The 57,671-nt window shown below is 45.7% G+C and carries 45 protein-coding genes (1 of these 45 running past the window's edge); 17 read left to right on the top strand and 28 right to left on the bottom strand.

Features of this window, described 5'->3' with window-relative positions:
* A protein-coding gene (locus tag BIZ39_RS03625) for a LysR family transcriptional regulator (protein WP_049585586.1) crosses the window boundary here: on the top strand, nt 1–775 show its 3' portion. The gene continues 110 nt to the left of window position 1, outside the view; only the last 775 of its 885 coding nucleotides appear in the window; its start codon lies off the left edge, out of view; the stop codon is at nt 773–775.
* Nucleotides 776–902: 127 nt separating this feature from the next.
* On the opposite strand, the gene BIZ39_RS03620 is transcribed toward BIZ39_RS03625, so the two are convergent.
* The gene (locus tag BIZ39_RS03620; RefSeq protein WP_049585748.1) at nt 903–2,261 is read right to left on the bottom strand and encodes an OmpP1/FadL family transporter; all 1,359 of its coding nucleotides are present in this window, start codon (nt 2,259–2,261) and stop codon (nt 903–905) included.
* 387 nt (nt 2,262–2,648) lie between these two features.
* On the opposite strand from BIZ39_RS03620, the gene BIZ39_RS03615 reads away from it, so the two are divergent.
* Nucleotides 2,649–3,647 carry an NADP-dependent oxidoreductase gene (locus BIZ39_RS03615; RefSeq protein WP_187446368.1) on the top strand — a complete coding sequence of 333 codons (999 nt, stop codon included), beginning with the start codon at nt 2,649–2,651 and terminating at the stop codon, nt 3,645–3,647.
* Between the two features lie 25 nt (nt 3,648–3,672).
* On the opposite strand, the gene BIZ39_RS03610 is transcribed toward BIZ39_RS03615, so the two are convergent.
* The 8 genes from BIZ39_RS03610 to glmU form a co-directional block, all read right to left on the bottom strand.
* Complete coding sequence (locus tag BIZ39_RS03610; protein WP_156078988.1) at nt 3,673–4,749, bottom strand: sensor domain-containing diguanylate cyclase; 1,077 nt, start codon at nt 4,747–4,749, stop codon at nt 3,673–3,675.
* 104 nt (nt 4,750–4,853) lie between these two features.
* The gene (locus BIZ39_RS03605) at nt 4,854–6,779 is read right to left on the bottom strand and encodes an ATP-binding protein (RefSeq protein ID WP_168463132.1); all 1,926 of its coding nucleotides are present in this window, start codon (nt 6,777–6,779) and stop codon (nt 4,854–4,856) included.
* A gap of 19 nt (nt 6,780–6,798) precedes the next feature.
* Nucleotides 6,799–7,821 (bottom strand): ABC transporter substrate-binding protein, encoded by a 1,023-nt coding sequence (locus BIZ39_RS03600; protein WP_187446367.1) that lies wholly within the window; start codon nt 7,819–7,821, stop codon nt 6,799–6,801.
* Nucleotides 7,822–7,945: 124 nt separating this feature from the next.
* Nucleotides 7,946–8,932, bottom strand: a complete 987-nt coding sequence (locus BIZ39_RS03595) for an LLM class flavin-dependent oxidoreductase (RefSeq protein WP_187446366.1) — start codon at nt 8,930–8,932, stop codon at nt 7,946–7,948.
* Nucleotides 8,933–9,206: 274 nt separating this feature from the next.
* Nucleotides 9,207–11,039, bottom strand: a complete 1,833-nt coding sequence (gene glmS, locus BIZ39_RS03590) for a glutamine--fructose-6-phosphate transaminase (isomerizing) (RefSeq protein ID WP_014951234.1) — start codon at nt 11,037–11,039, stop codon at nt 9,207–9,209.
* 2 nt (nt 11,040–11,041) lie between these two features.
* Entirely contained in the window at nt 11,042–11,854 is an 813-nt protein-coding gene (locus BIZ39_RS03585; protein ID WP_187446386.1) for a DeoR/GlpR family DNA-binding transcription regulator, read from the bottom strand.
* 197 nt (nt 11,855–12,051) lie between these two features.
* Nucleotides 12,052–13,092: a Gfo/Idh/MocA family oxidoreductase gene (locus tag BIZ39_RS03580; protein WP_187446365.1), complete on the bottom strand. Its 1,041-nt coding sequence runs from the start codon at nt 13,090–13,092 to the stop codon at nt 12,052–12,054.
* Nucleotides 13,093–13,381: 289 nt separating this feature from the next.
* Nucleotides 13,382–14,740: a bifunctional UDP-N-acetylglucosamine diphosphorylase/glucosamine-1-phosphate N-acetyltransferase GlmU gene (gene glmU / locus BIZ39_RS03575; RefSeq protein WP_187446364.1), complete on the bottom strand. Its 1,359-nt coding sequence runs from the start codon at nt 14,738–14,740 to the stop codon at nt 13,382–13,384.
* A 236-nt stretch (nt 14,741–14,976) separates the two neighbouring features.
* Between glmU and BIZ39_RS03570 the strand changes: the two genes are divergently transcribed.
* Entirely contained in the window at nt 14,977–16,398 is a 1,422-nt protein-coding gene (locus BIZ39_RS03570) for a diguanylate cyclase domain-containing protein (RefSeq protein ID WP_014977725.1), read from the top strand.
* Nucleotides 16,399–16,415: 17 nt separating this feature from the next.
* On the opposite strand, the gene BIZ39_RS03565 is transcribed toward BIZ39_RS03570, so the two are convergent.
* Genes BIZ39_RS03565 through BIZ39_RS03555 form a run of 3 tightly spaced genes read right to left on the bottom strand, consistent with a single transcriptional unit; the run spans nt 16,416 to nt 19,339 of the window.
* Entirely contained in the window at nt 16,416–17,300 is an 885-nt protein-coding gene (locus BIZ39_RS03565) for a DMT family transporter (protein WP_014951239.1), read from the bottom strand.
* Nucleotides 17,301–17,333: 33 nt separating this feature from the next.
* On the bottom strand, nt 17,334–17,882 hold the full coding sequence (locus BIZ39_RS03560) for a methylated-DNA--[protein]-cysteine S-methyltransferase (RefSeq protein ID WP_187446363.1): 549 nt from the start codon (nt 17,880–17,882) through the stop codon (nt 17,334–17,336).
* A 14-nt stretch (nt 17,883–17,896) separates the two neighbouring features.
* The gene (locus tag BIZ39_RS03555; RefSeq protein ID WP_187446362.1) at nt 17,897–19,339 is read right to left on the bottom strand and encodes a DNA-3-methyladenine glycosylase 2 family protein; all 1,443 of its coding nucleotides are present in this window, start codon (nt 19,337–19,339) and stop codon (nt 17,897–17,899) included.
* Nucleotides 19,340–19,638: 299 nt separating this feature from the next.
* Here BIZ39_RS03555 and BIZ39_RS03550 point away from each other — a divergent pair, with 299 nt between their 5' ends.
* Nucleotides 19,639–20,787 carry a serine hydrolase domain-containing protein gene (locus tag BIZ39_RS03550; protein WP_039229068.1) on the top strand — a complete coding sequence of 383 codons (1,149 nt, stop codon included), beginning with the start codon at nt 19,639–19,641 and terminating at the stop codon, nt 20,785–20,787.
* A gap of 43 nt (nt 20,788–20,830) precedes the next feature.
* On the opposite strand, the gene speA is transcribed toward BIZ39_RS03550, so the two are convergent.
* The 5 genes from speA to BIZ39_RS03525 form a co-directional block, all read right to left on the bottom strand.
* Nucleotides 20,831–22,741, bottom strand: a complete 1,911-nt coding sequence (gene speA, locus BIZ39_RS03545; RefSeq protein ID WP_187446361.1) for a biosynthetic arginine decarboxylase — start codon at nt 22,739–22,741, stop codon at nt 20,831–20,833.
* A gap of 158 nt (nt 22,742–22,899) precedes the next feature.
* Nucleotides 22,900–23,322, bottom strand: coding sequence for an arginine decarboxylase (locus tag BIZ39_RS03540; RefSeq protein WP_168463127.1), 423 nt, complete (start codon nt 23,320–23,322; stop codon nt 22,900–22,902).
* Between the two features lie 186 nt (nt 23,323–23,508).
* Entirely contained in the window at nt 23,509–24,897 is a 1,389-nt protein-coding gene (locus tag BIZ39_RS03535) for an NAD(P)(+) transhydrogenase (Re/Si-specific) subunit beta (RefSeq protein WP_014951244.1), read from the bottom strand.
* 11 nt (nt 24,898–24,908) lie between these two features.
* Nucleotides 24,909–25,190: an NAD(P) transhydrogenase subunit alpha gene (locus BIZ39_RS03530; protein WP_014951245.1), complete on the bottom strand. Its 282-nt coding sequence runs from the start codon at nt 25,188–25,190 to the stop codon at nt 24,909–24,911.
* A gap of 2 nt (nt 25,191–25,192) precedes the next feature.
* On the bottom strand, nt 25,193–26,350 hold the full coding sequence (locus tag BIZ39_RS03525) for an NAD(P) transhydrogenase subunit alpha (protein WP_039229059.1): 1,158 nt from the start codon (nt 26,348–26,350) through the stop codon (nt 25,193–25,195).
* 541 nt (nt 26,351–26,891) lie between these two features.
* On the opposite strand from BIZ39_RS03525, the gene BIZ39_RS03520 reads away from it, so the two are divergent.
* From BIZ39_RS03520 to BIZ39_RS03505, 4 genes are all read left to right on the top strand, one after another.
* Nucleotides 26,892–29,798, top strand: coding sequence for a TonB-dependent receptor (locus tag BIZ39_RS03520; protein WP_168463126.1), 2,907 nt, complete (start codon nt 26,892–26,894; stop codon nt 29,796–29,798).
* An 84-nt stretch (nt 29,799–29,882) separates the two neighbouring features.
* A complete protein-coding gene (locus BIZ39_RS03515; protein ID WP_187446360.1) occupies nt 29,883–31,451 on the top strand; it encodes a tryptophan halogenase family protein in 1,569 nt (522 codons plus the stop codon).
* A 26-nt stretch (nt 31,452–31,477) separates the two neighbouring features.
* On the top strand, nt 31,478–32,221 hold the full coding sequence (locus BIZ39_RS03510; RefSeq protein ID WP_014951249.1) for a SapC family protein: 744 nt from the start codon (nt 31,478–31,480) through the stop codon (nt 32,219–32,221).
* Entirely contained in the window at nt 32,200–32,907 is a 708-nt protein-coding gene (locus BIZ39_RS03505) for a DUF6445 family protein (RefSeq protein WP_075177216.1), read from the top strand. Before BIZ39_RS03510 ends, BIZ39_RS03505 begins: the two co-directional genes overlap by 22 nt.
* Nucleotides 32,908–33,006: 99 nt before the next feature.
* Here BIZ39_RS03505 and BIZ39_RS03500 read toward each other — a convergent pair whose 3' ends face one another.
* The 3 genes from BIZ39_RS03500 to BIZ39_RS03490 are packed head-to-tail and all read right to left on the bottom strand — an operon-like array spanning nt 33,007 to nt 36,165.
* Nucleotides 33,007–34,446, bottom strand: a complete 1,440-nt coding sequence (locus tag BIZ39_RS03500) for a DUF2271 domain-containing protein (protein ID WP_187446359.1) — start codon at nt 34,444–34,446, stop codon at nt 33,007–33,009.
* Nucleotides 34,446–35,345, bottom strand: a complete 900-nt coding sequence (locus BIZ39_RS03495) for a calcium-binding protein (RefSeq protein ID WP_187446358.1) — start codon at nt 35,343–35,345, stop codon at nt 34,446–34,448. Before BIZ39_RS03495 ends, BIZ39_RS03500 begins: the two co-directional genes overlap by 1 nt.
* Before the next feature lie 25 nt (nt 35,346–35,370).
* On the bottom strand, nt 35,371–36,165 hold the full coding sequence (locus BIZ39_RS03490) for a DUF4198 domain-containing protein (protein WP_187446357.1): 795 nt from the start codon (nt 36,163–36,165) through the stop codon (nt 35,371–35,373).
* Between the two features lie 225 nt (nt 36,166–36,390).
* Between BIZ39_RS03490 and BIZ39_RS03485 the strand changes: the two genes are divergently transcribed.
* Both BIZ39_RS03485 and BIZ39_RS03480 read left to right on the top strand, forming a co-directional pair.
* Nucleotides 36,391–38,718, top strand: a complete 2,328-nt coding sequence (locus BIZ39_RS03485) for a TonB-dependent hemoglobin/transferrin/lactoferrin family receptor (RefSeq protein ID WP_187446356.1) — start codon at nt 36,391–36,393, stop codon at nt 38,716–38,718.
* A gap of 164 nt (nt 38,719–38,882) precedes the next feature.
* Nucleotides 38,883–39,065, top strand: coding sequence for a DUF6435 family protein (locus tag BIZ39_RS03480; protein ID WP_039229326.1), 183 nt, complete (start codon nt 38,883–38,885; stop codon nt 39,063–39,065).
* Between the two features lie 35 nt (nt 39,066–39,100).
* Here BIZ39_RS03480 and BIZ39_RS03475 read toward each other — a convergent pair whose 3' ends face one another.
* Nucleotides 39,101–42,265, bottom strand: a complete 3,165-nt coding sequence (locus BIZ39_RS03475) for a TonB-dependent receptor (RefSeq protein ID WP_262385690.1) — start codon at nt 42,263–42,265, stop codon at nt 39,101–39,103.
* Between the two features lie 210 nt (nt 42,266–42,475).
* Between BIZ39_RS03475 and BIZ39_RS03470 the strand changes: the two genes are divergently transcribed.
* The 3 genes from BIZ39_RS03470 to BIZ39_RS03460 all read left to right on the top strand — a co-directional run bounded on the left by BIZ39_RS03470 (nt 42,476) and on the right by BIZ39_RS03460 (nt 45,087).
* A complete protein-coding gene (locus BIZ39_RS03470) occupies nt 42,476–43,066 on the top strand; it encodes a sigma-70 family RNA polymerase sigma factor (RefSeq protein ID WP_168533109.1) in 591 nt (196 codons plus the stop codon).
* Nucleotides 43,059–44,165, top strand: coding sequence for a FecR family protein (locus tag BIZ39_RS03465; RefSeq protein ID WP_187446355.1), 1,107 nt, complete (start codon nt 43,059–43,061; stop codon nt 44,163–44,165). The genes BIZ39_RS03470 and BIZ39_RS03465 overlap by 8 nt, the downstream gene beginning before the upstream one ends.
* Nucleotides 44,166–44,340: 175 nt before the next feature.
* Nucleotides 44,341–45,087 (top strand): hypothetical protein, encoded by a 747-nt coding sequence (locus tag BIZ39_RS03460; protein WP_187446354.1) that lies wholly within the window; start codon nt 44,341–44,343, stop codon nt 45,085–45,087.
* A 93-nt stretch (nt 45,088–45,180) separates the two neighbouring features.
* Here the strand turns inward: BIZ39_RS03460 and ppiC are convergent, their stop codons facing one another.
* Entirely contained in the window at nt 45,181–45,462 is a 282-nt protein-coding gene (ppiC, locus tag BIZ39_RS03455; RefSeq protein ID WP_012520075.1) for a peptidylprolyl isomerase PpiC, read from the bottom strand.
* A 185-nt stretch (nt 45,463–45,647) separates the two neighbouring features.
* Between ppiC and BIZ39_RS03450 the strand changes: the two genes are divergently transcribed.
* Complete coding sequence (locus BIZ39_RS03450) at nt 45,648–46,160, top strand: YgjV family protein (RefSeq protein WP_187446353.1); 513 nt, start codon at nt 45,648–45,650, stop codon at nt 46,158–46,160.
* Between the two features lie 84 nt (nt 46,161–46,244).
* Here the strand turns inward: BIZ39_RS03450 and cyoE are convergent, their stop codons facing one another.
* The 6 genes from cyoE to BIZ39_RS03420 all read right to left on the bottom strand — a co-directional run bounded on the left by cyoE (nt 46,245) and on the right by BIZ39_RS03420 (nt 51,814).
* Nucleotides 46,245–47,141 (bottom strand): heme o synthase, encoded by an 897-nt coding sequence (gene cyoE, locus BIZ39_RS03445; protein WP_187446352.1) that lies wholly within the window; start codon nt 47,139–47,141, stop codon nt 46,245–46,247.
* A gap of 197 nt (nt 47,142–47,338) precedes the next feature.
* Nucleotides 47,339–47,710, bottom strand: coding sequence for a cytochrome o ubiquinol oxidase subunit IV (cyoD, locus tag BIZ39_RS03440; protein WP_012520077.1), 372 nt, complete (start codon nt 47,708–47,710; stop codon nt 47,339–47,341).
* A complete protein-coding gene (gene cyoC, locus BIZ39_RS03435) occupies nt 47,710–48,327 on the bottom strand; it encodes a cytochrome o ubiquinol oxidase subunit III (RefSeq protein WP_187446351.1) in 618 nt (205 codons plus the stop codon). Before cyoC ends, cyoD begins: the two co-directional genes overlap by 1 nt.
* The gene (gene cyoB, locus BIZ39_RS03430) at nt 48,324–50,312 is read right to left on the bottom strand and encodes a cytochrome o ubiquinol oxidase subunit I (RefSeq protein WP_069945177.1); all 1,989 of its coding nucleotides are present in this window, start codon (nt 50,310–50,312) and stop codon (nt 48,324–48,326) included. The genes cyoC and cyoB overlap by 4 nt, the downstream gene beginning before the upstream one ends.
* 2 nt (nt 50,313–50,314) lie before the next feature.
* The gene (gene cyoA / locus BIZ39_RS03425; RefSeq protein ID WP_187446350.1) at nt 50,315–51,256 is read right to left on the bottom strand and encodes a ubiquinol oxidase subunit II; all 942 of its coding nucleotides are present in this window, start codon (nt 51,254–51,256) and stop codon (nt 50,315–50,317) included.
* A gap of 150 nt (nt 51,257–51,406) precedes the next feature.
* Nucleotides 51,407–51,814, bottom strand: coding sequence for a hypothetical protein (locus tag BIZ39_RS03420; RefSeq protein ID WP_187446349.1), 408 nt, complete (start codon nt 51,812–51,814; stop codon nt 51,407–51,409).
* A gap of 516 nt (nt 51,815–52,330) precedes the next feature.
* Here BIZ39_RS03420 and BIZ39_RS03415 point away from each other — a divergent pair.
* From BIZ39_RS03415 to BIZ39_RS03405, 3 genes are all read left to right on the top strand, one after another.
* A complete protein-coding gene (locus BIZ39_RS03415) occupies nt 52,331–53,074 on the top strand; it encodes an IclR family transcriptional regulator (RefSeq protein ID WP_230598821.1) in 744 nt (247 codons plus the stop codon).
* Complete coding sequence (locus BIZ39_RS03410) at nt 53,074–54,396, top strand: polysaccharide lyase family 1 protein (RefSeq protein ID WP_187446348.1); 1,323 nt, start codon at nt 53,074–53,076, stop codon at nt 54,394–54,396. The genes BIZ39_RS03415 and BIZ39_RS03410 overlap by 1 nt, the downstream gene beginning before the upstream one ends.
* A gap of 147 nt (nt 54,397–54,543) precedes the next feature.
* Entirely contained in the window at nt 54,544–57,477 is a 2,934-nt protein-coding gene (locus BIZ39_RS03405; protein ID WP_187446347.1) for a TonB-dependent receptor, read from the top strand.
* Nucleotides 57,478–57,671 lie beyond the last annotated feature (194 nt).

Below are 57,671 nucleotides of genomic sequence, written 5' to 3'. Positions count from 1 at the left end.
GCAGTTAAGAAAGCTAGAACACGATATCGGCCTTAGCCTTTTTAACCGAAATACCCGAAGTTTGAGCCTAACGGAAGCAGGGCGCATCTATTACGAAACCAGTAAGCAAATGCTACAAACCGCAGAACTTGCCCAGCAAAAAATTGAAAGTCTGCAGGATGATCCCACAGGTAAAATAAACATCATCGCGCCGGAGGGTTTTGGCGGAGGACTGTTAAGCGAGCCACTGAAAAAGCTTTGTGAAGAATTTCCTAAAATAACTATTTCTTTAACCGTAACTGACGAGCCTAAAGACATTATCGCTTCCAGTGCCGATCTTGTTCTTTGCTTCGCCCCAGTATCAGATACAAATTTCAGCAGTTTGGTACTCGCGACCTGGAAGCGCATTTTATGTGTCTCTGCAGACCATCCACTTGCAAACGAAACTCTGACTTCGCCTGAAGCGCTTAACGCGCATACATACATTGCTCACAGACATATTGAAGAATACGTCATGAAGCACGAAAGCGAAGGCGAGTATGAATTGGATACACAACGCATTGATGTCAACTCAATGCAGACATTGATTAAACTTACTCAAGATAGTGTTGGCTATGCGGTTCTTCCCGAACCAGAAGTGAGACATCTATTAAAGTTTGGTGAAATGAAGCAGCTCTTCACTGACTGGGAGTTACCAGATTATACGGTTTATGCGGTTACACCGAAAAGGGAGCTAATGCCTGCAAAAATCGGCGCAGCAATTACATGTCTTCAAGATTTATTTGCGCAAATTTAGTCGTTAAACAGCGCACAAGAACCCCATCGCACATAAAAAATGCGACGTTATACCAGTGTGCATAGGTCATTACCAAAAAGGCAGCGTAAATACGCTGCCTTTCTTATTTAACTTGGCTTCTTTGAAATTAGAAACGAGTGTTCATTTGAACACTTAGAATGTGCGCAGTAGCTGACTGTGTGCCTGAGAAGTTAGTGGTAAAGTCAGTACCAGGAAGAACATTGCTTAGAATCGTTCTATCTTTGTCGATATTCGCTTCACGGCCATCTATGAATACGTAAGCCACGTCTATTGATGTATCTTCGCTAACCGTGTAAGTCATACCACCAGAGAACCAATGACGGTCTGTATCTGGGATACTCAGTGAGCGGTTTTCTACCGATACCACACCGTCATCATAAGCATAGCCAGCACGAAGGGTAATTTCATCGTTTAGGATGTAAGTTACACCAAGCGCTGCACGCCATGAGTCGTCGAAATTCTCTTCTTTAATTAGGAAATCGATGCCGTCTTCTAGGTTAGCTTCAAGCTTCTCAAACGTACTCCAGTCAGTGAAAGTAACACTTGCTTGTACAGACCACTGATTGTCAATTTTTTGATCAATCGCTAGCTCTGTAATCGCAGCAAGGTTCAAATCTAGACTACCAGGCTGGTTTAAGTTGATAGGAAACACTGGCGTCTCTGAAGATACCGCGCCTTCAAGTTCTAGTTTCGTTTCTGCACGGTATGAAAGCGCAACATTAGTCATATCAGTTGGTTGCCAGAAAATACCAGCGTTCCAACCATAGCCCCAATCGTCACCTTCCATGCTAAACAGTGAATTGCCAGGAGTAAGCGTAGGCAATGTAATACCTAATGCTTCTGCTGTTGGCGCTAGGCCTGCAACAGTGCCCGCTAGCGTGTTTGATACACCAGAACCAATTTCAGCTTCAGCGTAAGTGATGTTTAAACCAAAACCTACCATAAGCTGCTTATTCACTTTATAAGATACAGCAGGGTTTAGGGTAACCGTTTTTACTTCAGCTGTGTCAGCAAAATGCAGCGCACCAAAATCATCAGAGTAATCTGAACGAAGACCGTAGGTTGTGAATACACCTACACCAGCAGATAGCTTTTCATTAATTGGGCTTACATAAAAGAATCCTGGAACAAAAGCAGTATCTGCAATGTTGTCTTCTGCTGCTGGCATAGGTTGGCCAACTGGGGCTTCGCCTAACGCATAGCTAACAACACCATCGATATCTACGTTCGGATCGATAAAGCTTACTGATGCACTGAACTCAGCTTCTTTAAATACACCAATCGCTGCAGGGTTAGTTGCTAAAATGGAGGCATTCTCTGGCTTAGCCGCTTGACCAGCCATGGCACGGCCTAGACCGTTTGCACTGTGTTCATTAACTTGGAAACCAGCTGCCAGCGCAGAAGAAGAGGCTAAGGTAGCAAGCGCTAAGCAAACTGAGGCACGTAAAGAAAACTGTTGCTTCATAAGATACTCATTGTAAAAGGGGAAAATTGCATCGGGCATTCTACGGATCTGAGTACTTTTGTTCAATGCAAGTAAACGCCATTTACGCACTTTTATCGCATTTTTTACAATTATAGCTACAACTTCGACGCATTTATAAGCAACTTTGATAAAACGGCGTTAACGAAAGATATCAATATTGTTAACACTATTTTAATTAACTATCACTAACACCTATTGGAAATGCAAAAAGGTTTCACTCAAATTTATAAACAGGCTGTGTTATAGGTTGTGTTTATGTCTATAACCCCCACCCTATTTTAAACAGCGCAAATGCAACCGTGTTTAGCGACGCGCTTTTACATTCGATAAGACGTCGACCATTTGTGCTTGTAACAGGAGGACACCATGTCAACATACAAAGCAATTACACTCGTTAATCGCCCCCATGACAGAAAAATTGGGCCACATTTATTTGAAAGCAAAGAGCTCGAAGTTCCCACGCCTAAAGACGGTCAAATTTTGATAAAGCAAACTCACATGTCTTTAGACCCTGCGATGTTAGGTTGGATGAGTGAAGACAGAGAGAGTTATATTCCACCTGTGGAGCTTGGCGATGTAATGCGCTCAAGCGGTGTGGGCGAAGTGGTTGAGTCTAACAACCCTAATTTTTCGGTAGGCGACAAAGTTATGGGAATGACTGGCTGGAGTGAATATGTGCTCAGTGACGGTTCTGGTTTTAACAAACTTCAGCCTGGCATTACTGAGGAAATGGCCCTTTGTGTTTTTGCACTACCAGGCCTAACGGCCACAACAGGTTTATATAATTTTGGCCAGCCCAAAGAAGGTGAGACACTTATTGTTACGGGTGCAGCAGGTTCTGTAGGCTCAATTGTAGGTCAGCTTGCTAAAGCAGACGGGCTGCGTGTAATTGGCGTAGTAGGAAGCGAAGACAAAGCCGATTGGATTGTTAACGAGCTTGGGTTTGATGGCGCTATAAACTACAAAACCGACAATTTAGAAGAAAAGTTAGCCGAACTAACACCAAATAAAATAGACGTCTTCTTTGAAAATACGGGCGGTCCTATTCAGCAGCACATTTTTAACAGAATGAATGCCCATGGCCGAATTGTGGTATGTGGAATGATTGCCGATTACCAGTCTGAAAAGCCGTCACCGGGCCCGAACTGGATCCCGCTGATTAAAAAGCGAATTAACATTCGCGGTTTTGCTATGCCTGATCACTGGGGTGAAATCCCACAACTACTGCAAAAGCTTTCGCCTTATGTTCAACAAGGTAAAATCAAGTACCGTGCACACACTGTGGAAGGCTTAGAGAACGCCGAGAAAGGCCTAAATATGTTATTTGAAGGCAAGAACACCGGCAAGATGATTGTGAAGCTGTAAGCCAATCGTGAAAAAAAGCGCAGTGTTAGGCTAAGCACTGCGCCTGATTTAATACAAACTGGGCTTTGCCTTTTTCTTTTGCTTCGTAAAGTGCTTTATCTGCTTCGTCAATAAGGCAATCGATTGACATGTTCTCGGCCGACTTGGCAAACACCACACCAATGGAACAACTCATTAAAGGATGCTTTGCATCTTGAGCATGTTCTAATGCGACTTCTGTCCACTTATTCAAGAGTGCATCACAGTGCTTCTCAACTTGTTCTTTCTGAATGTCGCTCAATACAACAATAAACTCTTCGCCACCGTACCGACCTAATATGTCTGTCTCTCGCTTAAAGACCTGCTTCATAATGCGGGCTTGTATTTTTATGGCTTCATCACCCTGCTGATGACCAAAACAGTCGTTATATTTTTTAAAATCATCTAAGTCGAGCATCATCACAGCCATCGACACTTTATGACGCTTACTCAACGCCAACAGTTTTTCACTCTGCTCTCGTAACGCACGCCGATTCAATAAATCAGATAAGGGGTCAAATTTGCTAAGTTTAAGTAGCCTGTCATTGGTTTCTTTTAACATGCGTACGCTGCGATCTAACCGATAACGGGCATAGACACAAATAAACAAAGACCCAGATACAAATGCCATTGAAATTGGAACTCTGTCACCATAAACCGGCGCAACCCACATTAACCCCAAAAAACCCAGAATGTTGATGACGTTGGCTGCTAGCGCTAATTTAAAGGCAATACCCAGCGCAAACACACAGAAGAAAGCATATAAAATTGTGCCCTCGTAGGGGAAAATGAAGCTGTGCTCTTCCCAGCAAACCCATATTAACCAGTAGTTGCTGTAAGAAAGCGCAATAAGTAACCCTGCGAAAATGTAGGCTCGATGCTGAATGAACCTGCGCCAGAAGGAGAGTACAACAACGACGAGTATAATAGGGAATTGAAGAAGTAAGCGATCGAATATGTACAGCTCGTACATGCTGCTTGGTAGTAGCATCAAGTCAGCAGCCATAAAGGCAAGCACAAGTACAGCACCAATGATCAGCGCAATTCTCAGCCGAAGTAGCTCGCGGGGTTTATTGATTTGCACACGCCACCTTAAGCAATAAGTTACTGTTAAAGCATTTATATATTAGCCCATGGTGAAATCACCCACGGGCTCTTACAACTTCAAATTACTGAGGCTGCATCACTTTAACTATTATCAGTGACTTCCTGATTAAGCGCCAGTTTTGACAAACTTTCTTGCAGTGCCTCAACGGTGACAGGTTTGGTAACGATGTCGTCCATCCCTGCTTCTTTAAATGACACGTGCCGCTCTTTGAATGCTTCGGCGGTAAGTCCTATAACTGGGGTTTTGCTAAGCTCTCCATCAAGCTTTCGAATGCGTTTTGTCGCTTCAATGCCGTCCATCACTGGCATGTGCACATCCATGAAAACAACATCAATACCGCCCTCTTCTACTCGTGCAGCGGCTTTCAGTCCATTATCAACGTGCTCAACATCACATTTCAGCTGTTCTAAGAGTGCCTGTGCTACCACAGCATTAATGGCATTATCTTCAGCCAACAGAACTTTAATACCTTCTGGTAAGCTAGCGCGCTCTGCTTGTCGCACGGAACCCGAATCGGCCGACGACTCCACCACGCGACGACTCTGCACCTTGGCGGTAACGGTGAAACATGAACCTTCACCGACTTTGCTCACCACCTTAATATCACCACCTAATATTTGTGCAAGCTGCTTTGCAATAGCAAGACCTAGCCCAGTGCCACCGTATTTACGCGTAATTGATGAATCGGACTGCGTAAACTTATCAAAAATATGCTCGAGTCTGTCTGGCTCAATACCAATACCGGTATCTTTAACCGCAATTACCAAATGGTTCTCGCTCACGGTATCCTGTGAAGGCTGTTTGAGTTTGGCGGAAATAGTCACCGTGCCCTTATGAGTAAACTTAATTGCGTTACTCACCAAGTTAATGATTATCTGGCGTAACTTCGTAATATCACTGGTTACTGCCACCGATTCCATGTTCTTACTTTTGTAAACCAAACGCGTACTATTGGCGCTAGCATTGGTACCCAGTAGCGTAATAAGGTCATTCAGCATTGCGTCAAGATCGAACTCTGTAACGTCAACTTCTGACATACCTGATTCAATTTTTGAGAGATCCAGAACATCGTTGATAACGGTCGCTAGAATAGACGCCGATGATTTCAAATCGCTGGCATACTGATGCTGTTTATCCGACAGTTGCGTATCAAGAAGTAGCGTTGCTAATCCCTGAATACCGTTCAGTGGGGTGCGAATTTCATGACTCATTACTGCAAGAAAATCCGTTTTTGCGCGGTTTGCTTGCTGAGCTTGAGCAACGTATTGCTCTATTTCACCAGACATTGCCTCAACGTCTCGCGCTAAACTACCTAACTCGTCGTTTTGCTGTAAGTCTATACTGACCTTCTTATGGTCAACCGCAATGCGACTTGCTGCTGATTTTATTTTTTCGATAGGAGAAACAACAAACACCTGTGTGACTCTTCCCATAAGCAAACTGACAATAACGACAGCAAATAGCGTCACTAATGACGTTAGCCACGCAATAGTAGATAGGAAAGATTGCAGTGCGTCAGCAGGCTGTAATACGGTAACTTTCCAATTCCATGGCGCAAATTCCGCACACGCAAATAACACGTCAGCATCGTTAATATTCGACTCACCAAAGGCGACCTTACGACTGGCAATGGTTGCGATTGTCGCATCTTCGACATTAGGAACCACAGTGTGCTCCATCGTACTAAACACCACAGTATCGGCACTCTTGTCACTGATCGCAAAGTGGCGGTCGGTGGCTTGCTGCAACGACTTTAGCTCTTCAAACACTTCCTTTTGATAGGCCTCGCGAAACACAGGCACATTCTCTAGGCCCGACTCAATAAGCAGTTCACGTCTTTCGTCAATGATCTCTAAAACGTTTAATGTAAGCGTCTGAGTGAGGAGCTGATATTCTCTTTCGCGTACTGAATCGTACGCCGTCAAATAAGCCCAATACCCTGTAAGTGCCATACCAATTAATAAAATTGGAATGTAGATAACCAGCAGTTTCGATTTAATCCGCATACTTACTTCTAATTAGGCCTTATTGATACACATGTTTTTTCGACAGCTTCAAGTAATTTGAAGGAATGGGTAACTGCAGTTTGATTGCTGTAGACACATTTACCGCTACAGTGTACGTATCCATTTTATCAACGGGAATGTCCCTCGCCGATTTTTTCTCAAGAATTAGCTTGGCTTTTCTTGCAGCTGATTTGCCAATACTCGCTGGCTCAGATACTACGCCAAGAAGCGCACCTTCTTTCACAGAGGAAATGCTTTCTGCAAATAAAGGAAGCAGTCCCGTAGCTTCTTTTACCTTTGTTACTAAGCCATTCGATTCCGCGAGCGGCCCAGATGAAAGCCAGTAACCATCCAGCTCGTTTGTTTTTTGCTGCAAGCTGTTGATGATGCTGTCAGTCATTTCAACCAGTCCATCATCGCCTTCTATATACGGTGTACTAACAGCAACAAGATTTATGTTCTCGTAGTCATCATTCAGTGCCAGAAGTTGATTAACCAAGTTGCTTGACGATGGGTATGTAGAATGGACTAGACCGATGGTAAAAAGCGATGAGGGCTTAGACGCTCTGAGCACGCCCTCTAACATATCTAGCTTTACCTTTGCGTCTAGCACGTGTGACTCGCCCGTCATGTTGCGTTCACTAACCGCACCAATAGCAGAAACTATTCCTTCTTCAACCGGTGCTGAGACCGCCATAAACAGCTTAGGTACATCAACAAACGCTTCAGACGTATTCAGCGCTCTGGTGGCAAGGGTCGCCACCGATACAATAAGGTCAGGCGCTGGGTTTTGTGCAAGCTCGGTAAGTATCTCCTTAGCACGAACTTCAGAGCCTTCGGCGTTATACGATGTTACGTTAATCTCGTGATCGGGCATAATCCGCGCAAGTTCCTTTTCGAACTCGGCCCGCGAATCAGCGACAATTGGAACAGGCAGTGTTTCAAGAACAATTAGGTCCAAGGTTTCTTTCGCAAAAGCAGCACTAGTGCCCCACATCAAAGAAGATAAAGCTAAAAGAAGGGAAAACCAGACCTTTGTCATGACTGTGAACCTAACACAACTAACTGAAAATACGCACATATAGACGTATCATAAAGTTATTCGAAGGTCATTCATAGTGGAAGTTATAACCAAATATTCAATACTGGGAATAGCTGTCTAAAAACTAAGATGCGATTTCCGCAAATGCGTTAACGCTAAACAAGCGCGCTTCTATATCGTAAATCGGCATCGACACGATAATTTCATCAACACCCGTAGCTTCAACAAACTGAGCTAGCTTGTTTTGCACCGTTTCTTTCGACCCTACCAACGCATACCTCAATACATTCGATAACATTGCTTCGTCAGTCGCCGTACAATATTCTTCAAAGTTAGGCATAGGCTTAGCGAAAGGCCTATTAAGACCGCGTCGCATGTTCATAAATTGTTGCTGAACCGAAGTGAACAAATACTTGGCTTCTTCGTCGGTTTCGGCAATCACCACCATTACACCAGCCATCGCTTTTGGCGCTGATAACTGAGGCGACGGTTTAAACATATTGCGGTACACATGAAGCGCATCGAATAGCGCATCAGGCGCAAAATGCGAAGCGAACGAATATGGCAGTCCCATTTTTGCCGCCACCTGTGCACTGTACAAGCTAGAACCAAGTAACCACAAGGGCACGTGGGTATTCGCCCCTGGAACTGCAACAATCGGCTGCCCGTCTTGCGGTGTACCCAAGTAGTGCTGAAGTTCCTGAATATCTTCTGGGTAACTGTCTACATCGCTTTGTAAATTGCGACGAAGCGCGCGTGCGGTTGCCATATCAGTGCCTGGGGCACGGCCAAGTCCAAGCTCTATGCGATTGGGAAATAATTCAGCCAAGGTGCCAAACTGCTCAGCAATGACTAAAGGTGCATGGTTTGGCAGCATAATACCGCCAGCACCCACTTTAATAGTCGAGGTAGCGTTAGCAATGTGCGTTAACACTACTGAGGTGGCAGAACTGGCAACACCACGCATGCCGTGATGCTCGGCTAACCATACACGTTCATAGCCACAGCGCTCAGCTTCCACAGCCATTAACTTCGAATTGTTTAACGCGTCTTTTACGCCAAACCCTTCAGATATTGGCGCTAAATCTAGCAGTGAGTATGGGATAGCCATGTTGCCTCGCAATGTTGAAACTTGGTATGACTTATAGGTATGACCTTACTCCTCGTTTTACAACTGCCTTACCTGACAAAGTAAGACGGATGGAGAAGGTTTATCGATGAAGTGAGAGTGGTGAAAAGAGAGGCGAAATAATAGTGAGGCATGGGCTTGCAGGAAAGCCACTTAATTAGCAGCCAATAATCGCCTATTGAAAACAAAAAAGCCTGCGCTTTTGTCAGTCGCAGGCTTTGTTTGTGAGCACGAATAAGTGCTTCAGCTGTGTGCTTTATTCCACCGTAACCGACTTCGCCAAGTTACGCGGCTGGTCAACGTCGGTGCCCTTAATTAGCGCTACGTAGTAGCTCAATAGCTGTAGTGGCAAGGTATAAATGATAGGTGCGATTGGTTCATCGCAGTGCGGTACGTTGATAACGCGCATGGTTTCATCACCTTCAAACGCCGCATCCTTATCCGCAAATACGTACATGATGCCGCCACGGGCACGTACTTCTTCAACGTTCGACTTTAGCTTCTCGAGGAGTTCGTTGTTCGGTGCAACCACAATAACGGGCATTTCGTCATCAATAAGCGCAAGTGGGCCGTGTTTCAATTCACCAGACGCATACGCTTCCGCATGAATATAAGAAATCTCTTTAAGCTTAAGCGCTCCTTCCATGGCAATAGGGTATTGATCGCCACGACCTAGGAACAAGCTGTGGTTCTTATCTGCAAATTCTTCAGCTAAATCTTCAATGCCACCAGTTATCGCTAAGGTCTCTTCAAGCTTTGCAGGTAGACTATGAAGCGCTGAGACAATAGCTTTGCTGTCAGCGTCTGTCATGCCGTTTTCTTTGCCCAGTGCTAGGGTAAGCATTAAGAACGCAGTGAGCTGAGTAGTGAAAGCTTTGGTAGACGCAACGCCAATTTCCGCGCCAGCGCGGGTCATAAATGCAAGGTCTGACTCGCGTACTAATGACGAACCCTGAACGTTACAGATAGTCAAACTAGACATATAGCCCAGCTCTTTTGCTAAGCGAAGGGCAGCTAACGTATCGGCTGTCTCACCTGATTGAGAGATAGTAATAAGCAGGCTGTTTGGGTGCACTACTGACTTGCGGTAACGGAATTCTGATGCAATTTCTACGTTGCACGACACATTTGCATATTGTTCTAGCCAATAGCGCGCCGTCATACCCGCATGGTAGCTGGTACCACAGGCAATAATTTGTACATGCTGTACTTTTTTGAATATCTCGTCAGCACCTTTACCAAATATGTCAGCAGTAAGTCCGTTTTCGTCAATACGATCTTTAAGCGCATTACGCACAACGGTTGGCTGCTCGTGAATTTCCTTAAGCATGTAGTGGCGGTAACCCGCTTTGTCACCCGCGTCGTGCTCGATATTCGACTCAATCACTTCGCGTTCAACGGCATTGCCGTCTTTATCGAAGATTTTAACGTCGCGACGAGTAATCTCTGCCACATCGCCTTCTTCTAAAAAGATAAAGCGGCGTGTCACTGGCAATAATGCCATTTGATCTGACGCAATGAAGTTCTCGCCAAGGCCCAAACCAATTACAAGCGGGCTGCCCGAACGTGCAACCACTACGCGACTAGGATCTTCTTTATCCATGATGACGGTGCCATACGCACCGTGGAAGGTTTTAACGGCACTTTGCACAGCGTCTAGTAAAGTCTTACCTGACTTAAGCTCTTCGTGTACGGTGTGAGCAATAGTTTCTGTGTCGGTGTCGCTGGTAAAGGTATAGCCCTGCTCTTTTAACTGTGCTTTTAAGTTAACGTAGTTTTCAATAATACCATTGTGAACAACAGCTACACGTTCAGTTGAAAAGTGTGGGTGCGCATTCGCTTCAGTCACACCACCGTGCGTTGCCCAACGGGTATGAGCAATTCCAGTTGTACCCAAAGCTTCACCTTCTGCCACCGCATCAGCAAGCTCTTGTACTTTGCCTGTACGGCGAATACGCGTAAGCGTGCCGTCGCCTTGCAATAGCGCTACGCCAGCTGAATCATAGCCGCGATACTCCAGTCTTTTTAAACCTTCTAATAGGATTTCAACCACGTTACGCTCAGCTACAGCGCCAACTATTCCACACATAATTATTCTCCACTCGGCGCTGCAATAAGTACTGTCACGCCCTGATTTTCAATATTAAGTTTGTCTTGTTCACAAATGCCTTCATCAGTGATCAAAACAGAAATGTTTTTCCAGCTTAGCTCTAGGTTAGGCATTTTATGCGTTAATTTCTTTGAACTGGCTACTATAACCACCTTACTGGCCGCCACAGCCATGGCGCGGGTTACACCAATAAGCTCGTTAAAAGTGGTGGTGCCTCTGGTGACATCTATGCCCGCGGCACCAATAAACGCAATGTCAAAACTATAGGCACTAACCAACTGTTCAGCCATCGCGCCTTGAAACGACTGAGATTGGCCATCCCATGTGCCCCCTACCATTAACACCGTCGGCTCTTTTTCACTTTGAGTAAGGTAATTGGCGGTTGATAACGTGTTGGTCATTACCACTAAATCATCGATATGTGATAAATGGGGTAAGATGGATGCGGTGGTAGACCCGCAGTCTATAACGAGCTTATTGCCCGGTTTGACCAAGCTAGCTGCAAGTTGGCCTATAGCGTTAATTGCTGGGCTAGTAGTTGAATTCGCGAAAGGGTCACTGGTAATAAACTGAGATGGCCCAGCATTTGAGTTGGTAGATGATGGTACAGGCACTGCGCCACCAAACTGTCGAATCAGTAAACCTTGCTGCGAAAGGGCTGCGAGATCTTTTCTAATGGTGACTTCAGACGTAGCAAAACGCACGGCCAAATCTTCAACTTGAGATTGACCATGCTCTTTCACCCACGCCACTATCTGCTGGCGGCGCTGTTCAACCGATTTACTACTTTTCAATATAACCTCATGCTCTTGCCGCCTTCTCGCTAAACCTTCCTGTACGCGTTGTTCCAATTGAGAACAAGCCATGAAAAGTCTGCAAAACAGTCCGCAAACACACCTTCAACATTCAATCATAACTTTCAAAACGAAAGCTATTAGTTTTAAAGTGAAAGCATCGTAAGTTAAATTGAAACGACGATCAAGGTAATTGTTTAATTAAACGCCAGCGATTTCTTTTGAGCACTCGCTTTTATGGCTAGCTCAATGACTTTGATAACAGGTACGACCGTACTCGCGTCAGCCGGCGAGAATTTACCGTCTTCAATAGCGTGAGCAAGGCGATTGAAAAACGTGAGATATTCACCCTTCAATGTTGTCACCGTCTCTTCAACTAGCTGGCCGCTTTCATTGACCACAGCTAGCACGCCATGCTCGTTATCTTTTGTAATCGCCCAGTGTTCATCATCAAAGGATAGCTCTGCACGCAATTGATCTTCTTGCGGATCTAAATAGAACTTTCGAAAGCTGCCTTTTGTGCCTTGCAAGTCGTAGCGCAATGTCGCGCTGGCCTGAAAAGCTGAACTACCTAGCTTTACAACTTTATCAACATAGTGAAGTGTTACATCGAACGTGTCATCTGACTGTCCATTTTCACGCAAGGCCTGTATGTTTGCCGACACTTCTTCCGGCTCGCCGAAAAGCTGTAGCGCTTGGTCGATTAAATGGGGACCTAAATCCCAGAAGATACCGCTTCCTGGCCCTGCATTTTCACGCCACCTGTCTCGTGGTACTGGGCGAAATCGATCGAAGCGGCTTTCCAAACGTTTAATGTCGCCAAGTTTTTCATCGTTAATTAGCTGCTTAATCGTAAGAAAATCGCCATCAAAACGTCTGTTGTGATAAACACAAAGCTGTTTATTTTGAGAATGTGCAAGCTCTACTAAAGCTTCTGCTTCTTCACTATCTAATGTAAATGGCTTTTCTACCAATACGTGACAGCTGTGCTCTAATGCCAGTTTCGCCTGTGGCCCATGAAGGTGATTTGGGGTTGTAATAACCACCAAATCTACATCGTGAATTTTAAGCGCTTCTTCCAACGAGCCATACACTTCAGCATGGGGTAAAACTGCATTAACCACATCAGGTTTTGAAGAGATAACCACATCGACAGAGAACTGCGGTAGATAATTTAGAAATGGCAAATGAAAGGTTGTGGCGGAAAATCCAAAGCCAACCAGAAGTGTAGATATCATCGCATATCCTTGTGTAACGAGAATTAAGAGGTAAGTAAACACACACTATCAGTAATGATAGATAGGGGAAACCTTAGATAGTTCATTATTTAGAAGACAGATAGCTGAATGAGTTGCGTTTACAGCGACACAGTAGACGTTAATTTAAGCCCTCTGATTTTGTCATCTTTCTGACTGGGCGATAGTTTGATGGGACTGAAGAAGAAACTGGGCTAGCTAATCACTATTTGTGTTTGCCAGCCCTATCTCACCATGTAACCCGTTAGCGAACTTTAATAAGGATACGTCTTTATTTTTTTGTCGGGCGCGGCCAATTTGGAATATTGCGCTGCTTACCGCGGGCAACGGCTAGCGCGTCTTCGTCTACGGTTGACGTGATCACGGAACCAGCACCTACAGTAGCCCCTTTGCCAATGTTTACAGGCGCGACAAGCGACGAGTTTGAGCCGATAAAGGCATTTTCGCCGATGATGGTTTTGGACTTGTTCACACCGTCGTAGTTACAGGTAATAGTGCCTGCGCCAATGTTCGCTTTGGCACCCACTTCTGCATCGCCTAGGTAGGTTAAGTGATTCGCTTTGGCGCCCTCGCCTAAAATAGCCTTCTTCATTTCCACGAAGTTACCCACTTTGGCATTTTTCTGCATTACTGCACCAGGGCGTAGTCGAGCGAAAGGCCCGACCGTACATGCTTCACCTACACTGGCTTCTTCAACAATAGAATTAGCTTCAATTACAGCGTTATCGGCAATAGTACAGTTGCGCAGAATACAGTTTGCACCAATGTTGACGTTGCTACCAAGTGTCACCTTACCTTCAACAATAACGTTAACGTCGATAATTACGTCGTTACCGGTTTCAAGCTGGCCGCGTAAGTCAAAACGAGCAGGATCCAGCAAGGTCACGCCATTGGTCATTAGCTCCTCGGCTTGGCGACGCTGAAGCGCGCGCTCCAGGTTAGCTAACTGCAAACGATTATTAACGCCTTCCACTTCTACCGCAGACTGTGGCTGTGCTGACTGAATTCGCTTGCCTTCGGCCGCTGCCATGGCAATAACGTCGGTAAGGTAATACTCACCTTGCGCGTTATCATTGCTTAACTCGCCCAACCAGCGCTTAAGATCAACGCCAGACATCATCATCATACCGGTGTTAATTTCTTTAATTTCACGCTGGGCATCAGTGGCGTCTTTGTGCTCAACTATCGCGGTAATGTTGTCATTCTCACGAATAATACGGCCCATGCCTGTGGGGTCGTCTAGATTTACAGTAAGCAGTGCTAAATCACAGCTTTCCTTCGCAGCTTTTAACGCACTTAGTGTCTCTTCGCGAATAAGTGGCGCGTCGCCAACCAGAACAAGCACGTCTTCATTGTCTTTAATATGGGGTGCCGCTTGCTGAACAGCGTGGCCTGTACCTAACTGTTCGGCCTGTAAGCACCAGTTTAGATTGTCTTCAACAACCGTTGCCTTTAGTTGGTCGCCGCCATGACCGTAAACCAAATGAATATTGTCAGCACCCAGTGATTTTACTGTGTTGATAATTCGCTGCACCATAGGCACACCACCTACTTTGTGTAACACCTTGGGCAACGACGATTTCATACGAGTACCTTTACCCGCCGCTAAAACAACCACTGAGAAAGCCATATAATTCCTTTATTTCGCAAAGAGAATGAAAATCGGAGCATAGTGTAACCAAGGGAATAGCATATGTCAGCGGTTCATTCGTGATAAAAAGCTATTTGCAGAGTGCAAAACTAGGTGTTTTCCTTCATTGTTATTTAGTCTAAAGTTAATGATAGTCACCTAGTAGTTCAATATTGCAACAGGTATACTTACCATCATAGGTAAAGTTCAGTCAGGCAAGGGAGCATGCGCAGTCTGTGAACACATTTAGAACACTGCATAGAAGCATTTTAGTGTTATTCGCGGTAGTGGTTATCGCTATCGTTACACTGGTACATTTTAGTATTTCCAAGATTGTTGCCGAGCAGAGTCGCGCGCAACAACAGTCACTTTCGCCCGCAATCTCACTTATTGTGGAGCAACTTTTAAAACCACTCCATATTTCAGAAGCTTTGGGGCATTCCACCGAGTTAGTAGACTTGATGGATGGAGAAACGATTGACCAAGAGGCTGTTTTCAAAACATTGGATCGTCTTGAAAACGAGTTTGGGTTGTCTTTCTTTATTGCCAGCGAGGCAGACAGAAAACAATATAATTCTGATGGCAGCATAATTAACCTGATTGAAGGGGAAGTAAGCTGGTATTTCAAGTACAAGGACTACCCTACCGATGCCGTGGCAGATATCGGTAAATGGGAAGACACCCATTTCTATATTGATATAAAGATCCACGATGAAGATGGCCGCTTCTTGGGCTTCTTTGGTGTTGGAAAGAGTCTGCGCAGTTTTATCGAGGTCTTCGATACCTATAAGCAAGAGTACGGCTACGACTTTTTGTTTGTAGATGGTGAGGGTGACATTATGCTGTCTTCTGATCCTAATCTTATTGCGTCTTACTCTGATTTTACCAATTTGTCAGAATTGCCTTGGTATGCCAGCCTTCCCCTTACTATCCAGAACGAGCAGGCACTCAACAATAAATTAGTGACGATCGACCAGAATGATTACCTTATTGCCGAAGTAAAACTTAATCAATTTGGTTGGACGGTGTTTTTACTCAGTCCACTTGAAGAACGCCAGGCTGAAATTTCACAAGCATTTATATTCAGCGTTGTAACACTACTGGTTGTTGTATTCTCGCTGTTTTTGCTTATCTACAATCTGTTGTATTACTTTAGAAAAGACATGCAGCCAGATCTGGTTGTTCGCCATACTAACCGTCTTCCAGAAAAAGAGAATTTACAGCTTATCTACAAAACGCTACTGGCTGAACATAAGTCACTAAGCGTAATGCTGATTAGCATTGATGAGTTTTCTGACATTGTCGACGCTCACGGCAGAAACGCAGGCGACGACTTATTAGATAAAGTTGTGGCCTACTTGGCTGAGCACTTGCGCGAGCAGGATGTATTGGGACGCTGGAGCAGTGCAGAATTCATTATTCTATTGCCACATACCGGCCCGCATGTGGCTTTTGATATGGCACAAAATCTTCGTCACGGCATCGCAACCTTGCCGCCGCTACAAGAGTTACCAGAACTGCTTATTACAGCGTCTATTGGTATATCTTACACCGCGTCACCGCGCGCTATGCACGAAGTAACCGCGCACGCGGAAGACGCGCTTTATCAAGCCAAGCGCGACGGCAGCAATTTAGTAAGAATGCAGCTGATAGACTAGCCCAGGTTTGATTCAATCTAAGCAGGTTTAACCTTAAGGCGTTTTCTTTTGAGAACGCCTGTGGTTAACGCCACACCGAATAAAATCATTAAACCACCCACAATGGTTTGAATTGATAAGTGCTCTTGCAAGAACAGTACACCCCAAATAATGCCAAATAGTGGTACTAGGTAAGCTACAGTAATGGCTTTGGCTGGGCCGATGTCAGCTATGAGTTTGAAATACAAGATATACGCTATGCCCGTGCCACCGACAGCCAGCGCTACCGCATTTACCCATGCATTCACGCTTGGCATTGTTTCTGGCAAGGTCGCAAGCGCGAATGGTGCTAGCATCACGCTGGCCATAGCCTGACTACCTGTAGCGACAACCAGAGGTTTAACCCCCTGCAACCATTTCTTCATCATACACGCCGCTATGCCGTAGCCAGTGGTGGCCAATAATGCAGTCAAAATAGGAAGAAAACTAATATCGCCCTCGCCGAGCTTTTGCTGACTAATAACGGTTACGCCTACAAAGCCTACAAAAAGCCCCGCTACTGCTGACTTTGTTAGTTTGTCACCTAACCACAGCCAAGCGACAATGGCGCCAAACATGGGAGCCGTGGCATTTAAAATGGCATTCACCCCTGCCTCTAAATGCAGGCTGCTGTAATTAAACAGGACGAAAGGAACCGCCGTGTTAGCCATGCCCACCAGCGCAATGGCCAACCAGTGGCGCTTTATGTCTTTTACCGACCCTCGTATTAACAGCAATGGTAGCAATACCGCTGTAGCAAGCACGGTACGAATGGCTACTAATACATAAATGCCAAATTCTGGTGCGGCAACACGCATGAAAATAAATGAACCGCCCCAGATACCGGCTAACACCAGCAGCGAGATAATGTCTCTTATTGCCATTCTTTTATCACCATTTTCTTATCACCCATTCTTTTATAGCCCCAGCACCCCTTGGGCTCCTTCTAAATTAAGTAAATACTGCTTACGCGGTAAACCACCTGCATAGCCCGTTAGGGTTTTATTACTTCCGATTATACGATGGCAAGGCACGACAATAGCAATAGGATTACGACCATTTGCCATACCCACGGCGCGGACAGCTTTTGGGTTGCCAATGGCTTTTGCGATGTCTAAATAGCTAGCGGTTTCGCCGTATTTAACTTGCTGCAAGGCATCCCACACCTGATTCTGAAACGCCGTACCTTTAGGGCAAAGCGGTAGGTCAAACTCGCGTAACGTACCGTCAAAGTATGCCTGTAACTGAATGCATGCTGCTTCGGTGATGGCGTTTTTTTGTGAATGTAAGCCCTTGCTTAGCATGCTTTCTTGCGCTGCAGTTTCTCTGCCTATAACCCCCGGCTTCGCGTTGGCCGTATTATCTGATTCAGCGGCACTCACGAACTCGATAGCCGTTATGCCTTTATCAGTGGCTTCAACTTTAACAAGCCCCTGTATGCTGTTCACGAAATCTGTATATTTCATACTAGCGACTCTCTTTACTGATTGCTTAACTGCCACAATTGAAGGGTTAAATAACTGCGCCAAGGTGCCGCTTTTTCAGGCGCTATGGGGTACTGCTGCGCCATTTTACGAACGATTAAATCACCGCCAAGGTAAATATCAGGGTTTCTCTCCCCCCGCATTTTTAAATAGTCGAGCGTCCACGGGCCCACGCCTTTAATGGCGAGTATGTCTTCATGGCTTGGCATGTTACCGTTTATGAATAAACGAGCAAAATGACGCACGGCTTCCTTCCTCGCCTGTGGCATACGTAAGAATTCAAGACTGTTTTCGGCCACACTTTCAGGCGAGGGAAAGCTGTAGCGTTCACCCGTTGTAGATTCAAGACCGTTTGACGGGAGTGCATCAGAGACCGTTTCGCCCAGCTGATGTACCAGTAAAGTCACCTGGCCAATAGCCGCTTTTACACTAACTTGCTGGCCTACAATAGCCCGACAACCACTTTCAAATACGCTCCATGCACTGGGAAGGCGTAGCCCATGCGTTAACTTGCTCGGCGGTAACCCAGACTGCAATAGGCTTTGTTCAATTAAAAGCGGGTCAGCGTGAAGATCTAGTACCTGCTTTATGTTTTCAATTATCGTATGAAGACGACCTAAATCAGGCATGTCGATGAGAAGTTTGAATCCGTGGCGCGCCTCGTCGTGAATGGCTTTAAAAAAGCCTACACTTTCATTGCATGAAAAGTATCGTTCATAGCTCTCGTTCGTTACTCGTTCCATGCCCTCAATAGCGCGAGTTTCCAAGAAATCTCGTACATAGGGCCAATTGTACGGCGGCCGATATGAAAGAAATAAAGAGATAGCCTTTTGTTGAACCGGCTCTTTTTTTCTAAGCTGGGTAGGAGACGTAGCGCAATATTGCTCTATGGCCCGCTGCAGTTGTCTCAGTGATTGATAGCCTGCCGTAATTGCGATATCTGTCATAGATAAATGAGTTTGTTGAATAAGCTGCTTTGCAAACAAAGTGCGCTGCATATTTTGAAACTGCTTAGGCGGTATGCCCACAGCATTGACGACCAACTTATTTAGGTAACGCTCACTAATACCCAACCGCATAGCAATATCCGCAACGCGTTCAATGGGAATAACAGATAGCAGCGACAACGCTCGGTTAATCGTTGCGCCCACGCCTTTCCACGCCGCTGAACGAGGTGCACTGTCAGGCCTGCAGCGAAAACATGGACGATAACCATGTGCCATTGCCTGTGTGGCGTGTTGAAAGTAAGTCACATTCTCTTCTTTAGGAAGTCGCGCTGGACAGATTGGCCTACAGAAAATACCGGTTGTTTTTACCGCCACAAAAAATCGTCCGTCAAAGCGCGGATCTCTGCTAAGTCTTGCTTTTGAAAGCACTGACTCAGCAGTTGTCGAATTTTCTGAAGCCCCCATGTCTGAGACAAAAAGATTGTCTGGCATTAGAATGCGCTTCCCACCTGTCGTTTATCACCTTTATCTAGTGTATCGTGCATTTGCCCTGTTGGTGCGACAAAATCAGAACTCAATAATTACTAACCTTGCTAGTCGAACTTTTCTTCCTTTCTTGCATATTCTTACAGCGGTTCGCTTACCGCTAGAATAAATCAAATCATTGAAGAGATAGTGAGCATAATTAGCGACATTTGATCATTGGAGCAGCTAAACGCATAATAATGCGATAATAATAATGAGCGCCTGATGGATGTATCAGAAAACCACAGGCTTAACGAGCTGACTGTATGCTGAACTCTTTGCGCACCTTCAAGCTGCGCCTGTCTAAAATTTGGCTGATAGCGATGCTAATGGTCATTACACAAAGCGCTTTTGCGGATTGGCTTGATGACTATGCTAGTTACGTTCAAAAGGAAGCCTCAAAATACAACGTGCCTGGTTATGCGTTTGTGTTTTATGAACAGGGCAAAGCGCCAAGGGTTTACGTATATGGAAGTACCCGCAAACGCGGCGGAGAGAAAGTTACAGAGAACACCGTATTTAGGCTAGCTTCTGTTTCAAAAACCTTTACTGCGTTGTTGTCAGCTAAACTTGTAGAAAAAAACCAGCTTAGCTGGGAAACGCCGATAACCACCTTATTACCCGACATTCCTTTTAAAGGCAAAGGAATGAATGCGCTGCAACTGCAACATATCGTTGGCCAATCTAGTGGCTTTATGCCCAACGCTTACGACAACCTTATTGAAGCTGACTACTCGCTGGAGCGCGTGCTTAAATCCCTGGGCGAGCTTGAACCACTGTGTGCGCCGGGTGAATGCTATACCTATCAAAATGCACTCTTTGGTGCGCTGGAATACTACTTCAGCAACAATAATACCTCTTACTCACGACAGCTTCAGGCCAATCTGTTTGCACCACTAGGCATGAAAACAGCCAGTGTTGGAAAAGGCGGATTGCTTGCATCAGAATCATGGGCTCAACCTCATATTGCTATCGCCAGAAATAAATGGCGCGAGGGAAAGGTAGAAAGCAACTACTATCGGTTCTCTCCAGCTGCTGGCGTTAACGCTAGCATTTCAGATATGACGATTTATCTGCAAGCGCTGCTAGGCGAGTTCCCCACGGTCATATCCGATGAAATGGTAGACTATGTCACTACAGAGCGCGTGAAAACGAAGCGTGAAACCTACCGCAGAGGTTGGCGCGGCATGATTGACGATGCTCACTATGGTTTGGGTTGGCGTATTTACGACTTAAATGGATTACAGCTTAACTATCATGGGGGTTGGGTAAAAGGCTATCGTGCTGACGTGGCGTTTTTGCCTGAACACAAAGTTGGCTATGTGATGCTGATGAATGCAGAGTCGAATATGATTAATTCAACAACAGCCGAGTTTTGGAAGCGTTACTTGAAAAAAGCCGACGCAGATAAGTAATATCGGCATCGGCTTTTCGGTACTTTCATTCAGATATTAAACGCTACTGTTTTAAATAGGTATAACCTGCCAAACAGTTTTCGTAAAAATCAGTCCAGCGAACCCCTTCACGAGGGTTCAATTTTCCGTCCCAAACTTGCTTGTCTATCATGCGTTTTACGTCTGATGCCATTGCGCGCGGGTTATACTGCATAACGTTAAGTACATCTTCTACCGATGAGCCCTTCACCACTTCTTCAATGTAAAAGTCTTCAGGATCGTCGTCATAGCTGTAAATATGCACTTCATTTAAGCGACCAAACAAGTTGTGCATGTCGCCCATAACGTCTTGATAAGCGCCCGTTAAGAACAAACCAATGTAGTACGGCTCATCTTTCTTAAGTGGGTGCATTGGCAGTACGTCAGTAATTTCACGGCCAATAGTGAACTGATCAATTTTACCGTCGCTATCACAGGTAATATCCACTAGCGAGCAATTGACCGTTGGCTCTTCATTCATACGAATAAGAGGCACTACCGGCAGCAGCTGGTCGATGGCCCATGTGTCAGCAGCCGACTGGAATACAGAGAAGTTACAAAGGTACTGAGACGACAAACTGTAATCTAGCTCTTGAAGCTCTTCTGGAACATATTCTTCGTTGCGATACCACTGCTGTAAGCGACCCATAATTTGCCAGTACAGCGTTTCGATTTTGCCCAGCTCTTCAAGTGACAACACGCGTAATTTAAATGCATCTAGCGCTTGCTCTTTATACTGCGACGCATCGTTGTAAATTTCATGCATGTTCGTTTGTTCATCAAACGTGTCTGCAAGTTCGCGCATATTCTTAAGGAAGAAGTGTTCACCCGCTTTTGCTGAAGTATCCATTTGCGACGCATTCGACTTAATTTCGCCCACAATTTCCGTGATAACACAGCTGTGGTGCGCAGTGATTGCACGTCCACTTTCACTAACCAGATGCGGGTGCGGTACGCCTTCAAGGTCGCACATTTCCTTCATGCCATAGACAACGTCAGCCACATACTCCTGCATGCTGTAGTTGCGCGACGATTCATTAGTTGAATTACTGCCGTCGTAATCGATACCAAGGCCACCGCCTACATCAACATAATCTAGCTCGAAGCCCATTTTGTGAAGGTCTGCGTAAATACGCGCGCCTTCGGTTACCGCTTCTTTAACCGCACGAATGTCTGTTAATTGGCTACCAATATGGAAATGCAGCAGCTTTAAGCAGTGCGCCATGCCTTGCTCTTCAAGGTAGCGGGCTGCGTTAATGATCTCAGTAATGGTTAAACCGAATTTCGCACGTTCACCACCAGAGCTTTCCCACTTACCACGACCTTTCACCGTCATTTTTGAGCGCACACCAATGATAGGATCGATTTCCAGCTCTTTGGCTATTTTTACCAGAAGAAGAAGCTCGGTGTATTTTTCAACTACTACCACAACGCGGCGACCCAGCTTTCTTCCTAACAGCGCAAGACGCATAACTTCGTCGTCTTTATAACCATTTAGGATAGTCAGAGACTCTTCGTTGGTATTCATTGCAAGCACAGTCAGAAGCTCGGCTTTTGACCCCGCTTCTAAGCCATAGTTAAATGGCTTGCCCGCATCGACAATTTCCTCAACGACTTCGCGCATTTGGTTTACTTTTACCGGATACACACCTTGGTACTGGCCTTGGTATTCGGCTTCTTCGATGGAGCTTCTAAATGCTTTGTTCAAGCCTGCAACTTGCGAGCGCAGAATATCGTGGAAGCGCACAACAACAGGAAACTGTACGCCTTCTTTGCGGATATCTTCAATTACCGAATTAAAGTCGATTCGAATGCTAGGATCTTCAGGAACAGGGGTAATATGGACGTTGCCGTTTTCACCAATTTGAAAATAGCCGCCACCCCATTGAGACACGCCATAGACGCGCTCCGCTTCTTCGATGCTCCAATCTGACAATTTATTCACCTATTTGTAAGTGGGCTAGGCCAATGCCTAGCATAGAAAGTGCGAAAATAAGCAGCGTATTATAGTCAACGTAAGACTGAACGCGATAGTTGTTGCGATATAAAATATCTATTGTCGCGACGAATTTTGTTTATCGAACGCGGGCTTTTTTAGCCTATCCAGGTTCGAACATAATCTATAACAACGTTATCTGCTTTTTCTTCACAAAGGGTTATAAACTCTGAGATGCTTTGAGTACGTTCAAGTTCAAATCCCAGTTTAATTGATGGCGCGCTAAAAAACTTCTCTGCAATGTGATCAGCATCTGTTGCTTCATCTTCTAGCCATGTCTCGCTGAGCTGACTTCGCCTATCTAACTTAATGGGCGCTTTTATTTGATTGAAGGTATCAGAATTGGGGATTTGCCAACTACGCATGTCTACAAATAAGTGAAAGGGTCTGCCTTTACGGGTTTTCAAGCAATCAGAAAGCTTAGCAAGGTACTGAATGTTCGTGGACATATCCCACTTACCGCGAAGCGTGACCAAAATACAATTTCTAAACGGCTCAATATGAAAAGGGGTCGTAGACATTTACTCGTACATCTCTATGCGACTATATGAATAGCTAACTCAACATCTATAGCATTCACATACTAGAGCTGATAAGCATCAACTACAACTATAGTTGAGTACTTTATAATTAAGTTTAATACCCGATAAAAAGGCCTGTGTTTTAAACAGGCCTTTATAGAAGATGTCTCAAAGAGATACGCTGTATTAGTCGTCTCCGAACTCGCGAATAATGCTGTTAATAGTGTCTTTAGCGTCACCCAGAACCATGCGCGTGTTGTCTTTGAAAAACAGCGGGTTGTCTACACCGGCAAAACCGGCATTCGCAGAACGCTTAAGTACAAAGACCGTTTTCGCACGATGTGCTTCGATAACTGGCATTCCGTAAATAGGGCTGCCTTTCATCTCTTTGGCTGCTGGGTTAACAACATCGTTTGCACCGATAACAATAACCACGTCATAGTTTTCCATACGAGGGTTAACGTCATCCATCTCGTATAGTTGGTCATAAGGCACGTCAGCTTCTGCCAATAACACGTTCATGTGGCCCGGCATACGCCCCGCTACAGCGTGAATGGCGTAATCAACCGTACAGCCATTTTCCTCTAGCAACGACTGAAGTTCACGTACTGCATGCTGCGCTTGCGCAACCGCCATACCATAACCAGGCACCACCAGTACTGCTTGCGCTGCTTCTAATACATAAAATGCATCTTGCGCCGACAGTACTTTAATCTCGCCTTCTATTTTTTCGCCGGCCTCGACTGGCTTGGCAAAGCCAGACAACAACACATTCATCAATGAACGGTTCATGGCCTTACACATAATATTGGTAAGAATTAAGCCTGACGCGCCTACTAATAAGCCGGTAACAATCAATATTGTGTTGCCTGTAGCAAGACCTGCCGCCGACGCTGCTACACCTGAGTAACTATTTAACAGCGCAATAACCACCGGCATATCTGCACCACCAATTGAAATGGTAGCCCACAAGCCGAAGCTTAGTGACAACGCAATAGCACAGTATATCCAAAGTGGGTTGCTTGGGTCGGTAGTAAAGAAATAACCAATCACCACCATGCCAATTAGATGCAAGATGCTTAGCTCGCGAAGCCCTGTGAAAATAACGGCTTTAGAGCTCATTTTTCCTGACAACTTACCCCAGGCTACCACCGAGCCAGAGAACGTAATGCCCCCAACTAAAATTGTGAAAAACAGGGTAATAAAAGTAAACGCACTTTCAGTTTTAAGAGTAATTAGGCTCATTCCGGCTAATGTTGCCCAACCCAGAAGCAATGACGCTGCGCCACCAAAGCCATTAAATAACGACACCATTTCTGGCATTGCCGTCATTTCAACGGTCTTGGCTTTCCACGCACCAAAGGCGCCACCAATAACAAAACCTAGCAGGATGTAATGATAGCTAATAATCTGCTGGTCAAGCAGGGTGACGACGACAGCAACCAGCATACCAATGGCAGAAATAAAGTTACCTTTTTTCGCGGTATCTGGATGGCTAAGTAACTTAAGTCCTAGTATAAATAGTGCCGCAGCTACTACGTACGCAAGGTTTATTACGGTTACGATATCACTCACTTGCGTACTCCTTATTTATCTTTTTTCTTGAACATGCCAAGCATGCGATCAGTAACGAGATAACCACCCACCACGTTGATGCTGGCCAGCGCCACCGCTGCGGTACCAAGAATGGTCGTTAGCAAATTGTTGTCGCTACCCGAGGCTACCAATGCTCCCACTAACGTAATACCCGATATCGCGTTAGAGCCTGACATTAAGGGTGTATGTAAGGTTGCTGGGACTTTTCGAATTAACTCAAAACCCAAAAAAGCAGCCAGTAGCACGATGAAAAGTAGGTAAATGATTTCCATGATTAGGCTCCCTTGTATGCGTTGTTAAGCATGTCGTTGGTGATGCTACCGTCGTGGGTAATAACACAGCCGGCCAGAATGTCGTCTTCTAAATTCAGCCCAAAGGTTTTGGTTTCATCGTCAAAGAACTCATCTACAAGGTTGTAGATGTTATTGGCGTACATGTCGGTGGCGGCTTTAGCCACATACTGGCTCCAGTAACCATTACCAATTACCTTTACACCGTTAACTTCAACGGTTTCGCCAGCAACCGAACCTTCAACATTACCACCTGATGTTGCGGCCATATCTACAACCACACTGCCCGGCTTCATGAGTGCTAATGTATCTTTTGATATGAGCACTGGTGGTTTGCGACCAAATAACTGCGCTGTCGTAATAACAATGTCAGAGTCGGCAATCGCGTCGCGTTGCGCTTCTTGCTGCTTCGCTTTTTGTTCATCGGTCAGTTCTTTTGCATAACCGTCCTTCGTTTGGCCTGTTTCCCCAATGTCGATCTTAAGGAATTTGCCACCTAGGGATTCTACTTGCTCAGCCACCACAGGGCGGGTGTCATAAGCAAGTACGTTTGCGCCTAAGCGTTTCGCGGTTGCTATAGCTTGAAGACCCGCTACGCCAGCTCCAATAATAAATACCTTTGCTGGTTTTATTGTTCCTGACGGTGTCATCATCATAGGTAATATTGATGGCAACTGATTCGCCGCCTGCATCACCATTACGTAACCCGCAAGACTCGCTTGCGAGCTCAATGCGTCCATTTTTTGTGCACGAGAAGAACGAGGGATCATCTCTACAGAAATAGCGGTTAGCCCCTTTTCTGCAATAGACTCAACAAGCGATTGCTGAAAGAAAGGGTCGAGATGGCCTACCACAATGGCCCCTTTTTTCATCAACGCTAGCTGTGCATCGGTGGGTTTGTTCACCGCCACCAGCATATCTGCTGTTGATAATGCATCATTCACATCATCGATGACAGTCACGCCTACATCTTTGTATTCTTTATCTGAATACCCTGAGTGTACGCCTGCTCCAGCTTCAAGCAGTAAGGTCGCCCCTTTTTTCACCAGACGCTGTGCACTACTAGGTGTAGCTGCACATCGCTTCTCCACATTATTTAGCGGATCTGGCGCTTTTGACTCATTTAATATTATGATTTTCACACGCTTCTCCTCACATTCCGGCTATCCGAGAATGACACCCTTTAAACAGTACTAAGCCATTTTATTCACTTATGCCTAGCATTCTCTAGCGAAATCAAAAACAGAACAGGCAATTTCTGTATTTATTTTGCTTCGAATAGCACCCCTTATTCCGCTTATTTTTCAAGCGAAACTGCGGCAAAGCTACGCTATATGGGCATACATCACTAGTATCATTTACTTACGAGTCATAACTAATATTTATATAGAAATGGCATACAGGCGATAAATGAAGTAGATAAAGAAGCATTTATTCTGTGAATACATCAAGAATTGTGCATTTTTTAAACACACGTAAAGGTGAAATACGCTAATCGATGTCGAAGAAATCACGCCTTTTAAACAAGGCGATTCAATTAATTTAAAAAATTGTTAAATAAATTTGGGGGATTTTACAAACCGTGTCGTCTTGATGAATTAACAGCGAAATGCTGTGAGAGAAAGCCAAGTGGGGTGCACACCATAAGGCGCATTAAAATTAACGATTAGGACACACACCATCATGTATAGGAAAACCAAGCTTGCATGCTCAGTGGCAGCAGTTTTAGCGTCGGCTATTTCTGCGAATAGTGCATTTGCCCAAGACGCGCAACCCAATAAAGACGTAGAAGTGATTGAGGTAAGTGGTATCCGCTCATCGGTTGCAAAATCGATGGATGTTAAACGCAGCTCTGCTGGCGTAGTCGACGCCATTAGCGCAGAAGACATCGGTGATTTTCCCGATACCAACTTAGCTGAATCACTACAGCGTATTACCGGCGTATCTATCGACCGTTCAGGCGGTGAAGGCCAGCTAATTACCGTACGTGGTTTTGGACCACAGTTTAACACCGTGTTGGTAAATGGCCGTCAAATGGCGTCTGAAAACGATTCGCGTGCGTTCAGTTTCGACACGATTGCTTCTGAGTTAGTAAGCAGCCTTGATGTGCATAAAACGTCAACGGCCACAATGCAGTCTGGTGGTGTAGGCTCTACCATTAATATTAATACCGCGCGCCCGTTCGCATTAAACGGTTTTAAAATGGCGGGCTCGGTAAAAGGCGTGTACGACGAAAATAGCGAAGAAACTACGCCGCAATTTTCTGGCCTTATTAGCAACACGTTCAATGACGACACCTTCGGTGTATTACTTGCCGTTTCACACCAAGAGCGTGAGACTCGCCTTAACCAGGCTCAGATGGACGGTTGGCTAGAGAACGTTGGCGTGCCAAACCCTGTTACGCAGTCAGGCGACGCTTGGACAGGCAATGTATTTTCACCGCGAAACTACGATCACAAAGTGACCTTTGAAGAGCGTACCCGAACAAACGCTAATCTTGTATTCCAATATGCACCTAACGACAAACTGGTTGTAACTGCTGACGCACTGTATTCAGATTTTGACGTAGAGTCTGAAGCAACGTCGTACGGCCACTGGTTTACCGCACCTAACATTCAGGGTGTAGGTGATGACGGCAGCCTGTTTGATGAAAACGGCAATCGCCGCAGCCCAACGGTTGATGCAAACGGTACTATTGTCGATTTATACCAAGAGGTAGGTTTGGCGACAGATATGCACGCCAAAACGTTCGACCGTTTAACTGATACCTATGCCATAGGCCTTAACTTTGATTACCAGTACTCTGATAATCTGAATTTATCGTTTGATTTAAGTCATTCAGAAGCCGAACGCGAAGCCAATAATGGTGGCGGCGATCAGCTTTCACTTATTGGTTATGCCAACCGCGTACGATTCCAAGTAGATGACAACATTTTACCAGTTGCCAGCATGTTCGCTTCGCCTAATGACAATATTTATAGCGGACAACAAGAACTAGATGGCGCGATTGTTACTGGTCCTGACGGATTCCCTATATACAACCCTGCACTGACACCTGATGGTGTGAGCAATCATCTTGATGAAGCTAACAGCCGAGCTCACGTAATGCTGCGTCGAGGCTGGGCGGTAGAAGATGAAGTGAGCCAGCTGCGCTTTGACGGCGAATACGTAACAGATGGCAGCGGCTTAACTGAAATTCGCTTTGGCGCACAGTACAGCACCGAAACCAAATCACTTACCCGTTGGGACAATGAAGGTGTAGGTATTCACTGTACTTACTGTGGTTACCCAGACTTACCTGAGATCCCAGCAGGCAGCCAATACGTTTTTGACGCAGGCAGCGATTTTCTTTCTGACGTAAGTGGTAGCGGTCGCATGCCCACCTCTTGGCTTGCCCATGATGGCGAAGCCAACTTTGCGTTTTTAGAATCTTATTATCAAAGCGTAAATGGTGAGTCGATTAGTTTTGATGCGGTGCGTCGTAATAACAGCTTTGAAGTTGAAGAAGATATTATCTCTACCTATATGGAATTCGACTTTGAAGGCGAAGTTGCAGACATGTTCTTAAGCGCAACCGCTGGTGTGCGTTATGAAATGACGGATGTGACGGTTAACGGAACGCAAGCGCCAATAACGGGCTTAACGATTCTGGATCAAACCGAAATGCTGGCTGGTTTTGGCGATGCGCAAAGTATTGCCACTGAGTCTGATTACGACGTGCTATTGCCAAACTTCAGCGTACGTTTGGAAATTACCGACGACTTAATTGCGCGCTTTGCGGCGAGTTCAACTATTACTCGCCCTACGCTTAACAGCATGTCGCCGGTAACGGTAATTACAACCACCCGCCAAGGTGGTGACTTAACATCTACCAGTGGTAACCCTGCGTTAGAGCCATTCAAATCGGATAACTTGGACTTGTCACTAGAGTATTACTATGACGAAGCAAGCTATGCATCGATTGGTTACTTCAGAAAGCTGGTATCGAACTTTATTGTTAATAGTCAAGAAGACAAAACCTTTGAGCTTGCTGACGGCAGCCTGCTAACCGACCCTTCTACAGGCACTAACGCTAGCGCGCCAGATGCGGGTGACGACGTTGCTGTGTTTACCAATACTCTGCCAAATAACGGTGAAGACGCAACGGTAGACGGCTTCGAGCTTGCGCTTCAGCACACTTTCGATAATGGCTTTGGGGTGCTTGCCAACGGAACTATCGTTGACAGTGACGCCGAACTCGATCCATTCGATATTAATCAGGTATTTGCACTAACCGGGTTAAGCGATTCTTACAACTTGGTGGCATTTTATGAAACTGACGATTATCAAATTCGTCTTGCCTATAACTGGCGTGATGAGTTCGTTCAGTCGTTAACACAAGGGCAGGGTGACGGCCCAACCATTGTTGAGTCTTATCAACAGCTTGACATTAGCGGTAGCTACAGCGTGACAGACAATGTAGAAATCTTCTTTGAAGGTATTAACCTTACAGAAGAGTTTGTACATAAACGCGGTCGCTTCTCTAATCACTTGCTGTTGGTTGAAGACAGCGGCAGACGTTGGGCCTTCGGTGTGCGCGGAAACTTTTAGTTTCGCGTAATTGGGGCCGGCATTTGTTGGTCCCACATTCGTGGCTACCATTTGGTAGCCACAGTTTTTATTCAGGAAATCAGTATGACAACAGCAACTCCCATAACGCACATTGTAGTAGTTGGTGGCGGTAGCGCAGGGTGGCTAACGGCTGGTCGTATTGCAGCGCAACATCAATGCGCTACCCGCAAAGACATTAAAGTAACCTTAATAGAAAGCCCCAATGTGCCTATTATTGGCGTGGGCGAAGGCACCTGGCCAACCATGCGCTCAACACTAATTGCATTGGGTATTAGCGAAACCACTTTCATCAAAGAATGCGACGCCACATTCAAGCAAGGAGCAAAGTTTGCTAAGTGGACCACTGGTGAAGAGCACGATTTTTACTACCACCCTCTCATGCTGCCCCAAGGGTTTTCGCAAACAAATTTAGGTCCCTACTGGCAGACTGTAGCACCAGAATTAAACGAGTCTTTTTCCCATGCAGTATGTGTTCAGGAAGCTATATGCGAAGCAGGTTGTGCACCTAAAAGCATACGCCACGCAGAGTTTGCAGGCACCGCTAACTATGCTTATCACCTAGATGCAGGAAAATTTACCGCCTTTTTAACCAAACACTGCACTGAAAAACTAGGTGTACACCATGTGCTGGCCGACGTTAACCGCATCGAAAGCAGCAATAACGGCGATATCAAAGCCCTTCATACCGAGCAAGGGGTAACAGTAGAAGGCGACCTCTTTGTTGACTGTACCGGCTTCAAATCTATGCTGCTCGGCGAACACTACAAGGTGCCGTTTATTCCCTGTGACGATGTACTTTTTATCGATCGAGCATTAGCAGTACACGTGCCTTATGACACCCCGCAAAGTCCTATTGCGTCCCACACTATCTCCACCGCACAAGACGCCGGTTGGATTTGGGATATCGGTTTGCAGTCACGCCGAGGTGTAGGCCACGTCTATTCCAGTAGGCATCAGAGTAAAGATGACGCCTATGCTCGCTTAGACACATACGTTCGCCAAACCAGTACGTTAAACGGCATAGATGGGATAAACGTAAAAGACATTACTATTCGAAGCGGACACAGGCAGTACTTTTGGCAAAATAACTGCGTGGCTGTTGGGCTAGCGGCGGGCTTTCTAGAGCCGTTAGAAGCTTCAGCGCTTGTACTGGTAGAGCTGTCTGCCTCAATGATCGCCGAACAGTTGCCAGCAAATCGAGCCGTAATGGATATTGTGGCAAAGCGCTTTAATGACACCTTTTCTTACCGTTGGCAGCGAATTATCGACTTCTTAAAGCTGCATTACATGTTGAGTAAGCGAGAAGACAGCGCATTTTGGCGGGACAATCGCGATAGTCATACTATTCCGGATTCATTGAAAGAATTACTCGCTCTGTGGCAATACCACCCACCTAGTGACAAAGACTTTACCAGCAACAACGAGGTATTCCCCGCGGCAAGCTATCAGTATGTCCTGTACGGTATGGGGTTTACCTCAGATTTAGGCGCACATCAGCAATGGGTTAACGCCGGCTTTGCTAAGCAACAGTTGATGCAGAACAGAAAAGCTCGCGGCATGGCGGTGGAGAAACTGCCTAAACATCGCGAACTTATTAATAAAATTCACCAATTCGGCCTGCAGGCCGTTTAACGTAAATCAATAAGCAGGGCCTACGTATGACTCACATGGTTGCCATTAATAATAAACAACATGCAGATTTGAAAGTAACCGACGATGCATTGTCACTCAGTGCCAATCAGCACCTTGTTCCTGTGGTGGTCTCTGAGCTAAACAAGCTAGTGGTGCATTATCCCGTGGTGATCACCAAGTTTGACGACTCAGGACAATTTGGCTTATCTGCCTTGCTAGGTTTTGAAGAAAAGGAAAACCTATTTTGGCAGCAAGGTGAATGGGATGCGGTTTATATTCCGGCACAGTTTGAACGCCTGCCTTTTTATGTAGGAACGGAAGCGCAAAGCGCTGACAGCAGTAACCGGGTGCTGTGCATTGATATGGATAACGCTTCAGTAAGCGAAGAAAAAGGCACACCGCTTTTTGATAACACGGGAGAGCCCAGTAACTACCTGTTAGAAAAGCAGCAGATCCTTGCTCAGCTTCTTGACGGTGAAACACAAAATCAACGTTTTATTGCCGCGCTGCAACAGCACAACCTTATCACACCATTCACCCTAGATATTACCTTTGAAAACGAAAGCAAAACGTCTATAACAGGGTTATATACCATTGATGAAGATAAGCTAGCGGCGCTTAGTGCTGACGCGATTGCTGATTTGCATGCACAACACATGCTGCAAAGCATTTACACGCTCATAGCGTCAAACGCACAAATCTATGCCCTTATCGACAAAAAGAACAAGGCGAATAAAAACGCAGACGCATGGTTTCAAACTACGAATTGATTAAGGTTGGTGAGCAAGCCACACCGATTGTTGTTATCGATGGTTTCATACCAGACCCGCTGAGTTTGGTAGAAACAATTGCTCAACACCACCCATTTACAAAACAAGATGGCGACTTTTATCCGGGGGTGAGAAGTCACCCGCCCCAGGAGTATGTCAAACACCTACATACCTCGCTTCCGTTGTTGTTTAGCCAACTTGCTTCGCATAATGGGCTACAAGATTTTGGCGTGGAAAAGCCGCTTCAAATACCCCTAGTGCAACTTTCCATAGCCAATCAAGCGCCGAAAAGTTTATCGCCCATTCAATGTATTCCGCACATCGATACGCAAAAGGATAATGAATGGGCATTGGTGCACTATCTGTTTAGCGCGCCTTTGGGCGGTACTGCATTCTATCGACATATTGAAACGGGGTTAGAGCGGGTTAATGCCGCGCAATACGAAGGCTATTTTAAAACCTTAAAACGTCAAGCCACCAGCGTAGGGTTACCACCTAAAGCGTACATAAACGGTGATACCGCCATGTTCACCCAAATCGCCCGTATTGAGCCTATGTTTAATCGCGCTGTGTTGTATCCAGCCAACTTGCTGCACAGCGGCTGTTTACCTAACGATATTTCGGATTATGCTGATGTGAAAGAAGGCAGGCTAACCGCAAACGCCAGTATCACGTTTAAAGGGTAAAACGCTCAGCCCTAATAATGAGGGCTATGAAAACTTCAGATAGCGATTTGCGATAGCTGCCTTTGGTAGTGCTCGTTACTGCAATTTTAAGATTGACGACTAATTCATTAGTGAGAGTGTAATAGACGCGATTTCATCCGTGCCCGTTACGGTTATTGGTGAAGTCAGGCTATCAAAGGTAAATGGAATTTTCTCATAGCTTCGACCGCCGTGTTCTCTGGCCACTTCAACGTGAAGTATTAACGACGACGAGTTTGCGCTTTTTCCAAAATCATCCAATCCATCCCACTCTATGTGCAAGGGTGCGTTTTTCTTTGTAGCCCCGGCAAACCCATCGACTAAACCTTCATTTTTCCGACCCACTCTTCGCCACCATGTGCGCAGCTCGCCTAGCCATCTTTCGCTGGTGCCGCGAAGCGCCAAGCTTTTTACTAGCCGGTTCTTTTCGTCGCTTATCCACACGCTTACGTAAGGACCGCGATAATCTGCAATGTCAAATAGCGGTAAGGTGATATCAATTGAGATGGCGTGGCCATTTTTTTCAGCCTTGTTTTTACCCGACGTGCGAGCTGTATAGGTGTTGCTGGTAAATACCCTGCCATTTTCATCAATTAACTTCAGCGCTAGTGATGGGTTCGCGTTAACTAACTCCATGGCTTGCTGCGCTGTTTTGGTTGCCGAAAAGTGTGCTAACAACATGGCTTCAAATGCGTTATCCGCCACTGATATGGCTTGAAACTTGGCGCTAGGCCAACCGTCACTGTGGCTTAACACGCCTTTTTCTAAAGACGCCAGCTTTGAAGTAGAAAGTACTGGGCGTTGCCACGGCCTGATGAATGCAATGGTACTTGGATTACTAACAGCGTCCGTTGCGCGGCCATTTTGAATTACAGCCTCTTGCGCCACGGTCCCCTGCCAACTAAAACCTTGGTTCGACGCGTGGGTTTCTAGTCCTTGCGCGCTAATGTGGTAAGAGCGAATATTAAGTGATGTCAGGTAGTTAGCAATACGATCTACGGCAAGAGAAGCTGTGAACTCGGATAAATCCCACTGGATAGGTGACGCAAATGCCACGCTGTTATCGTCATTAAAATTGACCTCAGCAATGCGCGCCACACGAGCAAGACGTCTCACTTCGCGACGTGAAAGGTCATGCTTACCTTGAACATATTCGGCCCAATAGTCATAAAGCGCACCGTTGCGGCAGCTTATGTTACCTTCAGTCCGATTAAACCAATCCTCGCACCGCTTAATGGCACTGTACAGCCACGCCGGAAGTGTACCTTCGTAACGTTGATTAATTTCGCTAAGCGCACTCGTTGCGTTTGATTTATCTAACGTTTGATAGGTGTCTTTAATCAGTAGATCAATATTCTTTTGCTCAATGGCGCTAAGTGTCTGCTCTTCGTACAGGGTTATTTCTGTGTTAAGCGTGTGGGAGGTTGCTTCTGGTGATGGTGCAGGAAACACATACAACTCGGCCTTAACAGCATAGCTGGCGGTAAATACCGCCAGATATAAAAGGAAACGCCCAACCATTATTCGCTGACTTGTGCAGTGGTGGTGTCACTTTGCTCCTGCTGACGTGGCGCAGGCGCTGGATCAGCTAACGTTAAGTAGCCATCACCATTAGTGTCGTAGCGATGAAAGGCATTAAACCCAGACACCATGTACTCTGAAAATGTCATTTTGCCATTCTCGTCTGTATCAAGAACTTCAAAACGAACGTAAGTTTGTTTAATTTGCCCTTCATGGGTTTTCTCAATCTGTGCATCCAGTCTGTCTTCAAACTCAAGCACGTATTCTTGCTCTGTAAGCTTGTCATCACTGTTTTCGTCTGTACGCTGGAATTGCGCTTTGCGAACGGCATGAAACTCTTCTTTTGTTACCTTTTCGTCACCGTTTTGGTCGTATAAGGTGACAAAGCCTTCAATATTGTGGCTGGTTGGCATGCGCAACATAGGGCGCTGTACTAGCTCAGGTTTGTCATCTTTTTCCTGTGACGCCGAGCGACGGGGCGCTGGTTCAGGGTCGCCCAGTGCAACTACACCATCATTATCACTGTCCATACGCGAGAAACTTCGCTCACCCACCGCATTGACTTCATCAATAGTAATGTACTCGTCATCGTTGCTGTCAACAGCATGGAAACGTATGTGAGTTTGTTTTATCGATGCTTTTCTGTCTTCAGCTAACCGTTTTTCTACTTTGCCTTCCCACTCATAAACGTATTCACTTTCATCAAGTACACCGTCTTTGTTGGTATCAGACGCATTGAAGCGAGCACGTCTGGCATCAACGAACTCTTCTAATGGAAGTGACTCGTCTTTGTTTAAGTCATAGGTCAATATAATGCCGCTGGCGCTATGTGGTGCCGCTACTGCCGAAGCGCTAATACAAAGCGCAGATACAACGGCTAAACTTACTGTTTTAAACATAATTATCTCCTTGTACCCTCAATGATTAATAGGCTTCGAATGATAGTGTGGTGGTGTAGCTATAAGTGGGCACGTCTGCACCATCAGGCGCGTCGGTACGCAGTCTTACTTGCATCAAATAGACATCTTGTGCTGAAGGAGTAAATGACGCTTGCCCTTTGGCATTTGTCGTTAATTTTTCTACATCAGATTCTTCGGCGAACTGATCTTTTCCTTGGTACACCGAGATTTCATGATCGGTAACAGGCTTACCGTTAAACAGAACTTTGAAATTAAAACTCTCGTTGGCAAACAAACTGTTAGGGTGATTAATTGCCACGATCTCTAAGCCGTCGTTTCTTGGCGCTAACGCCTGTTCACTTGGCCCTTTCTTCGTTACGTACGTTGTTGCAAACGTAACTGATTGAAAGTGCTCTTTTAATATCGCACCTTCAGGTAGAGGCTTTTCATTACCTCGCATAGAGCCACGCTCACCGTCCTTTTCATACACGCGAAAAATTGCCCCCATGCGTTTTCCGGTTGAAAACTGGTAAGTCCCTTCTTCCTCTAAAGTGTGCTCAAGAACATTACGGGTAGACAGATCGACAACCTTCTCCACACTCACTAGCTTGCCGCTAGGGGTTACCACTTCAAACGATGCATTCGTAATTGCCGCTTCTGGTACAAAAAATTGTTCTGCAAAAGATGCATCCAGCGTGACTTTACCGCCTCTAACCGGTTCAAACTGAAGCGGTTTTAGGTAAGCCACGTGGGCTAGAGCAGCGCCACTGAAGCAGCTTGCAATAAGCAAGGGTAAACTGATGAGCGTGTGTTTTTTCATGGTTTTTTATTTTCTAGTTGTGTAAAAGTGAAATCATACTATTGCAAATGATAATAGTTATCAATAGTATTACGATCGATTTTTGACGCACGAAGTGTCAAGAAATCGCTTTGACAGGCGCGATTTAAGAAAAATAAAAATGATATCAACCGACGCAAACAGGAGGCTTAGCGTTGATACGAAATACTAATTATTTGCACTTTTATTAAAAATTGGAAAAGAACAATGAAATTTAAACGCTCAACGGTAGCTATTTCGCTTGGCTGTGCGCTAACACTTCCTGCCCTAGCTCAACAATCAGAATTGGCAGTTACAAAGGCCAAAAGTGAAGAAACCCTGACAACGACTGTCGAAACCGTGCTGGATGCACAAACTCTGTCAAAGCGCTCAATTACAAATATTGAAGATACCGCTCGCTATATCCCAGGGGTCCAAACTAATGATACGGGTAACCGTTTCGGTAACGATGGCTTCAACATTCGCGGCTTGGAAGGCGACGCCGTAGCAGTAACTGTAGATGGCGTCGGTCAAGGCGAAACGCTAAACCCAAGCTCATTTGCCGCTTATGGAATGTATGGATCAAGCCGCGGCGAAATTGAATTGGAACACGTAAAAGCCGTCAACATCACTAAAGGCCCAAGCGCTGTCGCGCAAGGACCAGGCTCCCTTGCTGGCTCAGTTACCTACGTGACCAATGAAGCGAGTGACTTTTTACGTGCCACAGGTGATGCCACAGGCGTTAAATTGAAAACCGGTTTTGATGCACGCTCTGACGAATGGCTAATACACGGCACCATCGCTAACAGAACGGGTAACTTCGACTCGCTATTGCAATACACAATGCGCGACAGTAGTGAAACAGAGGCCCACAGCCATGGTGAGAATATCTCTAGCTCAGCACGTGGTCAGGCTGACCCGATGGATAATCAAGTCGATGCAGTTTTACTTAAACTTGCTTATAACTTTTCCGAGCACCAGCAACTAGGCTTTGTTTACGAAAAGACAGACAGAGAAACGAACGGCATACCTCTTTCTCGCCAAAGTGACTCTTATTTCGACTTCACCTCAGCGGATGAAAATAACCGCGAGCGAATTGGGCTTTTCTTTAACAACGAAAACCTGGGCCTAGCGTTTGCTGACAGCATAGATGTGACATTGAACTATCAAGAGCTGTTTTCATCGGGTGTAACCAGCTTTCTTTACGGCAGTGCAGACGGCGACGCTATATTGCGTACCGAGGACCGCAATTTCAGCCAGGACTCATTGAGTTTCAATGTTGATTTAGCCAAATCAATCACCGGAGAATTTAACCATGAGATTATTTATGGCTTTAGTTATCAACAGGTGGACGCAGAAGCGGTGATGTTCGACCGCAGGTTCGCTGGACAAACCGCGGACTCGCCTATATTAGACGGCTACCCTATTCGCGACCAAAGCTTTGTTCCAGAAACCGAAAAAACGTTAATTACAGCCTACCTAGCTGACACGGTTGAACTTAGCGAGCAATTAAGCGTAAACCTTGGACTTCGCTACGATTCTACGGAATATACGCCTACTGTAGACAGCACATTTTCAGATCCCACAGGATTAAGTATCACAGACAGCGAGTTTAGTGCGGTGGTAGGAGAGATTGGTGCTACCTACGAATTCGTAAAAGGCCACTCTATAAATGCTCGAATTGCTCAGGGCTACCAAGCGCCTACGCTCCAAAGCTTGTATTTTGGTACAAACTCAGGCGATGAAGTCACCGATATCATAACTGGTAACACGTTTATTGACCTTGACCGTATTGCCAACAGTGAACTCGATGCTCAAGAATCGACTAACTTTGAACTCACCTATATTGGTGATTTCGAGAACGGAAATGTCAGCGTGTCGGTGTTTAGAACTGAATACACTAACATGATTCAAGACGAGACTTATTCAGCGCCTTATGGCACTGAAGTAACTACCGTGCAGTGCGGTCGCTTCGGTTGTGAAACCGTAGTGAATACTGATGATGTATTCACGCAGCCACAAAATACGGGCGAACTGACTGTTGACGGTTTTGAAGTTACGGCCAATTACCATTTTACCGATAATGTATCAGGTCGTTTTGCTTATACGGCATTGGACGGTACCTACGACACCGCATCTGCTTTTAACAATGCGGGGGACGACTTAGAAACCATATCGCCAGATACCGCAACAGTTGGACTAGGCTACGTATCTGATGAAGGTGATTGGGGCGCAGAACTTGTCGCAATTTTGAGTAAAGGGGTAGAAGAAAGTACTCAACTTAGCTACACCTCGTTGAACAACGGTGCAGGTCCATCGCATACGCCTGCAGGCTATGCTGTTTTCGACCTGCTCGCCTACTACGACATTACTGAAAACCTGCGCTTTACCACGGCGATCTACAACCTTACAGACAAAGAGTATTACCGCTGGGAAGTACTTAATAGCGTAAGAGACGGTACTGGTGGTTTCTTTGGCGGTGTGAGCGGTAATGGATACCAGCGCTACTCAGAGCCAGGCAGAAGTATTAGTGCCTACGTCACTTACCAGTTCTAATGTAACCAAAGTGCAGGCCATACTTAGCTCAACTTAGCCAAGTGGCCTGCTATTCACTCAAGTATTCTCCCATGAATGTTTATGAAAGTTTGTTCACGAAAATGGGTGATCGAAAGTTCCTGTTCAAACGTTTTCTCGCTATCTCTCTTTTTAGGACTTTCACTATGTTTGGACTTTTTAAAAGCAATCCAACCAAAAAGATGCGGAAGCAGTATGACGCCCTTCTTGAAAAAGCCATGCACGCGCAAAGAAACGGTGACATAAAGACTTATTCATTGCTTACCGCCCAATCAGAAAAACTGTGGAAAGAAATAGAAACACTGGAGAAGAATACACAAGGAACATAAATGCTAGGCGCTTGCACATTGCGTGTGACCGAATACTAATACGTGATGTTTACACCTAAGGCGTAGCGCGCCCCCGCGTCTTGCACAAGCAAGAGATGATTGCTGAATCGGCCGCGCTTATGCACGGTTTCGTTAGTAATATTGATACCTTCAAAAAATACAGAAACCCTCGGGCTAAATTGGTATGAAAGGCTCATATCCCACTGCTTGTAGGGGCTAACAAAAGTAGGCTCGGTGCTTTGGGTTTGGTTCAGCGATTGCAAGAACCCTTCTCGCTGGTTCCAGGCCACCCGCCATTGCAGCGCATTTTTTTCATAAAACAGCACCATGTTTTTGGCACCCGACAACCCTGTAAGTGCGAAGGTTGAACGGATATTGGCGGTGTCTAATTCAGCGTTGCTGTCTACAAAGCTCGCATTGGCCTGAATTCCCCACCCTGACTCGCCAAACAAATGCTGTACTGCTACCTCTACCCCTTCAACCGTTGCAGACTCACCGTTGCTAGGAGATATTACGGAAAACTGCGCTAATGCATCAGCATCATCAACCGCGTTTGGATTTGAGCCGGTGCTAGGGTCAGTCACGTTATTAAAGGTTTGTGTACTGCTTTCATTAACAATGAAATTATCTACCGTTTTTCTAAAGTAACCTGCCGATATATAGCTATTTTCCTGGTAGTAATGCTCTATGGCCAAATCAATGTTTTTTGCCTCAAAGGGTAATAGCTGTGCGTTTCCGATACGTGCCCGCAGATCACCACCTTGTCGCGTGGTGGTGTAAGTTACGCCCGGCGCCATTTGTTCTAAGGTTGGGCGGGTGATACTGTGATTATAAGCTGCGCGAAATACCCAACTATCTAACCAGCTGGCTTTAACACTCACGCTAGGTAAGAGATTGGTGTAGCTTGACGATTTATCAATATTTACCGAGGCACCAAACTCTTGCCCCAGCTCAGTTTGGTCTAAAATAACTAATGCCGATAACTGTTCATCGACACCGCTTACCTTTACGTCAGTGTACTCAGCACGTAGCCCTGCATGCACATCGATAAACCAAGGCGCGTAATCCTTTTCAACAGCGGTTTGAATATATCCCGCATACACTGTTTCTTTAACAGCGAAAGAACTTCCCCGTGTTTCAGCGGCTAGACTGACATCCCCAGCGTTTTCCAAGTAACGGAATAATGTATCACCATCGTGGCGCAGCCACTGATGAGGTATGTTCTCATGCCCACTAATTGAGCCTAGAAAATCGTCGCCTGCGTCAAATATGGTTTGGAAGCTATCGGGAATATCTGGTGCATCAAAATAGCCGCAAAAACTGCAGTGTCTTGCGTCTGCTTCGTTGTCTCTTCTTTCGTTGGCTTTTTCGCGCTGAGTTAATGCTCCACCAACGTCAATTTTGCTAAACCAGTTTTCATCCCCAAGCACACTTACATTGATTTTTGCTTGCCCTATATCGTCATCAATACTCCACCCTCTGCGCAACATCACGTGGGAACGGCCGTTGGCTGGATCTAAGTAATGGGACACGCCAACCGGCTCCCCCAAGGCATTTACCTGACGGGGGTTGGCTTGTTCAAAGCCCGATATTGCGGGCAATATATTCGACTGACGATGATCGAATGAAGAGCGATTTAGATAACCGATAAGCGAGAGAGAATTACCCTCTCCATTGTTGTCATCGACATTGGCCATTGAGTAAGACAGATCAGCATCAACAATTACGCTATCGCTTGCGATGTAGTTCGCTGCAAAACCGAAGCTCCTCAAAGTCGATGAACGGTTAAATGTGCGCGCGTGAAAGTCGGTGGCATGCCCGCTATTTTGTGAAAAGGCCACCGCCGTGCCGTTTTCATCCACCGTAACATCTTCAAGGTTGCTCGATGTAAACCAATGTCCCATTGAGGTTGCCGAGGTTTCAACATCAAATGTTGACCCCAGATAATCGGCCGTAAGCTCGAGCTTGTTGTTAGGTCGATATTGTAAAACGAGCGCAGACCCCGTACGGGTTCTATCGTCAAAGCGTACTCTTTGATCGTAATTCCTGGGTACATATAGCGTAGAAACGTCATCAGAAAGCTCACTTTCAGGTACGTTAGTATTTACCAACCAACCATCAATTTGCGCTTCTTCTAGTCGCGCTTGACGCTTGTGTTGAGTAAAAGAGGCTAGAATGCCAAACGAGTTATTCAAATAAGTGTTGCTGAACATAGCAGAGGTAGAAGGCGCATATTGTTGCGAGTTAGTATCGTACTGCATTTTGATGCTGCCAGCCGCCCGCATTCCCTTGAACGAAAGAGGTTTAGCGGTGTGAACATCAATCGTAGCGCCGATGCCACCTGACTGCATGGTCGCCTGGCTTTGTTTGTGCACGGTAACACTGCTGACAATCTCAGAGGCCAGTGTATCAAAGCTGAATTCGCGCCCGAGCTTATCGGTTGCCATGGGCCTGCCGTTTAATAACACCCGATTAAATTCCGGCCCAAAACCCCTCACGGTAACAAGTTGGCCTTCCCCTTCTGCGCGGTCGATAGATACGCCAGAGACACGCTGCAGCGCTTCTGCGAGGTTTTGATCGGGAAACTTGCCCATATCCACCGACTGAATAGTATCAATGATGACGTTCGCGTTGCGTTTAATCCCCACCGATTGAGCAACACGCGCTCGCAAGCCCCTTACTTCAATGTATTCAATGTCGTAACTACCTTGCTCATCCGGTACGGTCACCAAGCTATCGTCTTGTGCGGTAATGGCGTTAAAAAGACGACCAAGCAAGTGATTGTTTTCATCACTATCGCTAGCAGGCACTATCTTTATTCGGGTGTTATCGACAATATCAGCACTCAGGCCTGTACCAGCCAAAAGCTTTTCTATTGCTACTTGCGGGGTATAGTTACCACTTACTTCATTTGCAAAAATATGCCTGACTTTATTGAAGGGAAAGACTACGGTCAGCTCGGCTTGATTGGCAAATGCGATGATTGCCTCGTCTGCACTTTGTGCAGGAATAGCGAAATCTATTGCGGAGACCGGCGATGTATTCTGTGTAATCACTTCTGCTTGTTGGTGGGGCAGCACTGACTGCGCAATAACAGTGTGACTTGCGCCGAACGACATCATGCACAGTGCAACCGTTAAAGCTTTAGGCTTAAAAGGCAGCATGATTATTGTGTCGAATGGTTCACTTGCCACAGGCATATTTGGTTTTACGCTATTGTTATTATTGATTATTAGAGTGTGTGATGCGTATGCGTCACCCTACACGTTATTGTTGGTGTTGTTTTAAACTAGCGTCGCATTATATACAACCCATTAACAAATTTAATTTTTGAGCGATAATGTTGAAAATACTGGGGGAAAATAGCGTGGCTGTCGTCTTAGTAAGTAACAACGATAAAAAATAACAATATGCCCATAGAAACAGCCATACATAATGCCTATATGTCGGCGCGCGGCTCGATGGCCAAAATGCTGTCGCGCCTTGTGCCGCCTAAAGAAGTGGATGACATACTGCAGGATACGTATGTTCGCTTGTGTCAGGCGAAATCTACCGAGCATATTAAAGAGCCCAAGTCGTTTTTGTTTAAAACCGCAAAAAACTTGGCCTACGATCACTTGAAGCGTGCAGAAACACGCATGGTAGACGACAGCGTAGAGGTTGCGGCAGCACTGGAAAGCGCAATTAGCGGTGTTGAAGATGAAACATTTCACAACAACGCTACCCAGCAAGAGTTTAAGTTGTTTTGTGATGCAGTGCGCGCCCTACCCAAACAATGCAGGCGCGCATTTGTGTTGAAGAAAGTGTATGACTACTCTCTTAAAGAGATTGCCCAGGAATTAGAGATAAGCGAAAAAACCGTGGAAAAGCATATTGCTGAAGGGATTAAAAGATGCACCTTATTTATGCGACGACAAACAACGTCGTATACACGGCCGAACGCTTATCAAAATGGTGGGCAACACAGCTCGGCGGATGTAAAGAGAGACGCCCATGAATAGTTCTAAAAACGAAACTAAAACCGACAAATCAGACACCCAAAGCAACGTTGTTCAATTTAATAGCGATGATCGAGTGCTTGATACCGCCAGCGAATGGCTTGTGAAACTCGACGAGGGGCTTGATGCCGAAGAAATGCAAGCGCTAAAAAAATGGCTTGCAACGCCATTGCATCGAGACACTTTCCTAGAGATGGTAGCGTTATGGGACAAAATGTCTGTGCTTAGCGAATTGGCTGATATCGTCCCTCATACACCTGAGCCTAACGCCAAATACAAAACAAACAGCACCGTGGCTTGGAAGCGCCCGCTGGCCATTGCAGCCTCGTTCTTAATGGTTGGATTGTTAAGTTATCAGGGTCTAAATTTATTCTCGTCGTCTAATCAAACCGAACCGGCTTTACAAGTAGCAAACTACTCGTTACAAGCCACGACCAAAGCGGGCGAGCACAAAAGTATTAGCTTAGAAGACGGCAGTACACTATGGCTTAATACCAACTCTCAAGTGAACATTGCCTTTACTGAAACCTCACGGGTTATTCAGCTTGTCAAAGGTGAGCTTCATATCGAAGTGGCAAAAGACAAATCCCGCCCGCTCAATGTACTTGCAGCAGGTAAAGCTATACAGGCGGTTGGTACTGCATTTAATGTGCAATATCACCGCGGCGACCTTGAACTGGTAGTTACCGAAGGCGTGGTAGAAGTCGCCAGCTATACACTTAACAAAGCGAATGGCGAAAGCATTATTGATCCAATTATTAAACCGCAGGCTCAGCCACTGACGTTAGTTCAAGGTGAAAAATCGCTTTTATCTTTGCCTAACAGCACCGTTGAGACCGTGTCAGATGAAGATATCGCGAATGATTTAAGCTGGCGTGAGGGCAAGATTGTATTTCGCGGCGAGCCATTAATTGACGTGATTGAAGAAGTAAGCCGATATACGGATAAAACGGTCGTTTTAGGTGATGCTGCGCTTGCTAACATGCAAGTAGCAGGGCTATTCAACACCAATGATGTAGACGCGCTTATTGCCGCCCTTGCCGACAATTTACAGATATCTACAGACTACTCTAGCGACACTATTGTTCTTCGCCCCCGTTAACGGTGGGTTTGCTCATAAGTTCTTACTTAGCTTTATTGAGCTACAAACTAAGAGTAAAGCGCGTTCTAAAGCTTAACTCGCGCTTTTACCCACTCCCCCTTACAATGACGCCTTATACCAGTCGGCATGCATTGGTATGATAGATAAATGCATCAAACAATAAGGCGTCTTTGATATGCAAATAGGCAGTGCTGTAACGGCAATTAAACATTTCACTTCCAGGCTACTATTTCTGGCCACCTGCGCGGTGCTATCTAATACAGCTTTCGCCATTGAAGCTGGCCAATATTACTATTTCATTTCTGACAAGTGCGTGGCTAAAGGCCCTCAAACGCCCGAAGAGCGAGGCGCCGTAACCCCAGATGTTATGCTATTTGAAGTGGTACCTGCGGGGATCAGCGACTACTACGTAAACATGAATACGAGCGCACTGATTCACTATACAGAGGAAGGGCAAGCGCACCTTTCTTCAATGGAAGCAGAGCAGGCCTATACTGCTGGTAAAGCACCGTCGAAAGACAGCCTTAGAAAAGATGGCAATGCCATTCAGCACGACTTCATGCTGCAGCGCGAAGCAATAGATTTAAAAACCCTGATAAACACGTTAAATGGTTTTTCCCAGCTGCAGTCTGATAAAGGCTACTTTTTTAAGAAAATCGTAGGCCTTTCTAACCCCGACGCTAAATTTAAAGCCATTACCCGGGTTCGCTTAAGCGATATGGGTTACGACAATCGCATGATGCTAACAAGCTACTCCAGCGACTACTTTATGCTGGATGAACAAGGTAAGGCCTCTGACACAGCTTTTATTACGGTAGATCACGGCGCAGCGCTACGCAATTCACTGCACGACACCAACAGCCCGTACGCCATATTTACCAAAAATTCAGTATGCGGTGAAAAGTGGGAGCCGGGCAATTAACAAGGTAATTAGCTAGGACATACTTTAAACGCTTGTTGAATGGATCGGGCTTACTTCGGCCTTTAGCGGCTTTGGTTTTAAAAGGCTCTGGTTTTAATTACTACGATAAAGCGTTTTAATAAGGTGGTAGCCGAAACGGGTCTTCACCGGCCCGTGTACTTTTAGCACGTCTTTTTTAAATACCACATCGTCGAAGGCTTTTACCATTTGGCCTCTACGGAATTCACCAAGATCGCCGCCACGCTTGCCCGACGGACATTTAGAATGACGCTTTGCTAACGTCGCAAAATCCTTACCCTTTTTAAGCTGCTCTAAAATAGAAAGCGCTTCTTTCTCTGTTTTAACCAAAATGTGAAGTGCGGATGCCGTTGCCATGGAAAGGACCTAATTTGTCTCGGGGTTTAAGAATAATATCGTGCACGCTAAGTATACCCTAGTGAACAACCCGCCTGCCATTAGTCAATGTGATGTGTTGGGCTAAAAAAGCGATGTAAAGGCTACTCTGCTGTTTAAAAACTGCGTATCGTTAACCTTTATCAATCTTTGACGAGCCTTCCCTTTTGTTACCAGAATTCGACTTGGCCCAAGCGATAGGATTGCTGAGTTTTGCGCTTGGCATTTTGTGCTTTTATCAGCGTGATGATCAGCACCTGCGAATAATGATGGTGGTGATGAATTTAAATCACGCCCTGCATTTTGCGCTACTTGGTGCCGTAACCGCATGCTTAAGTGCCTTGCTTTCAGTGGTAAGAACAGGCATTTCAATTAAAACCCGCTCCCGCAGTGTCGCCTATCTATTTATATTAATATCGCTAGCAGCCGGGCTCTATTTGGCCGAGGTTTGGTACGATTTATTCCCTATTTTGGGCACGTGCATAGGCACTTATGCCTTATTTTGTTTGTCGGGAATACGCATGCGTTTAGCGTTTTTGTGCGGCGCTATATGTTGGCTAACCAACAATATTATTGTCGGTTCTATTGGCGGCACCCTGCTTGAAGCTACGCGACTGGCAGTTAATAGTTTCACTATTATTCGCTTGTACAGAGGGAAAAAAGCACTCGGTCAGGCCTGATTGCCCAAAGTGAATGCGTTGCTATACGCACACTGCATTGGAAGCTCCCAAGCCAACCTCGCCGAGTGAGTCGAAACACGTCAATTAGAACGAGAGCGCAAACAGACTCGTTACTGACGTATGATAGTCCAGTGACATAGCGACGGATAACAGCGTTATATTCACAATGGAGAAACCAAAAACACGTTTTGCCCAGCCTTCTACGTTGATGTCGGGTCTGTATCCGCGCAGCGCCATCAACAGCCACCAAAGGCTTGTTGCGAAAGCAACTGTCAAAAAGCCAATACCCGTATAACCGCTGAGTGGAAGCAGCATTACTACTAAAGCAAATAACGCAATATGAAGAACAATATGGCGTTTTGCTTTCGCAATACCTTGCGATACAGGCAATACCGGAATGCCAGCCGCCTTATAGTCGTTATATCTGAAGATAGCGATGGCATAAGAATGGGGCATTTGCCAAATGCTGAACATACTTAGCAAAATAGCCGCAGCCATATCAAACTGACCGCTCGCGGCGCAATAACCGACTACGGGCGGAACGGCCCCCGACAGACTGCCAACGAAGGTGCCATACACCGAATTTCGCTTCATATACAGGCTGTAAACACCCACATAAATGACGTAGCCAAAAGCGGCAAAAAATACCGAGGTAAGGTTGGTGTAAGCTGCTAACAAGCCGAACCCCGAAATGCCTAGCACAGCACCATGCAACATCGCAGTAAGTAATGGCAACTCGCCTGTTACCGTAACCCGGCTAGCCGTGCGCTGCATTTTGCCGTCGATATCTCGGTCAATGCAGTTATTAATGACACAACCTGAAGCCACCACCAGCGATAAACCGATGAGCGTTGCGAGCAATAGCCAATAATCTATATCGCCACGGGACGCGAGCAAGAAACCGCCCGTTACCGAAATAGCATTGCCCATAATAATGCCGGGCTTGGTAACTGAGAGGTAACGTTTATAAGTAGAGGTCATGGGTAAAATCCAAATTTAGAACGCGCCCATTTAGACACGTATCAAGGTGTACTGAGAAGCCCCAATGTTGCCCCCAAAAAAGGTTGCACCAATAGAAGGGCGAAACATGAGGGCTTAACGTACTTACCGCGATGAATTAATCACATTGAAAAGCCTGACATGATCGTCAGGCTAGACCACGCATATACAGAGATTTGCTAATACATCATCATGGCGTTTGATTCGTAGATGATCCAAACGGATAACCCAACCACCATGAAAATAATAAGCGCACTGAATAAGAATGAAAACGTATTGGCTCTGCCTTCTTCAGTAACAAAGTTAAGGTGCAAAAAGTATTTAAGGTGCACCCAAATTTGAACCAAGCCCAAAGTTACCACGCTCCAAATCGTAGTAACTTTAGATAGGTCGCCATTCATCACTAGGGTGAACGGAATAGCGGTAAGTACCACAGATAGAATGAAGCCAATAATATAAGACTTCACATCGCCATGTGCGTCATCACTATTGTGGGTCGATGAAGCGTGACCGTCCGTATTTGAAGCTAATTTTGCATCGTGTAACGCCATTACATTGCCCCCATTAAATACACTACGGTAAATACACATATCCATACGATATCGAGGAAGTGCCAAAACAGACTTAAGCAACTAAGTCGAGTAACAGTTTGCTCACCTAAACCTCGGCGGGTTACTTCAATAAACATGATTGTCATCCAAATAAGGCCCGCTGTAACGTGCAGTCCGTGCAGTCCCACTAACGAGAAAAACGCCGTTAGAAACGCACTTTGCTGCGGCCCGTTGCCATGCTCAATAAGGTGGTGGAATTCGTACACTTCCATACCAATAAAACACGCACCCAGTGCCCATGTCACCGCCAGCCAAGCAAGGGCGCCTGAATTGTTTTGTCGGTGAGCACATATCATGGCAAAGCCAAAGGTAATGCTGCTTAAAAGCAGAGCGGCTGTTTCAACTGCAACAAAGTTGAGCTCGAAAATATCTTTGCCAGACACACCGCCCGCCGTATTCATAAACAGCACGGCATAGGTGGCAAAGAAAGAAGCAAACAACAAACAGTCGGTCATTAAGTACAACCAGAAACCAAACACGGTGTTGTTTTCATGATGTTCTTCGTGTGCGTGTTCATGCGGCATTGATGCGGCGCTTGATGTTGCAATAGTACTCATGAGCGACCTCCCACTGTATTGGCACTTAAGTGCGTAGCTTCAACTCGTTCAACCTCATCTACCTGCACGTAGTAATCAACATCCGAGGTATAGCAACGCTTAATAAATACTCCTATTCCTGCCACTAAACCGACAACAGCAAGCCACCAAATATGCCAGATAAGCGCAAAGCCCATCAGGGTAAAGCTCATGCTCATGAAAACTCCGGCTGAAGTATTTTTTGGCATATGAATAGGTGTGTATTTTTCAGGGCGTTGATACGAATCGCCGCGCTCCTTCATATCCGTCCATGCATCAATGTCTTTGATGTGAGGAATCTTGGCAAAATTGTAAAATTGAGGCGGTGACGCCGTTGACCACTCTAGCGTGTGACCATTCCACGGATCGCCCGTTGTATCGTTAAGCTTCTCTTTGTTTTTGAAGCTTACAAACAGCTGAAGTAGCTGGAAGAAAATACCAATTGCTATAACAAACGCACCAAATGCAGCAATGTATAACCAGATATTCCAGTCAGGATTGTCGGTGTGATTTAAGCGGCGTGTCATACCCAAAAAGCCAAGCACATATAGGGGCATGAACGCCAAAAGGAAACCAATTTGCCAGCACCAAAAGGCTGCTTTTCCGGTTTTTTCGTCAAGCTTAAAGCCCATGGCTTTCGGGAACCAAAAAGCAAAGCCAGCCAGATAGCCAAATACCGCACCACCAATAATGGTGTTGTGAAAGTGCGCAATGAGAAACAAGCTATTATGAAGTACGTAGTCAGCACCTGGAATAGCAAGTAACACCCCTGTCATGCCGCCAATGGTGAAGGTCACCATAAAGCCTAACGTCCACAGTACAGGCACACTCAATATTAAGCGACCGCGATACATGGTGAATAGCCAGTTAAACAGTTTCACGCCCGTGGGTACGGCAATAACCATGGTCATAATGCCGAAGAAGGCATTCACATTGGCGCTCGACCCCATGGTAAAGAAGTGGTGCAGCCAGACAATAAAACCAAGAATGGCAATGGCACCCGACGCATACACCATCGACTTGTAGCCAAACAGGCGCTTAGCGGTAAACGTAGATATAACTTCTGAAAAAATACCGAATGCAGGCAGTACAAGAATATAAACCTCAGGGTGTCCCCACGCCCAGAACAGGTTGATATACATCATAGAGTTACCACCAGCTTCATTCGTGAAGAAGTGGAAATCCATATAACGGTCTAGCGTCAGCATGGCTAACACAGCCGTCAGAATTGGGAACGAAGCAGCAATCAGAATGTTTGCCCACGTACAGGTCCATGTGAAAATAGGCATTTGCATTAACTTCATGCCGGGCGCACGCATTTTAAACACGGTAACTAAGAAGTTTACGGCGGTTAGCAGTGTACCGAGCCCGGATATCTGCAGGGCCCATATATAATAGTCGACGCCAACCCCGGGACTAAACTCCAACCCGGCTAGCGGCGGATAAGCAACCCACCCTGTTTTTGCGAATTCACCTAACCCCAAAGACACATTTACTAGAATTGCGCCACCTGCGGTCAGCCAAAAACTTAAGTTATTTAAAAATGGAAACGCCACATCGCGAGCACCAATTTGTAGTGGCAAAATGATATTCATCAACCCAATCATAAACGGCATCGCCATGAAGATAATCATGATAACGCCATGGGCTGTGAAGATTTGGTCGTAGTGCTCTGGCGGTAGATACCCGGGCGCACCATTGGTTGCCATTGCAAGCTGAGTACGCATCATAATGGCGTCGGCGAAGCCACGCAGCAGCATGATCATAGCCAACACAATGTACATAATACCAAGACGTTTGTGGTCGACAGACGTTATCCAATCAAACCATAGGGTTCCCCACTGTTTGTACTTGGTGATAAGCATGGCTATGACCACACCCACCACTGCCACAACAGCAAGTGTCACCATAATAATCGGCTCGTGATAGGGCACGGCCTCAATAGATAATTTACCTAATAAAGACATGGTTATTGTGCATCCTCTTGGTGATGGCTGTGTTGCATTTCAGGCATGGCGTGATGTTCGCCCATGGCGGCATTTTCCGGCTTGTTGTAGAAATCCATAGAGCCGTGATCTTTCATGTATTTCATAACAATGTTATGAAATAAACCGTCATCGACTTTGCTGAAATAGGTCACCGGATTGTTTTCGCTTGGCTCAGCAAGCTGCTCGTAGACACCTGACGTTAACGATGTTTGCGACTGCTTAACGCTGGCAACCCACGCCTCGAAGTCATCTTCGGTAGGTGTGGCAATAGCGTTAAACTTCATTCCAGTGAATCCCGCACCGCTGTAATTTGAAGAAATGCCTTTGTACGTACCTGGCTCGTCGGCAATAAGATGAAGCTTGGTTTCCATTCCCGCCATGGAATAAATCTGGCTTCCTAGCTGAGGAATAAAAAACGAATTCATGGTGCTTTCAGAAGTAATCTTAAACGCAACGGGTTTATTGGCTGGAAACACCAATTCATTGACCGTTGCGATACCTTGTTCAGGGTAAATAAACAGCCACTTCCAGTTAAGCGAGACTACTTCAACAGTAAGATGATCTCCTTGACCTTCTAGCGGTGCATAAGGGTCGAGTGCGTGAGTAGAGCGCCAGGTGATCACACTCAACGACACGACAATGAGAATTGGAATGGACCACACCACCGCTTCTATTTTGGTCGAGTGTGCCCATTTAGGGGTATAAATTTCGAAATCGCGACTAGCGCGATACTTCCACGCAAAGTAAAGCGTAAGAAAAATAACGGGAACAACAACAATCAGCATTAGGATGGTACAAAGAATAATCAGATTCTTTTCATCCATACCCACTTGCCCTTTAGGGTCAAGCACGCCACCGCTGCAGCCGGCCAACGTCAGCCCTGCACCAGCAACAATTAGAGTAAAAAGGTTACGAATAGACAAAACAAGTTCCTATAACCCACAAGTTAAACGGCGATGACTGGGCCGCTTAATAGAGAATGGCAGCGTTACAGCATCGAAAAACACACCGATAAAGCTTTGTCACACTTACTGCGCAACGCTTTCGGCGTTAAATAATTAAATCGGAGACGTTTAACTAAAAAGTGGGGGCGCTCTACTGCCAACCGTCTGAACAAAAGGCTGGGGGGATGTAGGGCAAAGGAAAGGAATGGGTCGGCGCTGTTTTGTTATTTGCGCCTTTGCTATAGCCGTGGCTTTTACCAAGAGACCAACTAACACTAATGCAATAGTGGGAACAATAAATTGCGACAGCGTGTGATTGGCCAGTGCAATGAAAAAAGGCTCTACAACCAAACTTTCATTAAACGCACTGACAAATTCTGCCGAGTCAGCCAAGGTACCACTGATAACTAGCGCAATGTTCAGCAGTAACACCAGATTAGCCAACCACAGCATAGCGCCTACACCACTGGTGTAGTTTATTGCGGGTCTAATCGAAGAATTCAGTTCGTCTAAAAAAACGAAAGAACGTGGTGCCATATAGAATGTAATGCCTTACAAGAACAATGCTCTAAGTTTAACGCTGCTTCAAATGAGAATGAGAAAGCAGGCGTGGCAGAGTAATCTCAAATAAGGACAAGTACAAGCCACCTATCGACGGGCTAAAAAGACCTAGTAATTAAAGCACCAGACACAAATGACTATTTTATTAACATTCAGAAGGTAAGACTCTGCTTCCACAGATTTATCGTCGCCCTTAGTACAGATGTCACGCATTTATTCACTTTTTCGCTCGCTGAGTCTTCGACTTGCACCTCGGCAGCACCTACACATGTTAATTTTTTGTTTCAAATATACAAAATTAAACCGCTTACCGGACGCGGTTGATAAAGCGTTAACCTTCTTATAGATGCGATGAGTTGCACGACAGTTTTCTCTCTTTTCTCAATGTAATTGATTTAAAAATCATCAATAATTTAAAATGCCACCGGTAGCATTTTGTTTAATTCGTGTTAATATCGAGCAGTATTATCTTGATTTCGGGACCGCAAAAAGATGGAAAGGTATGTTATTCCCAGTGTTATGCAGGCGCTGCAGCTATGTCAAGCCATCGCCGAGTCTCGCTCGGGGTTAAGCGCCTCTGAAATTGAGTCAGCGCTTAAACTTCCCCGCACATCAGTATTTAGGTTACTTAGAACATTAACCAGCGAACGGGTAGTTGAAAAGCGTGGTACAAAATACTTCTATGGCACACGCATTTACGAAATTAGCGCCGCTAACTCGCGCAGCAGATACGTTCAGAGAATCACTGCACCTGCGCTTTCGAAACTTATAGCTACAACCAACGCTAGCGCAATTATCTGTACATTAGGCGACTACTGCGCGTTTGTTATTGACGTTTTAGATGCCAGAGAAAAGCAAATAACAACAATAAGGCCAGGGACAAAACTGCCCTTATTTGAATCTGCTGCGGGTCATGTCATGTTGGCCTACCATCCCAAGTATCAAAACATGAACGACAGCTCACACCCCGCAAACTTTGATGAACAACAAGCCGCGAAATTACGAGCAACAACGTGTACCAGAGGCTATGCCGTCAGCCACTTCGCACCGCGCAACGTAACGCTTGTTGCCGTGCCAGTCTTCATGCGAGATGGAGAGCTTGTATCAATTTTAGCAATAGAGTTAGAAGGTATGATCCACGACGTTAAGGTACTCCAAGCATGGAGCGCTAAACTCAAAGACATCGCCCGCCAACCAACCACCGGTGCCCACCCTTACGAGCAGGACATGCAGTAATGAAATATATTCCAATTCAACTGATTGTCGCTTTCGTCGCGTTTCTCGCCTTGTCTAACTGTCACGCACAATCATTGGCGTTTGAAGGTGCGCTGGGGTTCGGAAAATACACACAAGGTGGAAACCAAGGAAAAGTGTTAGTTGTTAGCTCTTTGTCTGATAATGCTAAAAGCCCACAAGAGGGAACATTGCGATGGGCTATTGCGCAAGACTATCCCAGACTGATTGTCTTTAATGTGTCTGGCGTGATCGCGCTAGAAAAGGAGTTAGAAATAAAACATGGCAACGTCACCATTGCAGGACAGACATCTCCCCACGGAATTGTAATTTCTGGCGCATCAACAAGCGTTGAAGCTAACCAGGTTATTATTCGTCACATGCGTTTTAGGCCGGGGAAAGACAGTGAAGAAGGCGATGCAGTAACCGTTAGAAATACCACTGATGTCATTATCGATCATTGTTCGCTAAGTTGGTCAAAAGACGAAGTAGGCTCTTTCTACAATAACCAACGCTTTACACTGCAATACAGCATACTATCAGAGAGTTTAAACAACGCGGGTCATCACAAAGGTAGCCATGGCTATGGCGGCATTTGGGGTGGCAGTAATGCTAGCTTTTTGCGCAATATATTGGCCAATCATACCAGTAGAAACCCGCGCATTAACGGATGGCGACTGAACCCGCCTTACCCACAGCAGCAAGAATTCGTTGATATCAAAAATAACGTTATTGCCAACTGGCAAAAAAACTCAGCTTATGGCGGCGAAAACGGCACCGCAAATCTGGTTGGGAATATTTATGCCCCAGGCCCCGCTACGAAAAAGCTATGGTTTTTCCAATTATGGGACGATAAGGAATCACTCACTCGACTTTATGTTGCTGAAAACGTGATGAAGGGCTATAGCGACATGTCTGAGGACAACAGTAAAGGCATAGATGTTAAGAGCGCCAAAACCGGTTCAAAGAAAGAAAAAGACGTAATCACTCGTTCTCTTTCAACGTCGCCTTTTCATCAGAATGAAATAGATAAATTAGGCGATGCGCAACTTACTGCGCAGCAAACATGGACAAGCTTGATTGAAAACCAAGACGTAGGTGCTAATCTCACCCGCACAGGTAAAGATCTAGACCCTGTAGACTCGCGCATACTTAAGCAAATACAAAGCAATCAGTACACAAGCAAATATGGGATAATTGATAGTGAATTAGATGTGGTTGACTGGTCAATTTACAGCAGCTACTTTACTGCCAACCCCGCGCCCTCTTTTACTTTTCATGAAGAAAACTCATGGCGGGTACTCGCAGGAATCCCAACACTGTGATCACTAAATATTCATATATTAATAATTTGTGAAATAAACGTTAAATGTTAGTGCATTCCTATCTGACAAGATCAATACTGCCACCGGTGGCATAGCAAAATACAAATACTACAGCTATGTCGATTTTGGAATTTAGGAGTTCAAAACATGAAAGTGTTTCAATGGACAGCCCTCGCTCTAGCCGTGTCCACGGCGTTTTCCAGCATGGCGCAAACAGCACCCGCTCAGGAAAATACCGAGCAAACTGAAACAAATGAGACCCCTAGCGAAATTGAAGTAGTTGAAGTAAAGGGTGTTAAACAGGCAGACCTTAAAGCGCGTGACTTAGAACGCATGAAAAGCGGCTTTAGCTCTGTTATTTCTACCGATGATTTAGGCAATTTTGTTGATCAGAACGTGGCGGAGTCCCTTCGACGACTGCCGGGTGTTACGCTACAGCGCTCTGAAGGCGAAGGTAAGTTTGTCACCGTACGGGGCTTAGGACCCGGCTTCGTATCCATAAATATGAACGGCGCACAAATGTCTGGTGCAGGCGAAGAACGGAAAGTGGGATTAGACGCACTTCCTGCTGACCTTCTCGGTACCATTGAAGTGCTGAAAACACTCACCCCAGACCAAAACCTAAATTCCATTGGCGGTACAGTCAACGTTAAAGCAATTTCAGCTTTCGATCGCGGCAAAAACACATTAAAAATGCGTGTTCAAGACGCATATTCAGAAGCGCGCGAAAAGCACTCTCCGAAATTTAGCTTAGACGGCACCCAGTTTTTCCTCGACAACACCTTTGGTATTGGCTTTGCCATCTCTCACGAAGACCGCAAAACCCAGATAGACGAAACGCGCCACCACAGCACCAACGAAATGAAGTTTTACACCGCCGACTTGGGTAAAACAGAAGAAGAAATTGCCCAGGGTGACGAAATTCTTGCACCTTCTCAGTTAGAAGTTCGTCGCGAAATTGCAGGAAGAACTCGCCAAGCAGCAGCACTAAACCTCGAATACAAGCCCTCTGCAGACGCCTACTATTATGCCAAAGGCACGTTCACTCAGTTTGAAGATGATGATCGCGCACAACGAGAATTTTACGATTTTCAAGATGCTGGCTCTGTCGGAAACGATGAAATTGTATACGTAAACGGCGCTACGAAAGAGTTTATTCTTAGCGATATAGACGTATTCCACCAGCATTTCCTACAAGAAAGTAAGAACAAAACCATAACGTTCAGCTTAGGGGGAGAAAACCGTATTGCTGAACGCTTCGTGTTTGACTACGAATACGCTCAATCTCGCTCTGAAGAGGACTCCACTGGTGACCGCCGCGTTCAATTCCGTGAACGAGACCTGATTGTTTATGGTCAAGGCGGTCGCGACAACATTAACGCCCGCATTTTAAGCCCACAGGAAGCTGCCGAAATCGCAGGTCTAACCTACGACCCGGAAAACAGTATTTTTGGAACGTCGGGTAGTGGCGATGGTTCTGACCTTTCAAATTATCAATTCGATAACCTGTTTTTAGAGGGCGGAACGCGAATTGATGAAATTAAGACAGTGAACCTTAACTTGCGAACCGACATTTTTAATGACTGGTTAAACACCATTAAATTTGGTGTGCAGGTGAGTGAGCGCGATCACGTGCGTGACAAGGACCGCTGGAGTTTCGACCCTTCTGCCGGCGACTGTAGCGACGACGCATGTATTGCCGCAGTGAATTCTACCCTTGCCGACTATGATACCCAAATACCTTCAAACAGCGCATTCCAGCTGCCGTTTGAAAGCCGCGCAGTTGTCGACCAAATTGTTGATGCCACTCGTCAAACGGTTGAGTCTGCCACAAATGGCGAAGTGTCGATCGAAAGCACTAAGGGCGACTACAGCATTACCGAAGATACGCAAGCTGTATACGCAATGGCAGAGTTGCCATTAGGCGCAGATGCCACACTAACAACCGGCGTTCGCTGGACACAAACCGAGTTCTCTTCTACCGGCTTTTTGTCTTTAGAGAACGATGACTTTGAGTTTAATGGCGCAGGGGCTGGTGCATTGGATATTGCTATCCCTCTTCCAGAAGCATCTATTAAATACAGTGAGTTTTTCCCTAGTGCACACATTAAATGGGAGCCGAGTGAAAACTTCCTAGTGCGTGCCGCAGCATGGACGAGTTTTACTCGCCCGTCGTTTAAACAAGCCCGTGCATTTGCTGTGTTTGACAGCGATATTGAGCTTTGTCCTCCGGGTTCTGACGATTGTGATGACAGTCAAGGTGGCGCATCGCTTCAACAGTTAAGCCAGTATGTGTTGGGTTCTGATAATGCACTAGATGTGGGTAACCCTAACCTCGTTGCAATGACGTCTATTAACTACGATGCGTCAATTGGCTGGTATCCAAGCGAAAACCTCTTTATGGAAGCGGCAGTTTTCTATAAAGACATCGACAACTTTATCGTAGATGTAAACGGAATTGGCATGGCGCTTAATGACCTGCCGCTAACGCTTCCGGTAAACCAGGTGAATGAGTTTGTTATTCCGCAAGACTTATACCTTAACGAGATAAACATTACCGTTAACGGCAACAAAGCCTCGGTTATCGGGTTAGAGCTTAGCTACAACCAGTACTTTGAAAATGGTCTATTCATTCAAAGTAACGCCACCATCCTAGATAGTGAAGCCACGCTGGATAGCAGTATTCGTCAAGGCAAAGTGGCGCTGCCCGACCAAGCTGATACCACCTTCAATCTTGTATTTGGTTGGGAGAGCGAAACGTTCTCAGCTCGCTTAATTGGTAACGTGCGTTCTGAAGTTCTTGAACAAATTGGCTCATGCCCAATTACTGCCGATCTTAACGACCCGAAAGGCTGCAAGATTTGGGGCGACCAATATCAAGATTCGGTTAAAAGCTTAGACTTTAAACTTCAGTACGACATTACTGAGTACGCACAATTGTACTTTGACGCCATCAACCTTACCGAGGAGTCTGACCTTCGCTACTTCCAAGGTAACGCGTTAAGCGGCGGTAATATTCTGTACCAGAAAGAAGAGTACGGCCGCAGCTATCAGCTGGGTGTAAACATTAAGTTCTACTAATTGTCTGCGCCGGGGAAACCCGGCCTTTTCCACATAATAAAGCTGGAGCGGACATGTAGTGCGGTAGTACGCCCAGTAAAATATGGAGATTGAGTACCATGAAACTCACGAAAATTGCTGCCCTGATGGGTGGTGTTATTCTCGTTACTGCCTGCGGCGAGAAAAGCTCTACCAACGTAACCCTCCCCCCCGAC

It is taken from the genome of Alteromonas sp. BZK5 (genome assembly GCF_014349115.1).
GTDB lineage: Bacteria > Pseudomonadota > Gammaproteobacteria > Enterobacterales > Alteromonadaceae > Alteromonas > Alteromonas macleodii.
The sequence above is the reverse complement of the archived record's forward strand: the minus strand, read 5'-3'. Positions and strand labels throughout refer to the sequence as shown.

Excerpts from the sequence above, each read along its gene's own strand:
- BIZ39_RS03620 (WP_049585748.1), bottom strand. The coding sequence starts at position 2,261 with ATGAAGCAACAGTTTTCTTTACGTGCCTCAGTTTGCTTAGCGCTTGCT.
- BIZ39_RS03615 (WP_187446368.1), top strand. The coding sequence starts at position 2,649 with ATGTCAACATACAAAGCAATTACACTCGTTAATCGCCCCCATGACAGA.
- BIZ39_RS03605 (WP_168463132.1), bottom strand. The coding sequence starts at position 6,779 with ATGCGGATTAAATCGAAACTGCTGGTTATCTACATTCCAATTTTATTA.
- BIZ39_RS03600 (WP_187446367.1), bottom strand. The coding sequence starts at position 7,821 with ATGACAAAGGTCTGGTTTTCCCTTCTTTTAGCTTTATCTTCTTTGATG.
- BIZ39_RS03595 (WP_187446366.1), bottom strand. The coding sequence starts at position 8,932 with ATGGCTATCCCATACTCACTGCTAGATTTAGCGCCAATATCTGAAGGG.
- glmS (WP_014951234.1), bottom strand. The coding sequence starts at position 11,039 with ATGTGTGGAATAGTTGGCGCTGTAGCTGAGCGTAACGTGGTTGAAATC.
- BIZ39_RS03580 (WP_187446365.1), bottom strand. The coding sequence starts at position 13,092 with ATGATATCTACACTTCTGGTTGGCTTTGGATTTTCCGCCACAACCTTT.
- glmU (WP_187446364.1), bottom strand. The coding sequence starts at position 14,740 with ATGGCTTTCTCAGTGGTTGTTTTAGCGGCGGGTAAAGGTACTCGTATG.
- BIZ39_RS03565 (WP_014951239.1), bottom strand. The coding sequence starts at position 17,300 with ATGGCAATAAGAGACATTATCTCGCTGCTGGTGTTAGCCGGTATCTGG.
- BIZ39_RS03560 (WP_187446363.1), bottom strand. The coding sequence starts at position 17,882 with ATGAAATATACAGATTTCGTGAACAGCATACAGGGGCTTGTTAAAGTT.
- BIZ39_RS03555 (WP_187446362.1), bottom strand. The coding sequence starts at position 19,339 with ATGCCAGACAATCTTTTTGTCTCAGACATGGGGGCTTCAGAAAATTCG.
- BIZ39_RS03550 (WP_039229068.1), top strand. The coding sequence starts at position 19,639 with ATGCTGAACTCTTTGCGCACCTTCAAGCTGCGCCTGTCTAAAATTTGG.
- BIZ39_RS03540 (WP_168463127.1), bottom strand. The coding sequence starts at position 23,322 with ATGTCTACGACCCCTTTTCATATTGAGCCGTTTAGAAATTGTATTTTG.
- BIZ39_RS03530 (WP_014951245.1), bottom strand. The coding sequence starts at position 25,190 with ATGGAAATCATTTACCTACTTTTCATCGTGCTACTGGCTGCTTTTTTG.
- BIZ39_RS03520 (WP_168463126.1), top strand. The coding sequence starts at position 26,892 with ATGTATAGGAAAACCAAGCTTGCATGCTCAGTGGCAGCAGTTTTAGCG.
- BIZ39_RS03515 (WP_187446360.1), top strand. The coding sequence starts at position 29,883 with ATGACAACAGCAACTCCCATAACGCACATTGTAGTAGTTGGTGGCGGT.
- BIZ39_RS03510 (WP_014951249.1), top strand. The coding sequence starts at position 31,478 with ATGACTCACATGGTTGCCATTAATAATAAACAACATGCAGATTTGAAA.
- BIZ39_RS03505 (WP_075177216.1), top strand. The coding sequence starts at position 32,200 with ATGGTTTCAAACTACGAATTGATTAAGGTTGGTGAGCAAGCCACACCG.
- BIZ39_RS03500 (WP_187446359.1), bottom strand. The coding sequence starts at position 34,446 with ATGGTTGGGCGTTTCCTTTTATATCTGGCGGTATTTACCGCCAGCTAT.
- BIZ39_RS03495 (WP_187446358.1), bottom strand. The coding sequence starts at position 35,345 with ATGTTTAAAACAGTAAGTTTAGCCGTTGTATCTGCGCTTTGTATTAGC.
- BIZ39_RS03490 (WP_187446357.1), bottom strand. The coding sequence starts at position 36,165 with ATGAAAAAACACACGCTCATCAGTTTACCCTTGCTTATTGCAAGCTGC.
- BIZ39_RS03485 (WP_187446356.1), top strand. The coding sequence starts at position 36,391 with ATGAAATTTAAACGCTCAACGGTAGCTATTTCGCTTGGCTGTGCGCTA.
- BIZ39_RS03480 (WP_039229326.1), top strand. The coding sequence starts at position 38,883 with ATGTTTGGACTTTTTAAAAGCAATCCAACCAAAAAGATGCGGAAGCAG.
- BIZ39_RS03475 (WP_262385690.1), bottom strand. The coding sequence starts at position 42,265 with ATGCCTGTGGCAAGTGAACCATTCGACACAATAATCATGCTGCCTTTT.
- BIZ39_RS03470 (WP_168533109.1), top strand. The coding sequence starts at position 42,476 with ATGCCCATAGAAACAGCCATACATAATGCCTATATGTCGGCGCGCGGC.
- BIZ39_RS03465 (WP_187446355.1), top strand. The coding sequence starts at position 43,059 with ATGAATAGTTCTAAAAACGAAACTAAAACCGACAAATCAGACACCCAA.
- BIZ39_RS03460 (WP_187446354.1), top strand. The coding sequence starts at position 44,341 with ATGCAAATAGGCAGTGCTGTAACGGCAATTAAACATTTCACTTCCAGG.
- ppiC (WP_012520075.1), bottom strand. The coding sequence starts at position 45,462 with ATGGCAACGGCATCCGCACTTCACATTTTGGTTAAAACAGAGAAAGAA.
- cyoE (WP_187446352.1), bottom strand. The coding sequence starts at position 47,141 with ATGACCTCTACTTATAAACGTTACCTCTCAGTTACCAAGCCCGGCATT.
- cyoD (WP_012520077.1), bottom strand. The coding sequence starts at position 47,710 with ATGGCGTTACACGATGCAAAATTAGCTTCAAATACGGACGGTCACGCT.
- cyoC (WP_187446351.1), bottom strand. The coding sequence starts at position 48,327 with ATGAGTACTATTGCAACATCAAGCGCCGCATCAATGCCGCATGAACAC.
- cyoB (WP_069945177.1), bottom strand. The coding sequence starts at position 50,312 with ATGTCTTTATTAGGTAAATTATCTATTGAGGCCGTGCCCTATCACGAG.
- BIZ39_RS03420 (WP_187446349.1), bottom strand. The coding sequence starts at position 51,814 with ATGGCACCACGTTCTTTCGTTTTTTTAGACGAACTGAATTCTTCGATT.
- BIZ39_RS03415 (WP_230598821.1), top strand. The coding sequence starts at position 52,331 with ATGGAAAGGTATGTTATTCCCAGTGTTATGCAGGCGCTGCAGCTATGT.
- BIZ39_RS03410 (WP_187446348.1), top strand. The coding sequence starts at position 53,074 with ATGAAATATATTCCAATTCAACTGATTGTCGCTTTCGTCGCGTTTCTC.
- BIZ39_RS03405 (WP_187446347.1), top strand. The coding sequence starts at position 54,544 with ATGAAAGTGTTTCAATGGACAGCCCTCGCTCTAGCCGTGTCCACGGCG.